39 protein-coding genes, 5 tRNA genes and 2 pseudogenes are annotated in these 45,843 nt (G+C 67.5%); 29 read left to right on the top strand and 17 right to left on the bottom strand.

From position 1 onward, the window contains the following. The coding region (locus PKD89_RS15435) for a hypothetical protein (protein ID WP_324332523.1) at positions 1 to 1,071 on the bottom strand (1,071 nt) is incomplete at its 3' end. Positions 1,072 to 1,279: 208 nt separating this feature from the next. On the opposite strand from PKD89_RS15435, the gene PKD89_RS15430 reads away from it, so the two are divergent. Further along, positions 1,280 to 2,185: a glutaminyl-peptide cyclotransferase gene (locus PKD89_RS15430; RefSeq protein ID WP_289011154.1), complete on the top strand. Its 906-nt coding sequence runs from the start codon at positions 1,280 to 1,282 to the stop codon at positions 2,183 to 2,185. Further along, the gene (locus tag PKD89_RS15425; RefSeq protein WP_289011153.1) at positions 2,182 to 3,021 is read left to right on the top strand and encodes an oxygenase MpaB family protein; all 840 of its coding nucleotides are present in this window, start codon (positions 2,182 to 2,184) and stop codon (positions 3,019 to 3,021) included. The genes PKD89_RS15430 and PKD89_RS15425 overlap by 4 nt, the downstream gene beginning before the upstream one ends. Here PKD89_RS15425 and PKD89_RS15420 read toward each other — a convergent pair. The 4 genes from PKD89_RS15420 to PKD89_RS15405 form a co-directional block, all read right to left on the bottom strand. Next, on the bottom strand, positions 2,951 to 4,012 hold the full coding sequence (locus PKD89_RS15420; RefSeq protein WP_289011152.1) for a sucrase ferredoxin: 1,062 nt from the start codon (positions 4,010 to 4,012) through the stop codon (positions 2,951 to 2,953). The genes PKD89_RS15425 and PKD89_RS15420 overlap by 71 nt on opposite strands. Then, complete coding sequence (locus PKD89_RS15415; protein WP_289011151.1) at positions 3,999 to 5,099, bottom strand: JmjC domain-containing protein; 1,101 nt, start codon at positions 5,097 to 5,099, stop codon at positions 3,999 to 4,001. The genes PKD89_RS15420 and PKD89_RS15415 overlap by 14 nt, the downstream gene beginning before the upstream one ends. Before the next feature lie 233 nt (positions 5,100 to 5,332). After that, entirely contained in the window at positions 5,333 to 5,524 is a 192-nt protein-coding gene (locus PKD89_RS15410) for a hypothetical protein (protein ID WP_289011150.1), read from the bottom strand. Positions 5,525 to 5,613: 89 nt separating this feature from the next. Beyond that, positions 5,614 to 6,111, bottom strand: coding sequence for a cupin domain-containing protein (locus tag PKD89_RS15405; RefSeq protein WP_289011149.1), 498 nt, complete (start codon positions 6,109 to 6,111; stop codon positions 5,614 to 5,616). A gap of 170 nt (positions 6,112 to 6,281) precedes the next feature. Between PKD89_RS15405 and PKD89_RS15400 the strand changes: the two genes are divergently transcribed. Together PKD89_RS15400 and PKD89_RS19975 are read left to right on the top strand one after the other, a co-directional pair. Next, positions 6,282 to 7,307, top strand: a complete 1,026-nt coding sequence (locus tag PKD89_RS15400) for an MOSC domain-containing protein (RefSeq protein WP_289011148.1) — start codon at positions 6,282 to 6,284, stop codon at positions 7,305 to 7,307. Between the two features lie 378 nt (positions 7,308 to 7,685). Next, entirely contained in the window at positions 7,686 to 8,375 is a 690-nt protein-coding gene (locus PKD89_RS19975; RefSeq protein WP_425591255.1) for a cytochrome P450, read from the top strand. A 218-nt stretch (positions 8,376 to 8,593) separates the two neighbouring features. Here the strand turns inward: PKD89_RS19975 and PKD89_RS15395 are convergent. Both PKD89_RS15395 and PKD89_RS15390 read right to left on the bottom strand, forming a co-directional pair. Then, positions 8,594 to 9,382: pseudogene (locus PKD89_RS15395) on the bottom strand (RNA polymerase sigma factor); the annotation flags it as partial. 163 nt (positions 9,383 to 9,545) lie between these two features. Next, entirely contained in the window at positions 9,546 to 9,893 is a 348-nt protein-coding gene (locus tag PKD89_RS15390) for a YciI family protein (protein WP_289011146.1), read from the bottom strand. Positions 9,894 to 10,044: 151 nt separating this feature from the next. On the opposite strand from PKD89_RS15390, the gene PKD89_RS15385 reads away from it, so the two are divergent. Next, positions 10,045 to 11,346 (top strand): HNH endonuclease signature motif containing protein, encoded by a 1,302-nt coding sequence (locus PKD89_RS15385; RefSeq protein ID WP_324332522.1) that lies wholly within the window; start codon positions 10,045 to 10,047, stop codon positions 11,344 to 11,346. 25 nt (positions 11,347 to 11,371) lie between these two features. Here the strand turns inward: PKD89_RS15385 and PKD89_RS15380 are convergent, their stop codons facing one another. The 4 genes from PKD89_RS15380 to PKD89_RS15365 form a co-directional block, all read right to left on the bottom strand. Next, the gene (locus tag PKD89_RS15380) at positions 11,372 to 11,845 is read right to left on the bottom strand and encodes a hypothetical protein (RefSeq protein ID WP_289011142.1); all 474 of its coding nucleotides are present in this window, start codon (positions 11,843 to 11,845) and stop codon (positions 11,372 to 11,374) included. Between the two features lie 135 nt (positions 11,846 to 11,980). Then, positions 11,981 to 12,054, bottom strand: a tRNA-Lys gene (locus PKD89_RS15375). Positions 12,055 to 12,182: 128 nt separating this feature from the next. Further along, positions 12,183 to 12,259: transfer RNA gene (locus PKD89_RS15370), tRNA-His, on the bottom strand. Between the two features lie 63 nt (positions 12,260 to 12,322). Next, positions 12,323 to 13,873 carry a cellulase family glycosylhydrolase gene (locus tag PKD89_RS15365; protein WP_289011141.1) on the bottom strand — a complete coding sequence of 517 codons (1,551 nt, stop codon included), beginning with the start codon at positions 13,871 to 13,873 and terminating at the stop codon, positions 12,323 to 12,325. Between the two features lie 335 nt (positions 13,874 to 14,208). On the opposite strand from PKD89_RS15365, the gene PKD89_RS15360 reads away from it, so the two are divergent. After that, a tRNA-Arg gene (locus PKD89_RS15360) sits at positions 14,209 to 14,282 on the top strand. Between the two features lie 70 nt (positions 14,283 to 14,352). Here the strand turns inward: PKD89_RS15360 and PKD89_RS15355 are convergent. The 4 genes and pseudogenes from PKD89_RS15355 to PKD89_RS15335 form a co-directional block, all read right to left on the bottom strand. Further along, positions 14,353 to 14,898, bottom strand: a complete 546-nt coding sequence (locus PKD89_RS15355; protein WP_287374376.1) for a flavodoxin domain-containing protein — start codon at positions 14,896 to 14,898, stop codon at positions 14,353 to 14,355. A gap of 208 nt (positions 14,899 to 15,106) precedes the next feature. Continuing rightward, positions 15,107 to 16,228, bottom strand: a complete 1,122-nt coding sequence (locus PKD89_RS15350) for an HTTM domain-containing protein (RefSeq protein ID WP_289011139.1) — start codon at positions 16,226 to 16,228, stop codon at positions 15,107 to 15,109. Next, complete coding sequence (locus PKD89_RS15345; protein WP_287374374.1) at positions 16,225 to 16,905, bottom strand: hypothetical protein; 681 nt, start codon at positions 16,903 to 16,905, stop codon at positions 16,225 to 16,227. Before PKD89_RS15345 ends, PKD89_RS15350 begins: the two co-directional genes overlap by 4 nt. A 59-nt stretch (positions 16,906 to 16,964) precedes the next feature. After that, positions 16,965 to 18,150 (bottom strand): annotated as a pseudogene (locus PKD89_RS15335) (acyl-CoA dehydrogenase family protein). An 82-nt stretch (positions 18,151 to 18,232) separates the two neighbouring features. Between PKD89_RS15335 and argJ the strand changes: the two are divergent. After that, entirely contained in the window at positions 18,233 to 19,399 is a 1,167-nt protein-coding gene (gene argJ, locus PKD89_RS15330; RefSeq protein WP_287374372.1) for a bifunctional glutamate N-acetyltransferase/amino-acid acetyltransferase ArgJ, read from the top strand. Between the two features lie 24 nt (positions 19,400 to 19,423). Here the strand turns inward: argJ and PKD89_RS15325 are convergent. Beyond that, positions 19,424 to 19,495, bottom strand: a tRNA-Gly gene (locus tag PKD89_RS15325). Positions 19,496 to 19,605: 110 nt separating this feature from the next. Then, positions 19,606 to 19,682, bottom strand: a tRNA-Pro gene (locus PKD89_RS15320). A gap of 83 nt (positions 19,683 to 19,765) precedes the next feature. Here PKD89_RS15320 and PKD89_RS15315 point away from each other — a divergent pair. The 22 genes from PKD89_RS15315 to PKD89_RS15210 form a co-directional block, all read left to right on the top strand. Next, entirely contained in the window at positions 19,766 to 20,053 is a 288-nt protein-coding gene (locus PKD89_RS15315; RefSeq protein WP_287392813.1) for a hypothetical protein, read from the top strand. Positions 20,054 to 20,065: 12 nt separating this feature from the next. Then, a complete protein-coding gene (tig, locus tag PKD89_RS15310; protein ID WP_289011137.1) occupies positions 20,066 to 21,565 on the top strand; it encodes a trigger factor in 1,500 nt (499 codons plus the stop codon). Between the two features lie 78 nt (positions 21,566 to 21,643). Beyond that, positions 21,644 to 22,261, top strand: coding sequence for an ATP-dependent Clp protease proteolytic subunit (locus PKD89_RS15305; protein WP_320412764.1), 618 nt, complete (start codon positions 21,644 to 21,646; stop codon positions 22,259 to 22,261). A 261-nt stretch (positions 22,262 to 22,522) separates the two neighbouring features. Beyond that, positions 22,523 to 23,800, top strand: a complete 1,278-nt coding sequence (gene clpX, locus PKD89_RS15300; protein WP_287374368.1) for an ATP-dependent Clp protease ATP-binding subunit ClpX — start codon at positions 22,523 to 22,525, stop codon at positions 23,798 to 23,800. 17 nt (positions 23,801 to 23,817) lie between these two features. Continuing rightward, positions 23,818 to 25,230, top strand: coding sequence for a bifunctional folylpolyglutamate synthase/dihydrofolate synthase (locus tag PKD89_RS15295; protein ID WP_287392809.1), 1,413 nt, complete (start codon positions 23,818 to 23,820; stop codon positions 25,228 to 25,230). 49 nt (positions 25,231 to 25,279) lie between these two features. Further along, the gene (ndk, locus tag PKD89_RS15290) at positions 25,280 to 25,687 is read left to right on the top strand and encodes a nucleoside-diphosphate kinase (RefSeq protein ID WP_287392807.1); all 408 of its coding nucleotides are present in this window, start codon (positions 25,280 to 25,282) and stop codon (positions 25,685 to 25,687) included. A gap of 261 nt (positions 25,688 to 25,948) precedes the next feature. Further along, on the top strand, positions 25,949 to 26,974 hold the full coding sequence (locus PKD89_RS15285) for a rod shape-determining protein (RefSeq protein ID WP_349257362.1): 1,026 nt from the start codon (positions 25,949 to 25,951) through the stop codon (positions 26,972 to 26,974). 13 nt (positions 26,975 to 26,987) lie between these two features. Further along, a complete protein-coding gene (gene mreC / locus PKD89_RS15280) occupies positions 26,988 to 28,067 on the top strand; it encodes a rod shape-determining protein MreC (protein ID WP_289011136.1) in 1,080 nt (359 codons plus the stop codon). Positions 28,068 to 28,094: 27 nt separating this feature from the next. Next, the gene (gene mreD, locus PKD89_RS15275) at positions 28,095 to 28,589 is read left to right on the top strand and encodes a rod shape-determining protein MreD (protein ID WP_287374363.1); all 495 of its coding nucleotides are present in this window, start codon (positions 28,095 to 28,097) and stop codon (positions 28,587 to 28,589) included. Positions 28,590 to 28,768: 179 nt separating this feature from the next. Further along, positions 28,769 to 30,814 carry a penicillin-binding transpeptidase domain-containing protein gene (locus tag PKD89_RS15270; protein WP_289011135.1) on the top strand — a complete coding sequence of 682 codons (2,046 nt, stop codon included), beginning with the start codon at positions 28,769 to 28,771 and terminating at the stop codon, positions 30,812 to 30,814. 58 nt (positions 30,815 to 30,872) lie between these two features. Further along, positions 30,873 to 32,033, top strand: a complete 1,161-nt coding sequence (rodA, locus tag PKD89_RS15265) for a rod shape-determining protein RodA (RefSeq protein ID WP_287374361.1) — start codon at positions 30,873 to 30,875, stop codon at positions 32,031 to 32,033. Positions 32,034 to 32,101: 68 nt separating this feature from the next. Beyond that, positions 32,102 to 34,078, top strand: coding sequence for a TIGR03960 family B12-binding radical SAM protein (locus PKD89_RS15260; protein WP_289011134.1), 1,977 nt, complete (start codon positions 32,102 to 32,104; stop codon positions 34,076 to 34,078). Beyond that, the gene (locus PKD89_RS15255; protein WP_287374359.1) at positions 34,075 to 34,773 is read left to right on the top strand and encodes a TIGR03936 family radical SAM-associated protein; all 699 of its coding nucleotides are present in this window, start codon (positions 34,075 to 34,077) and stop codon (positions 34,771 to 34,773) included. The genes PKD89_RS15260 and PKD89_RS15255 overlap by 4 nt, the downstream gene beginning before the upstream one ends. A 12-nt stretch (positions 34,774 to 34,785) precedes the next feature. After that, entirely contained in the window at positions 34,786 to 36,507 is a 1,722-nt protein-coding gene (locus PKD89_RS15250) for an Rne/Rng family ribonuclease (RefSeq protein WP_287374358.1), read from the top strand. Between the two features lie 154 nt (positions 36,508 to 36,661). Continuing rightward, entirely contained in the window at positions 36,662 to 36,967 is a 306-nt protein-coding gene (rplU, locus tag PKD89_RS15245; RefSeq protein WP_287374357.1) for a 50S ribosomal protein L21, read from the top strand. Between the two features lie 16 nt (positions 36,968 to 36,983). Beyond that, positions 36,984 to 37,238: a 50S ribosomal protein L27 gene (rpmA, locus tag PKD89_RS15240; protein WP_287374356.1), complete on the top strand. Its 255-nt coding sequence runs from the start codon at positions 36,984 to 36,986 to the stop codon at positions 37,236 to 37,238. 87 nt (positions 37,239 to 37,325) lie between these two features. Next, on the top strand, positions 37,326 to 37,946 hold the full coding sequence (locus PKD89_RS15235; RefSeq protein ID WP_289011133.1) for a ComF family protein: 621 nt from the start codon (positions 37,326 to 37,328) through the stop codon (positions 37,944 to 37,946). Positions 37,947 to 37,959: 13 nt separating this feature from the next. After that, positions 37,960 to 40,698: a preprotein translocase subunit SecA gene (secA, locus tag PKD89_RS15230; RefSeq protein ID WP_287374354.1), complete on the top strand. Its 2,739-nt coding sequence runs from the start codon at positions 37,960 to 37,962 to the stop codon at positions 40,696 to 40,698. 44 nt (positions 40,699 to 40,742) lie between these two features. Continuing rightward, positions 40,743 to 41,864 carry a peptide chain release factor 2 gene (gene prfB, locus PKD89_RS15225; RefSeq protein ID WP_289011132.1) on the top strand — a complete coding sequence of 374 codons (1,122 nt, stop codon included), beginning with the start codon at positions 40,743 to 40,745 and terminating at the stop codon, positions 41,862 to 41,864. 226 nt (positions 41,865 to 42,090) lie between these two features. Then, positions 42,091 to 42,768, top strand: coding sequence for a cell division ATP-binding protein FtsE (ftsE, locus tag PKD89_RS15220; RefSeq protein WP_287374352.1), 678 nt, complete (start codon positions 42,091 to 42,093; stop codon positions 42,766 to 42,768). 50 nt (positions 42,769 to 42,818) lie between these two features. After that, complete coding sequence (locus PKD89_RS15215; RefSeq protein WP_287374351.1) at positions 42,819 to 43,715, top strand: cell division protein FtsX; 897 nt, start codon at positions 42,819 to 42,821, stop codon at positions 43,713 to 43,715. Between the two features lie 22 nt (positions 43,716 to 43,737). Further along, the coding region (locus PKD89_RS15210) for a DUF2207 domain-containing protein (protein WP_324332521.1) at positions 43,738 to 45,843 on the top strand (2,106 nt) is incomplete at its 3' end.

Here is a 45,843-nt window from a genome sequence, read left to right as displayed (position 1 = left end):
CCCGCATTCGTGCCGTTGATCCAGCCGAGTTCGCCTCCGGACGAGGGTTGATCCGTTGGTGCTGATCGACATGACGCCCATGTAGCTGGAGGCGTGCAGCTTCCAGCCGGCCACGATCGCTCCGGTCCTCGTGTTGGCGGCCACCATCTTCACTTTGCTGTCACCTTTGAACCCCTCGTGGAAACCGAAGTACACGTTGTCTCCGTCGACCGCCACCGCTTGGACGTCGCCGTCCGCGTACTGGTGCCACGGTCGCGCTCCGGTGAGAGGGTTGAGCGCGGCCACCTGGTTGCCGTATCCGGCTACCGCAGCGAACAGCAGGCCGGTCTGGGGGTCGTAGGCCATCTGAAGGACCGCGTATTTCACCACCGACCCGTAGCTGGGGCCGGTGGACGCGCCGTTGGGCGTCACAGCGGCGATGTAACGCCGACCCGCCCCGGCGATCGAAGTGAACTCCCCTGCGACGAACACCTGGGAGCCGTCGGGAGTGGTTTCCAGCCCGTGGACCGTGCCGTTGGGTTGTGGAGCGAAGGAGGTGATTGCTGCGCCGTTCGCCAGGCTGACCGCGCCAACTCGGCTGATGCTGCGTCCGGCGAGCGTCGAGAAGGTTCCGCCGACGTAGAGTCGGCTGCCCGACACCTTCAACGCATTGACGTAGCCGTTGGCGTTGGCGGTGAACCCACCGTTGACGGCACCGCTGGTGGGGTTGAGCGAAGCGACGCGTTGCCTGGTGACCCCGGCGATCGAGCTGAAGCTCCCCCCAACGAACAGGCTGGTTCCGTTGGTGTCGAGCGCTCGAACCGCTTGGTTGGCGTTGGCCACAAACCCGGTGCGGAGGGCACCGGTGCGGGAGTCGAATGCGGCCAGGTTCTGACGGGCGACGGAGCCACCGGGCCCGCTGACCGACGTGAAGGTGCCGCCGACGTAGACGGTGTTGCCGATGATCTCTGTGGCCATCACCCTGCCATTGACCGCCCAACCGCCGACGGGAGTGTCGGCATAGGGCACCGGCTGGGCACCTACCTCAACGATCCCGGCCAAGCCGACCACCATCGTTGCAACGACGAGCACCGTCGACAGCCTTCGCGTTCTCGACCCATGTCCCATGTGCGCCTCCGCCAGCATTGTGGGTGGGCGACCCGCCAATCGCCCACCGCCGATCAAGTTACTCCTGAGCTGAGACAATGTCACTGGGCGTTGAAAGGCGATCGGTGTGGGGGTTGTCACCTCTCGCGAGACCGGGGTTGAGGGCAGGCCGCCGGCCGTTATCGTCGCGGGCGTGGATCATCTCCCCCCGGGCGCCGACCGGGTGCACCAGACCGAGGACGGCGCGTCCGCTCGGGTCGTCGGGGGGTCGACGGACCGTCGCGCACGTCGGGCGCTCGTGCTGGTGGCCATCGGCGTGGTGCTCGTCGGGCTGTTGGCGGCGGCCGTGTGGGTGCGGGCCGGTCGGGAGACCGGACCGGCCGCTCAGGGAGGGCTTCGGCCGGTCGTCGAGCGGCGCCTGCCCCACGATCCGGAGGCGTTCACCCAGGGTCTCGAGGTGGTCGATGGCGAAGTCATCGAGTCCACCGGGCTCTACGGTGAGTCGAGCGTGCGCCGCTGGGACCTCGACACCGGGCGAACGGTCGACCAGGTCGATGTCCCGCAGGAGTTCTTCGCCGAAGGGGTGACCGCGCTGCCCGACGGCCGCCTGGTGCAGCTCACCTGGAAGGAAGGTACGGCGTTCGTGCGTAACCCAGACACGTTGGCCGAGGTCGGCCGTTTCGACTACGAGGGGGAGGGGTGGGGGATCTGCATGGACGAACCAAACGACCGCCTGGTGATGAGCGATGGCTCGGCCACGCTGACCTTCCGAGACACGGACACCTTCGCTGTGGAGGGTTCGGTCGACGTGATCGATGACGGGGGGGCGCCGGTCAGCGAGCTGAACGAGCTGGAGTGCGTCGACGGCAGGGTGTGGGCCAACGTCTGGCAGACCGACACGATCGTGGTGATCGACCCGGTTGACGGCTCGCTCGATGCCACCGTCGATGCGTCGGGTCTACTCACCGAGGACGAGCGAGCCGAGGCGGATGTGCTCAACGGCATCGCAGCGCTGCCCGACGGGTCATTCCTCCTCACCGGTAAGCTGTGGCCGGCGGCGTTCGTCGTCAACTTCGAGCCTATCGAGGGGGACCGGTGAGCCCGATCGCCGCGCCGGCGCCGGGAGCGCTGCTCGACGACACCTCGGTGGCCTGGGCGACCGCAGCCCGATGGTGGGCGGTGTTCGGCGGTCAGCGGGCCCTGCTGTTGCAGGTGGCCCACCCCGAGGTGGCCGCAGCGGTCGCCGAGCACTCGGATTGGGAGGCGCGCAGCCTGCACCGTTTGGTGTCGACGCTGACCGCCATGCTCAGGCTGTCCTTCGGCTCGGCGTCAGCGGCGCATGCCCAATCGGAGGCGCTCGGCCGGGTGCATGGGTCGATCGTGGGGCGGACCGCCGACGATGTGGCCTACGACGCCACCGATCCCGACGCCCAGGCCTGGGTGTTGGCCACCCTGATCGACAGCCTGTGGGAGGTCGAGCGCCGCTTCGTCGGCCGGCTCACCGAAACCGATCGCGACCGCTCGGTCGTCGAAACCCGGCTGCTGGCGCGGTCATTCAACGTCGATCTCGACGAGTTCCCCATCGACGCCGCCGGGTTCCGTCAATGGTTTGGCGAGCGGGCGGAGTCGCTGGAGCCCGACGATCGATCCCGCAGCTCGGCGCGATCGATCCTCGACCCGCCCGTGCGTTGGGTGCCCGGGTCGGCGAAGCGCTTCGGTGCGGTGCTGGCGTGCGACCTGTTGCCGCCCGTCGTGCGGGAGCGGCTGGAGCTGCCGGCGGCCCGGCCCCACGAGGTGGCCAGGATTCTGGCTTGGCAGCGTCGCGGCCGGTGGACCATTCCTCGGCTGCCCGGCACGCTGACCCTCAACCCGTTGGTGCCGTGGAGCCTTCGCCGGCCGGCCGGTCAGCCGCATCGTTCTCGCTCGACTCGGTGAGGTCGACCAGCCGGTAGACGGGGTAGGACACGCCATCGTTTCCCTTGCAGGTGAGGGGCGTCGGGCTTGGCTGCGTCGTCCGCTCGAGCGTGACGTCATAGCCGACCACATCGTCGATCGAGCGGGGGTGACCGTCAGCGGTGCCCCGCCCGGTTGCGACCCGGAACCTCAGCGTGCTCGCCCCGTCGCCTCGCTTGGGTTGCTCCAACCGGTGAACGCCGCCGACGGCGTCGAGTCGGTCCAGCCCCACCTCGGTGCGGACGAAGTACTCGGCCGCCTGCTGGGTGAAGCCCAGCGTGGACCGACCCCGGTAGTTGGAGAGGTGGATACGACCGTCTTCGTAGGCCTCGAGTACGGCCTCGGCCGACTCGGGGTCGCAGCGGCCGAAGTACAGGCTGTCGGGCAGCAGCACGAGGTTTGCGGCAAACCGGTCACCGCCGACGTGTGAGGTCTCCCAGGCACTGTCGGCCCAGCGGCTCTCGCGCAGGTGACGGATCGTGGGCCGCCCAAAGGTGGCACAGCAGCTGTCGTGGCGGCCGTGGGTGCACACCAGCGTCAGCGGACGGTCCCACGACGTCCAGCCCTCCGGCTCGCCACTGCGGGCGACCCCGGGCAGATCGGCGGTGGCGGCTGCCACATCGGGAAGGCCGTCGACCACCCGATGCCAGGTTCGTCCCGCCCGGCCTCCGGGAACCGCCGGGTCGATATAGATCAGCTCGACGCCGCCGTCGCCGGCCCGGCCATTGGTGGAGCTGTCGCCGGCCGAGGCCCGGCGCAGGTTGCGGCGCACGTTCAGCGTCCGTATGCCGCGCTCCTTGTTTGTCGCCAGCCATGCCTTGTCGACGAAGTCGCCCAGGTCGGAGTCGAGCGCAGCGTTGTGTCCCCACGGGCCGCGCACCTCGACGAGTAGCCAGCGCCGAACGCCCGATGCGGTGGCGAAGATCGCCTCGGAACGTTCCATCGCCGCACGGGCGCAGCTAAAGGGGGCCATGTGCCACCACTCCTTCCCGGTACAGGGCGGTCAGTATCGCCCGCACCGACTCGGCATCCAGGCCATGGTCCGGCTCGGCGGTGAGCGACTCGGCGGTGAACTCCCCCTCGCGCCGCAGCACCCAGGCCAGCAGCGGCCCGGCCGCAGCGGGCAGGGTCATCGCCCGGTCCCCGAGCTGCAGCGCCACCGTCGACTCGGTGGGGGAGCGTTCCTCGTCCAACCACAACAGCGGTCCGGGGGTGACGTGCAGCGGTCGTTCCAGATCCCACGCGGTTCTTCGGGGTCGCAGACGGGTGCGCGGTTGGCGCCGCCACACTTCGAGCCGGTGGGCGCGCAGCAGGGAGCGCTCGTCGAGGTTCTCGGCCAGGGCGGCCATCGCCGCAGCCCAACCCCCTTCGTGCCCAGGATGAGTGGGCGCTGCGGTGGCGGACAGTGAGGAACCCCCGACGGTGTCCCTCAGCCTGTTGCCGATCAGCGCCTGCCAGGTGAGCGACATGATCCCGATCGTCAGGTGGGCGGATTCATCGTCGATCGTCGACGCAGCGTGTGGGTGGCCACGCGGGATCACCAACGCATCGCCGGGTTGCACCACCACGTCGATCACGGGCTCGCCCACCTCGTCCCAGCCAGGTTTGGCGATGCCCGGCCCACGCTTTTGGGGCAACAGCGACCGCACGAGTGGCGCCCAGATGCGCCATGCCTTGGTTCCGCTGAGCTGCACGACGATCACGTCGTGGTAGTCGAAGTGCAGGTCCAGGCCGCGGGCTGCTGCGGGGCTGAGGTAGGCGTTGAGCTGGACGGGCTGGTCGAGTTCGAGGGCCAGGTTGGTCGACAGGCGTGCCATCGCCGGGTCGCTGTGTTGCAGGCCCTGGAGCACCAGCGACGCCCCCTCGTCGTAGGCCTCGAGTACCCGGTTGGGTTCGATCAGATCGTCAAGGCGCTGATGGCCGACGCCGGCACTGCGGCACAGCTGGGTGCGGGGCAGGGTGGCGCCGTCGCGGACCATGCGAAACGCCGGTGCCCTGGCAGAGCGGGTCAACAGATCGTCCCACCAGCGCTCGGGGTCGGCGAGGTGCGCTTGGGCCACGCGGCCCGCGAGGTATCGAGGGATCGTGCCCAGCGGCTCGCCGGCGGCGACCCCTTGCTGATCGCTCAGGTCGGATAGGCGGGCCGCGTCGGGGTGAAACTCGCGCCGGCTGATCGGATAAGCGCCGGAACGTGCGGCGTCGACCGATGCGTTCCCGGTGGCGCCGACGGCCGCCGGGGCGGTGTCGACCCTGTTCTGGTCGCCGCTGGGAGCGGCGCGTTCGGTGGGCAGGCTCAGGCGTCCCCGCCGTCGGTGTCACCACCGTCGGTGTCGCCCGCACCGGCGTCGCCGTCCCCATCGCCATCGTCGCCGGCGTCCCCGTCGCCGTCACCGGGGTCGGTCCCGTCGCCGTCACCATCGGTGGAGGCAACGATCGTGTCGTCTTCGGGCCAGTCGGTACGGATCTCGTCAAAGGTGATGCTCATGGTTGGGACCATACCCCAGCGCGGCTCGCCGCAAGCGACAAATCTGACGCCTCCGAAACGCCGAAGCTGCGGGTTTCCTGAGGCCGGTGTCAGCTCCCAGGTGCCAGGAACCCGTCGCGGTCGCGGAGGTTGACCTGGTCGTGGCGGGCGGCGACCGCGTCGATCTGCTCCGGGGTCGGATCGGGATCGTTCACGTGCAGCTCGATCAGTTCCCGGAAGTACTCCTCCCGGGCCACCCCGGGAGTGAACAGGATCAGCATGCGAGCCGGTTCGTCCTCGCTGGCGTTGGCGAACCCGTGAACGCCGTGGCGCGGCACGAAGGCGAAGTCCCCCGACCCAGCGATGACCACCTCGTCACCCAGCGTCAGCGCCACCGATCCCTCAAGGACGTAGAAAGATTCGGTGAAACCGGTGTGGTAGTGCGCCCCAGCCCTGCCGCCGGGGGTGATGTCCACCTCGAACAACCCGAACTCGCCGCCGGTGACGTCCCCGGTCGCCACCAACAGTGGCCCCAGACCGTCCGATGTCGCACGAGGCTGCTCGGTCCTGCTGCGGAAGCTCAGCGATGGATCGGTAGGTGCGGTCACGTGCTTTCCTTTGGCGTTGCTGTCGTGATGGACGTCCCTTTCGGGAGTCCCAGCGCCGTGCGTCACGCTACGCCGGTCACACATCCAAGGGGGAAGCACTTCCTCGGTCACCGGCGGGTTTGGCGCTCGGCCCGGCCCGTTCTGGCATGGACGCGGGATACCCTCGCACCATGGCACCATCGGTCAGCGCCGCCGAGACCAGCGCAGGGCTGGTCACCCCCCGGGAAACGTGTGACGACTGTGGGTTCGACTCGATGCGTTGGTCTCGCCAGGATGCCATCCGCACCGTCGAAAAGGCCGAGTGGCTGACGGCCTTGGCCGTGGAGCGGTTGCCGGATGGTGTCTGGCTCACCCGGCCCGATCGGTCGATGCCGGCGATCGGCGAACACGTGGACCATCTGGCCTCGGTGATGGCGACCTGGTTGATGCGTGCCGAGCTCTTGGTCGATGCGCCCGGAATCGATGTCGCCGAGTCTCCCGAGCAGCCGATCATCGGCGATGGTGCCAACCTCGATCGTGCGAACTCGCTGGAGGCGTTGCGGGTCATGGCCAGCCGTCACGGTGCGTACCTGCGGTCGGTCGATGAAGCGACCTGGGCCAACGCGATCACCGTCGGTGGCGAGTCGTTCTCGCTGGACTGGGGCGTGCGCCACAGCGCTCACGAGGTGATGCACCACCTGTGGGCCATCGCTGGTGTGCGCCAGCGGCTGGGCGACGTGTTGACGCTTGGGGGAGGCACGGTGGCATCGCTGCATGCAAGCGGTGGTGGTGTGCCCAAACCTGAGATTCCGTCGGCCGAGATCGATGTCGGCGGGGTTGTCGGCGATGCCCAGGCGGCCCGCCAGTATCACGGGCGGCCGTGGCAGGCGTTGTGTCTGTGGTCCACCGAAGTGGTCGAGGCGTGGGCCGCGGAGGGGCATCCGATCTTCCCCGGTGCCGCTGGGGAAAACCTCAGCCTGAGCGGTCTCGACTGGTCACAGATTCGGGCCGGTCTCATCGTGCAGGTTGGCGACGTGACCGCGCGCATCTCGGCACCGGCGGTTCCGTGCACCAAGAACAGCCGCTGGTTTTCCGATCGGGATCACCGACGCCTGGGCCACGACGTCAGCCCGGGTCGCGCTCGCTGGTACGCCAGCGTCCTCACCCCCGGGCGGGTGGAGCCGGGCGATCCGGTGAGCGTCCATTCCGGCGGCTGACTCGCCCGTCGATGGTGGGCAAAGTGAATGCTGTCTCGACGCCACGTTCAGGCCGCCGTGGAAGCAGCGCATAAAGGCGGTTTGCTCCCAGGTCGTCTCCGCCAAGGGAAGCGCGCCATCCTCATCACCGTCAGCCCACAGGCACTGGACCTGAGCATCGAGAAGCCAGTCGGTTCCGAACAGCGTGCTGCCGGACGCCAGGATCGCCCTTCCGTGTTCCACCTCGGACCGGGCACCCTCGAGGCCGCCTCGTCGCAGCGCCAGCCGTGAGCGCAGCGCCAGCCGTGAGCGCAGCGCCAGGAAGTAAGGCCTGAAGTTCATGCTGTCGGCGTCGTCGATGTCGGCCAGGCCGGCCTCGATGTCGGCGTCCGCCTCGTCGTGGGCACCGCGGTAGACGTGCAGCGACGCTGGGATCGCCAGGCCCAGCCTGCTGATGTGGTCGCCTATCTCGCTGGGCGCGACGAACGCTCGTGGCCCGATGCTGAGCGGTTCGATCCGGACCGGTTCGAGGGCCCGACCGATCACCAGCGCGGGCTCGCCCGCCAGGCGTGGGTTCCCTTCGGCCGGGGACCGCACATGTGGTTCGGCTTTGCGTTGGCTCAGATGGAGCTGTCTATCGTGCTGTCGCGGCTGGTTCAGGCGCTGGACATCACGATCGTCGCTCGGACCATGCCCCGACCGGTCGGCACCTGGTCAATCGCCCGTCCGGCGGCGTCGTCGTGCGGGGACGATGTCAGATTTGGCGCCGTCGACGGTCGATCCAACCGATGGCTCAACCGCTGCGGCACTGGTCGTCAGCCGGCGGAACCGAGGGTCGCTGGTGGCGTTTCAGGTGCGGGGTATCGACCGAGCGGTCGCGGGGACGAGGTACCGGCGCGCACGTCCATGCCGGACCTTGTGTCGCCGGCGACGGAGCGGCCGCAGGACCGCACTACAACTCCACGGGTGGTGCGGTCGTTGGACCGTCCACTGAGGTCTGGCTGGACTTCACAGTCCGGCCCGACGGGACCGCGTTGGCAGTCGCGCTGGTTCCCTTCGTCGTCCCGCCCGGTGCGCGCTCGATCGTGATCCATGCGATGGCGAGGATGCCAAACGGGATGGCCGGGGCTCGCCTGGCCTGTCTGCCGCTCCAGCTCTGAACATTGCGTCGGATGCGCGCCGAGGTGGGCGGCGTGCGGGCTTCAGATGCGAGAGAGGGCAGCACTGGGTCGATGAGAGTGGTCAGGCGCTGATCCAGGGTCCGCCGCCGCCGAGCCGGTCGATCTCGACACGCACGATCACCGAGGTACCAGGCGGTGGCCCTCGTCGATCATCCCACGATCCCAGCGGTCGCGGTCCTGGTCGCCCAGACGGACCGGCAATCCGTCGACGTCGGTGCGGGCAGGCCGACGTGACTCGGTGAGCAGGAGGAATGCCAGCAGGCCGACGACCTCAGGTTCGTCCGGCATCAGCTCGGTGAGCAGCCGGGCCAGCCGGATCGCTTCGGCGGCCAGCTCGGTTCGGACCAAACTGGGGCCGGAGGTGGCGGTGTGCCCTTCGTTGTAGATGAGGTAGATCGTGGCCATCACGGCGCCGAGGCGGTCGGGGAGTTCGTGGTCGGCCGGTATCCGGTAGGCGATGTGGTTGTGGCGGATCTTGCGCTTGGCCCGCACCAGGCGCTGGGCCATGGTGGCCGCGGGCACCAGAAAGGCCCGGGCGATCTCGTCGGTCTGCAACCCCCCGAGCAACCGCAGGGTGAGCGCTACTTGCGTGTCGGGCGCCAGGGCCGGGTGACAGCACAGGAAGATCAGCCGCAACTGATCGTCCGCGACCACGTCGGTGTCGCCCAGCTCGTCGATCACCGGTGGATCCGGCTGGTCGGTCGCGATCGTCGCCAGGTGGTGGGCGGCCCGGTGGTGCTGAGGTCGCTTGGCCTCGCGACGGACGTGGTCGATGCCCCGGTTGCGCGCCGTCGTGGTGATCCATGCGCCCGGGTTGGGCGGGATGCCGCTGTCCGGCCAGCGCTGCGCAGCGATGGCGAAAGCCTCGCCCACGGCGTCCTCGGCGAGGTCGATGTCGCCGAGCACCCGCACCATCGTGGCCGTGCACCGGCCCACCTCCGCCCGGTAGATCGCGTCGAACGCGCCGCTGTCGAACGGCTTCGAACCCAACGGCCGAGTATCGCGGGGTCGACCGTTGGGCGGTTGGGCATCGGACGGGCGGAGGTGGGTCACGACTGGAGCGGTGGGCGCTGTCGGTCTATTCGCCCTGCAGCGGGCGAACCTCGACGGGGTTCATGCACGCCTCGGAGCCCTTGCGTGCCCACTCGAGGGCGGCGTCCAGGTCGGCGACATCGATGATCCAGAATCCACCGATCTGCTCCTTGGCCTCGGCGAGGGGACCATCGGTGACCGACATGCCCGCCTCGGTCGCCCTCACCACGCTGGCGGACGAGGCCGGCTGCAGCCCGCCGGCGAACACCCACGATCCGCTGGCCTGCAGCGACTCGTTGAACCGGTCGACCTGGGCGAAGGCCCTCTGCATCGTCTCGTCGTCCGGGTAGACCTCGTCCTCAGCGTGCCACACCGAAAGCAGGTACTGCGCCATGTTGTCGTCTCCATCGTTTTGGTGTCCGGCACTCTGCCAGACACCAGTACAACGAACGAACCGGCAGCGATCGACAGGATCGACGAGATTTCTTTGAGGAGCAGGTGGATTCGAGGGTTGGTTGTCCCTGTGTCGCCTCATACTGGGGTACATGGGTTCGATGGTGTTGGCACACGATGCGGTTGCTGCGATCGACGGGATCAATGTCGGTCTCGATCGGTTGTTTGCGGCCGGGGTGGTGCCGATCGACGGCAAGGACGCCATCGTGTGGTTGCGTGAGCTCGAGGTGTTGCGCCGTCGGGTCGACGCTGCGGCCACCGGCCTGGTGGGTGCGATCGACCGTGACGGCCTGTACGTCGACGATGGGCACGCCTCGGCCACGGTGATGGCCAAACACCACGCCAAGCTGTCCGGTGGCGAGGCGGCAGCCCGTGAGAAGACTGCGCGGGCATGTCGTGACCTGCCGAAGTTGGCCGATGCTTGGGCCCATGGTGAGATCGGCACCGACCAGATGCACCTGCTGGGGCGGGTCCACGCCAACGAGCGTGTTGCGCCGGCCATGGAGGCCCGCCAGGATGAGTTCCTGGCTGACGCCGAAACGATGTCGGCGAAGCAGTTCGAGTCGAAAACCCGCCAGTGGGAGCGGTTGATCGACGAGGACGGCCCCGAACCGGCCAACGAACGCAACCACACAAACCGTGACGCCAAACTGGTCCCCAACCCGTGGGACGGCTCGTGGGACCTCACCGGGTTTTACGCGTCGCTGCAGGGCGCCGAGATGCGCGAGATCCTCGACCACTACGTCGATGCCGAGTTTCAAACCGACTGGAACCAGGCCAAGGCCATTCTCGGCGACGCCGTCACCAACGCCGACCTGGAGCGGACCGCACCCCAACGGCGCGCCGACGCGCTCCACCGGCTGTTCCAAGACGCAGCCGGCTCACCGGCCGGGGCCGTCCCTCCGGGGTTCGTCCACAACATTCACTGGTCGGCCGCGGCCTATCAAGAGATGCTCAGGGCGCTCGACGCCGACCGGGCCCCGAGGTTCGATCCGGACACGTTCATGTGTCGCACCGGTGACGGTCACGGCGTTGACCCGACCGAAGCGGCCACCAACAGCCTCGACGGTCTCGCCGCCCAGATCCGCCGCATGATCGTCGATGCCGCCGGTGTGGTCATCGACCTCGGCCGGGCCCGACGGTTCACCGGTTCGGCCCGCACAGCCGCCACCGCCGGGCACACCTGTTGTGTGTGGCCGGGCTGCACCGTCCCGGCCAGCGCCTGTGAGGTCGACCACCTCACCGAATACGGCCGTGGTGGCCCGACCAGTCCTTCCAACGCAGCCCCGCTGTGCGGCAAACACAACCGCTGGAAACAGAAGGGCTTCCAAATCCACCGAGACCCCACCGGCAACTGGCACACGATCCGGCCCGACGGATCACAGCTGGAATGACCGGGCTTCTCGGCGGCGCTGGCGACTAGATCGTGTCGTTGTACAGAGGCGGGCCGCCACCGTTGAGGTCGATGACCTTCAGACGATTGTTGCGCTTGACGTAGATCGACTTGTACACCTTCCGCCCGTCGGCGTCGGCGTACAGGATCACCCGCGTGTTCGGGTTATCGGTCTCGATCTCCGGGGTCAGGGAGTCGAGGTTGCCGATCGTGCTTTGGAGCACGGCGTACTCCTCGAAGCCGGCCAGTTCCGAGGCGGCGGGGGCGTCGGTCGGCGGGCTGGGGGTGGCCGTGGTCGGGCTGCTGGGCACGGTGGTGCTCGGCTCGCTCGTCTCGGGTGGCTCCGAAGTCGGGGCTGCGACGGTGGTCGTCGTGGCCTCGGCGGTCGTCGCGCTCACGGAGTCGCCCGTGCTGTCGGCCTCGTCGGAGCCGCCGCACGCGGCCAATCCGATCGACGCAACCAACGTGATCGAGAGTAAGTAGGGACGCAGTGGCTTCACGGATGGCTCCTCAGGGGAAAGGTGTGGGGAGGGCCGAAAGAGCCAGAGGGTCGAGGAGCGGTACCCACGCCTCGCCGGGACAAACGAAACCCCAGGTCTCCCGGAAGTCCGGTGTGACCTGGGGTCTCGGTTTTGTACGCCCCCCGGGACTCGAACCCGGAACCTACGGATTAAGAGTCCGACGCTCTAACCAATTGAGCTAGAGGCGCAAGACCGACCACTGTACAGCCCGAGCGCCACGCGCCACCAACGAAACTGTCGTGGCGAATGGCTCGTCGTCCACCGGCAGGCCGGGCGCGAAACGACCGCCCGACCCACAGGGCCGGGCGGTCGTCGGTGGGGTGAGCGAGGGGACTCGAACCCCCGGCCTCCAGGATCACAACCTGGCGCTCTAACCAGCTGAGCTACGCCCACCAAGTGGACCCAATGCTAGGCCCTGGGCCCGTCGGTGTGGAAGTTGGTTGCGCCAGTAGCGGGTCAGCCGGTGAACCTGGCGGCCAACGGGTCGGCCACATTGGCCGTCGACGGTCGACCGTTGTCTGGGGCTGGGTCGCTGTCTGTGGACGGGGCTGGCTCGATCTCCGGCGCTGGCGGTGCGCACGATTGCGGGACCTCCTCGGGCGTGAGGCACAGGGTGTGAGTCGAGCCGTCCTTGGGGACATCGACCGAGATGAGGTCCAGTCCGGGCGCCAGCCGCTCGACGGCGGGCTCCACCGTCGTCTCGTCGACATCCAGACGCCAGCCGTCGGGGTAGCGCTTGGCCGCCGGCACAACGATCTCGGTGGGGCCCGTCGCATCGTTGTCGGCGAAGGTGACCCGAAGGGTGCGCGTCGCCGGGTCGAAGTGGTGATCGTCGGGTGCGCCGGCGATCGCCCGGGCAAAGGGCTGGACGATCTGGTCGATCTGCTCGCGATCCTCACCCTCGGGCCCGAAGGTGCAGTATCCTTCACCGAAACAGCCGTTGAACTGGGCCCACCCGGAAGTGGTCGCCTCCATCGTCTCGAGCACCTCGGCGATGTAGCGGTCGATGCCGGGGTAGGGGGTGGGGACACCCCACTCACCCACCATCATCGGCACCGGATACGTGTCCGTATAGGTGGCGATTGCCGTCGCCCAACCTTCGAAGAAGTCTGGGTTGAAGCCGCTGGGGTCGCCGGAACCGTTGTAGATCTCGAACTCGATGTCGGTGTTGTACAAGTGAGGGAAAAACACCACCCGCTCGTCGTCGACCCGACCGAGCGACGTGGAGATGCCGAGTGAGGCCAGATTGGGGGCCTCGATGAACATCCAAGACCGAGCATCGACCGTGCGGATCGCGTCGGTGAGGCGTTGGTACATGGCGGTCAGTTGCACCGACTCGACCCGCTTGGCGGCCGTGAGCAGGTCCTCGCCTTCACGGATCTTCCCGAACGGTTCGTTCAGTAGGTCGTAACCGATCACGTTGGGGTGATCCGCGTACTCGGCGGCGACATGGGTCCATGCGTTGGCCTGGGCGGCACGGATTTCGGGATCCTCGTACAGGTTCTCCCAGGCCGCCTGCACGCCCGGCTGGAGGTAGTCGGTGAGGAAGCTGCCCGTGGGCTCGAAGGGCAGGCCGTCATCCTTGGTGGCCCACGGTGGGATGCCATGGCCGCCGAAGGCCGACCCGAATGTGTCCTGGTGGAAGCTGACGACCACCCAGATGCCGCGCTGCTCGGCCGCAGTGATCACGGCGTCGATGTCGTCGAGGTAGGCCTGATCGAAGTCGCCTTGCTGCGGCTCCAACTGTTCCCAGAAGAGCGACAGCCGCAGCAGGTTGAAGCCGCGAGCTGCGATGGCGTCCAGCACCTCATCGCGAGCGCCGTCTGCGGGATTGCCCGTCTTGATGTTGACACCCCGCAACTGCAGCGCCCGACCCTGGCTGTCGGCGATGTACTCGGATCCGTTGTTGCCGGTCACCTGGTCCCACGCATCCCAGGCGGGTTCGTCCTGGGCGCCGGCGGTGCCGATCGGGGCCAGCGCAAGCAGCGCAGCACACACTGTCGCCATCAGGCTCAGCCTGAGGTAGCGCTTCGTCGCGATCGTCGTCGACAGGGGCCCGCTCGCTTGAGACATGGTCGTGAGTTGCGCTTTCGCTCCGGAGTTCTCGCCGCCATCGGTGGCGACTTGAACGCTTTCTGTGTACGAATCGGCGCTGAGCATACTGGACTCGGCGCAAACGCCCACTGGGCGACGGACGCACCACCAGCGACGCAACGTTGCCGGATCGCCGATGGTCCGACGGGACCGGCATCGTGCCCACGTGGGGCTCGACCTCGGGTCAGCCCATAAAGTGCGTGGGTACCGGCGGCGCTGGGCCTATGCCCGTCGCCGATCCCGTGCTGGCCCCTGTAGCTCAATTGGATAGAGCATCGGACTTCTAATCCGACGGTTGCAGGTTCGAGTCCTGCCGGGGGCACTTCCAGAACCCGTGTGGGCAAAGGGATCTTGACGCACAAGGGGACTGGACCCACCAGGCCGTCGGAGTGTCAGCCCTGATTGGCCGGAGTTCCTCGCGCTCCCAGGGCCGTCGCAATTCCCGCGGTCCACCGTTCGATGTCCATCCAATCGCGGTGATCGCCATACGTCCCGCCACAGAGCCGAAGAAAGAGGTTGCCTGCCGCCGACCAGTGCGTCCGTTCAATCGCTCCGGCGAAGTATCGATGGTCACGGAGATCGATTGGGCGTTGGACCTCGGAGACGGTCGGTGGGACTTTCCGGCGTCGTCGCGCTATCCGGGCCAACCGTTCGCTGAGGAAGCTGGTCGTCTCCCCGATGGAACAAACGCTGAAGAGCCAGACAGGGCTCGCTAAGGCCTCAGCGTGCGCCCGCATGAATTCATCGCCGCTCGGAAGCCACTTCTGGTTGTGGATCGCGCTGCCGATGATCACCGCCTCGTAGGCGTTCACAGAATCGATCTCGTCCACTGGGTGCACGTCGACCTCGAAGCCCGCTGCTCTGAGGTGCTCACCCACCCTCGATGCAATGCCCTTCGTCGATCCGTAGGCGCTGGCGTAACCAACGAGCACCGTCATCATCAACCCCCGGACGAGTCAGACTCTTGCCAGTCTAGGCTGGAACCTGCCGCCGGGCAGGGCCGAGGGTCGCCGGGATTGAAGGCGCTCCTGCGAGGATCAGTGCGCTTTCCATCGGCCTTATCCGCTTCAAAGACCGGCCAGTTGCGACCCCGACCGTTGGTTGCACGGTGACCCGAAGGTGGCGAAGCGGGACACGTGGACCGTTCTACGGGTCATCCGCCTGATCCGTGCCGGGGGAGGGGACCTTGGCCCTCAGCCCGACGATCCGGTCGGCCCCACGCCGTACCCAGCCGACGATGGCCGAGGCCTCCGCCGGCGTGAGAAAGGCCAGATACGCAATGGTGACCGTGGCGGGAAACAGGCCGAGCCGCAACACGTAGCCCAGCGCCGCATGGAACCCCACGCCGAGCACGATGCCCCAGCGGCGGGTTCGTCGGTTGATCAACAGGATCGGGATGGCCACCTCGGTGGCGAGGGTGCCCCAGGTCATCAGGTTGTGGGCCGCCGACGAGGTCAGCATGAACTCTGGCACCCAGAAACGCCGCATCGACTGCAGGTTGAGCGCACGGACGGTCGCCGTTCCGCCGAGCCAGGTGCTGCCCTCCATCTTGTCCATGACGGTGACGATGTACATGGCGATGATCTGGATGCGGATGACCACGAGGCCCCATGGGGGGCCCGTCGGCGGCTCGCTCAGCCCGAGTCGACCCACCGCCGTGTTGAGCCCATCGGCAGGGGCGATCACGGCGTACAGGGCGATGAACAACAACAACAGGCGGAGGACGTCGTCGCCGCCGTTGAGCATCAGCGGCGCCGAGGCCATCAGGCTGGTCACCGCCACAAAAGCCACCGGTGCCGCCAGCCTGACAGCCACCCCGAGCGCCAACGCCAGGCCTCCGAGCACGGCCAGGCCCAGCACCACACCCACCGCTATGTCCCCGGTCCACCATCTGAAGACCGAGAACTGGCCGGCGCGGGGTCCCTGGGACGGCACGATCGAGGACGAGCCGTACAGGTCGGCGAGGTCGGGCAGCAACGTCAGCCCCCAGAACATGACCAAGGCGCCGACGCCGCTGCGCAGCAGCACCCAGTTGTCGAGCCGTTGGGTGCGAAGGAGCGGGTCGGTGACCGTACGGGCCAACCGCCGAGCGGGGTTGACGCGCCGGGCCTTCTGGGCCGTTCCGCCATCTCCCGGAGGATCGGTTGCCGCTGGCTCGATCGTCGGCGGGTCGGTTGTCGCCGGGTTGGTTGATGCCGGGTCGGTTGCTCGGGGCTCGGGCGGACTGGGCGTTGGATCGGTTTGCGGTGACCCGATGATCTCGGTCATTGGTCGGTCTTCTCGACCCGCCCGTCGGGGGAGGCGTCGGCGGGCTTTTCCTTGACCGCACCGGGAGCCTCCGGGTCGAGCACGACGTACTCGTTGGTCGGGATGTCCAAGCGGGCGAACGTAAATGCTCGTTCGGTGCCGGCGTCGTCCGGGTTGTCGGCCTCCCGGTCGATCCAGCGGCGGCGGAGCTCGATCTTCTGAGGATCGCGCCCCGATGCTTTCAACTGCGCCAGCGACCACTGGAGCACCTCCGGCCACCGTGTGGCCGCCGACGTTGGGGTCACCCGCTCCCGGACCTTGCGCCAGCGCTCCGACCGGGCGGTCGGCAGCCAGGCGGGCCCGCTCGGCAACGATTCGACGGTGACCTTCCCGTCGGCATCGGTGATGACGAAGTCGAGCTGCACATCGGTGGTTGGCGGGTCGGGCGCAAACAAGGCCCAGTTTTGGTTGAGGCTGACGGCGTCACCGGTGCTGTACACCCACTTCGGAATGTGCCGGGTGATCGGTGCGTCCGGCAAGGCGTAGATGACGATGAAAACGCCGGTGACGGCCACGACGGCAACGCCGAGCACCGACCGGAAGGCGTGCGCTGCCTTCCTGGCTCCTCTTCCCGCCTCGGGAGACGCCTCGCCCTCGGTGTCGGCGGTGCTGGCATCGCTGCAAACCGAGTCGGGCATCGCGCCACGCTACCGATTCCGCCGGGTTGGCGTGCCGAGGACCGGACGGGTCCGAGCGGTTACAGCCCGAGCGAACGCCCGATGATCTCCTTCATGATCTCGGTGGTACCGCCATAGATCGTGGTGACGCGGGCATCGGCGTAGGCCCGACCGATCGGGTACTCGGTCATGTAGCCGTACCCACCGTGGATTTGAATGGCATCGTAACAAACCCGCTCCGCCATGGAGCTGAACGCCTCGATCGACCACCCTGCCCTGCAACTCGGTACACCACCACTTGGCCATCGCGGCCTCTTCGACGGTCAGGCTGCCGGCGTTGAGTGCGACGATCGCCCGGTCGATGAACGCCTGGGCGACCTCAACCTCGGTGTGGCACTCGGCCAGCGTAAATCGGCTGTTCTGAAACGAGCCGATGTTCTGACCGAAGGCCTGACGTTCGCGGACGTAGTCGAGCGTCCAGCCGAGCGCTGCGCGAGCGGTTGCCACCCCGGTGACGGCGATGCTGAGGCGTTCCTGGGCCAGGTTGGACACCAGGTAGCTGAAGCCGGCCCCCTCCTCGCCCAGCAGGTTGTCGACCGGCACGGCGACGTCGTTGAAGAACAGCTCGGCGGTGTCCTGGCTGTGCATCCCGACCTTGTCCAGGTTGCGGCCGCGTTCGAAGCCCTCCATCCCCGCCTCGACCACCATGAGCGAGATCCCCCGGTGGCGCTGGGTCGGGTCGGTCTTGGCGGCGACGATCACCAGGTCGGCGTTGATGCCGTTGGTGATGAAGGTCTTGGAGCCGGAGAGCCGGTAATGGTCGCCGTCCCGGATGGCGGTGGTCGACATCGATGCCAGGTCGGAGCCGATGCCCGGCTCGGTCATCGCCACCGCTGTGATCAGCTCGCCCGAGGCGATCCCGGGCAGCCAACGCCGTCGTTGGGCCTCGCCGCAGTACGCAAGGAAATACGGCGTCGTGATGTCGTTGTGCAGGGTGAGGCCCAGGCCGGCCCCACCGATGCCCGCCGCCGCCAACTCCTCGGCGAGCACCACGTTGAAGCGGAAGTCGTCGCTGCCACCACCGCCGTACTCCTCGGGTACGGCCATGCCGACGAAACCGTGGGATCCGGCGTCGCTGAAGAGGCTGCGGGGCGCCAGGCCGTCCCGCTCCCAGTTGAGGTAGTGCGGGGTGACCTCGGCCGAGATCCAGTCGGCCACGCTGGCCCGAAACAGTTCGTGCTCGTCATCGAACAGGTCGCGATCCATGGCGCTCCTCGGGGGTCGGTACCGGCGGTGAGCGATTGCTCATCGGGGGTGGAACCGGTGGTGCGGAATCTAATGTGTCGTCATGGAACTGCCCCCCGGCTTCACCGCCCACGTCGGAAACATCGGTATTCGCGACGACACCACCGACTTTGCGGTGATTGCCTGCTCGGGGGTTGCCACCGCTGCGGCGCGTTTCACCCGCAGCCGCTTCGCCGGGCCGTCGGTGGAGGTCTCTCGTCGGGCGCTGGCCGATGAGCGGCTGCGGGCGGTGGTCGTCGTGTCGAAGAACGCCAACGTGGCCACCGGCGCTGCGGGTTTGGCCGATGCCGAGGAACTCGCGCAGCGGGTCGGGGACCTGGTCGAGGGGGAGCCCACCGACGTGCTGGTCACGTCGACCGGGGTGATCGGGCGGCCCTATCCCATGGACCGGGTGCGCCGTTACCTCGACGACCTCACCAGCCACGCCGGTCGGGCCGAGCGCTTTCCGGTCACCGACGCCGGCGCCGTCGCCGAGGCGATGATGACGACCGACACCGTTCCCAAGATGGCCGAGGCGCAGGTGGGCGACTGCCGGATCGTGGGCGTGGCCAAGGGTGTCGGCATGATCGAGCCGGACATGGCGACGATGTTGGCCTTCGTGTTCACCGACGCCGAGCTGCCCGCCGCCGAACTGGACCGCATGTTCGGCCGGGTGGTCGACCGCACGTTCAACTCGCTCTCGGTCGATACCGACACCTCGACATCCGACACGGCGGCGGTGCTCGCCTCCGGGCTTGGTGGCCCGGTCAATCCGGCGTCGTTCGAGGTCGGCCTGGAAGCGGTCTGTCTGGACCTGACCCGTCAGCTGGCCAGCGACGGGGAAGGGGCGCAAACGCTGATCGTCGTGCGGGTCGAGGGCGCCCGCGACGACGATCAGGCCCGGCGGGCGGCCAAGGCGGTGGTCAACTCGCCGTTGGTGAAGACCGCCGTGCACGGCGCCGACCCCAACTGGGGCCGGGTCGTGATGGCGATCGGCAAGCTGTCCGACGACAACGACATCGACCAGCGTGCGGTGTCGGTGCGCTTCGGCGAGGCCGAGGTGTACCCGAAGCCCCCGGACGACGTGGACCTGACCGCGCTGTCTGACTACATGGCCGGCGACGAGGTGCTGATCACCGTCGACCTGGCCATCGCCGACGGCGCCTGGGTGGTCTACGGCTGCGACCTGACCGACGGCTATGTCCGCATCAACGCCGACTACACGACTTGAGGGTCGTGCCGTCGACGCGGAGAGAGCGGGTGACGAGAATCGAACTCGCATAACCAGTTTGGAAGACTGGGACTCTAGCCATTGAGCTACACCCGCAAGGCCCACGATCCTAGCCCAGCTGGCGGACGCCCAGGTAAGCGTGGGAGACGCGTCGACGGCCCTTCCCCCCACCTCTGGGGGACCAAACATCGCACGCTCACATGTGTTGGTCGGGACGGGGAGATTTGAACTCCCGACCCCCTGCTCCCAAAGCAGGTGCGCTACCAGGCTGCGCCACGTCCCGTCGACAGGGCCGACCTTGGACACACTATCGGAGCGGCCCGAGGCGCCCCGGCAGCGGATCGCCCGGTCGGGCAGACTGGAATCGTGAGTGACTTCCTGGCCATGTTTGGCGTGCTGCTCGTAGCGGCCGCCCCGCTGGCGCTGTCGGTGTTCGCCCTCTTGGACGCGGCTCGACGACCGGCGTGGGCCTGGTCGCTGGCCGAACGCCCACAGGCGATGTGGATGGCGATGATCCTCCTCGGGACCTTCCTGTCGGTGCTCGGGGTCGGGCTCTCGCTGTGGTACCTGCTGAAGGTTCGGCCGGTGATCTCGGCGGTGGAGAATGGCGTGATCCCGCCGTCCCGTTCGGAGTCCCGGCCAATTGACCCCTAGGATGCCCGACCAATGAAGTCTGTCGTAGAGCCTCTCGAAGGCAACAAGGTCAAGGTCCGCATCGAACTCGAGGACGCGGAGTTCGATTCCGCACTCGATGAAGCCTGGGTAAAGATCGCCAAAGAGGCGCGCTTGCCCGGCTTCCGTCAAGGCAAGGTGCCCAAACAGGTGGTGAAGAGCCGCGTCGACGCCGGCTATGCCCGGGGCGAAGCGATCCAGGTGGCCGTTCCGCGCGCCTATGACGAGGCGATCCGCGAGCTCGAGGTCGATGCGATCGATCAGCCCGACATCGAGCTGGACGAGGGCGCCGAAGAGGGTCCTGTCGTCTTCACCGCCATCGTCGAGGTTCGGCCCGAACTCACCATCGAGGGCTATGGAAGCCTCGAGGTGAGCATCGTCAACCCGCATGCGGGTGACGATGAGGTCGCGGACCAGATCGACAAGCTCCGCACCCAGTTCGGCGAGCTGGTCGATGCTGAGCGTCCGGTGGAGGACGACGACTACGTCACCCTCAACCTGGTGGGTAGTCGGGACGGCGAGGAAATCGCCGGCATGACCGCCGAGAACTACCTGTACCAGGTGGGTTCGGGCGGTGTGGTCCCCGAGCTGGACACCAACCTCATCGGGTTGGAGAACGGCGAGACGACCACGTTCGAGGCGGCTGATCCGGCCGCACCGGTCGAGTCTGACGACGACGCCGATTCGGACGAGCCGGATGCAGCCGAGCCGCCGACGATCACCTTCGAGGTGGAGGTGCTCGGCGTCCAGGAGCGTCAGTTGCCCGATCTGACCGATGAGTGGGTGGCCGATGCCACCGAGTTCGAGACCGTGGCCGAGCTGCGCGACGACTTTGTCGAGAAGTTGAGCGCTCAGCAGCGGGAGCGGGCCCAGAACGAGGTCCGCAACGAGCTGGCGACCGCACTGGTCGACCTGGTGACCGAGGACGTCCCCGAGGCGTTGGTCCAGTCCGGTGCTCAGGAGCAGCTGGAATCGATGGCCCGCACCTTGTCCCAGTCGGGCATCGAGCTCGGCCAGTACCTGCAGATGACCGGGCAGGAGCCCGATGCCTTCCGCGCTCAGCTCACCCAGGAGGGCGAGCGACAGGCGAAGGTCGATCTTGCTTTGCGTGCGGTCGCAGCCGATCAGGGCCTGAAGCCGACCGATGACGAGCTCGACGAGGAGCTGGCCCACTTGGCCTTCCACGCCGAGGTGGACATCGAGGTCGCCCGCACCAACCTGGCCTCCAACGGCCAGATGCCGGCGCTCCGTGCGGACCTGGCCAAGCGCAAGGCGATGGACTGGTTGATCGACACCGCCACGATCACCGATCCATCCGGCGCGCCGGTCGATCCGGAACTGCTCAAGCTGGATCCCCACGATCACGGTGACGACCACGGCGATCACGCGGGTGACGAGGCAGCGACGGGGGACGCGCCCGACACTGGTCAGCCGGTCGACGCCGACAGCGCCGACGGCGACACCGATTCGAGCGACCCCGAAGCTGAGGCCTAGATGACCCTGCACCTGCCCCCGACCGCCAGCGTGAACCAGCCCGCCGACGGCCTGGCCTCGCTGAGCGCCACCAACTACATGGTGCCCAACGTGATCGAGCAGACCTCGCGGGGGGAGCGCTACAGCGACCTGTACTCGCGGCTGCTGCGGGAGAACATCATCTTCCTGTCGACACCGATCGACGACACGGTCGCCAACCTGGTGTGCGCCCAGCTGTTGTTCCTCGAGGGTGAAGATCCCGATAAGGACATCAACCTGTACATCAACTCGCCGGGCGGCGACATCAATGCCCTGTTCGCGATCTACGACACGATGCAGTACATCCGGCCGGAGATCAACACGATCTGCCTCGGTCAGGCGGCCTCGGCGGCCGCCGTGCTGCTGGCGGCCGGCACCAAGGGCAAGCGCCTGGCGTTGCCCCACGCCCGGGTGCTGATCCACCAGCCCCACGGGCAGTCGGGTTATGCCCAGGCCTCCGACATCGAGATTGCCGCCAGGGAGATCATGCGCCTGAAGCAGGCGCTCGAGGAGGTGCTGGCCGAGCACACCGGCCAGGACCTGGCCAGGATCGCCGCCGATACCGAGCGCGACTTCATCATGACCGCCCAGGAAGCGAAGGACTACGGCGTGATCGACGAGGTCATCGACATCCGCAGCGGCGAGCGCACCGACGGGCCGATCGCCCCACCGAAGTAGTCGGCCGGACGACCGCGGCGGTGGCGGCGCGCATTCCGTTCGGCCGCCGTCGGCCATCCGGGACTCCGTGGCCGGGGCGGTGCCCTAGGATGTTGACCAGAAGAGCGGGGGACCCGCTGGTCGGGCCGCTATGCGACGCGTCGCGGCACCAGGTCGTGGCCGAAGTGGGCGGCGAGTGTCACCGGCAACGGTCCCCGAAGCACGATGGCCGGCCGCCTACGCTGGCCAGCCCAGCCGACCGATCAGGGAGAGGCCAGCAACGTGGCTAAGTTCGACGGAGGAAGCGAACTCCTCAAGTGCTCATTCTGCGGCAAGTCCCAGAAGCAGGTGAAAAAGTTGATCGCCGGGCCCGGCGTCTACATCTGTGACGAGTGCATCGAGCTGTGCAACGAGATCATCGAGGAGGAACTGGCCGAGGGTTCCGAGTTCACGCTGGAGCACCTGCCCAAGCCCAAGGAGATCTCGGCGTTCCTCGACGAGTACATCATCGGTCAGGAGCAGGCCAAGAAGGTCTTCAGCGTCGCGGTCTACAACCATTACAAGCGGGTGAAGCACGCCCAGAAGACCGGACGCGACGACGTCGAGCTGTCGAAGAGCAACCTGTTGCTGCTCGGCCCGACCGGCTGCGGCAAGACGCTGATGGCCCAGACGTTGGCCCGCATGCTGAACGTGCCGTTCGCCGTCGCCGACGCCACCAGCCTGACCGAGGCCGGCTACGTGGGCGAGGATGTTGAAAACATCCTGTTGAAGCTGTTGCAGGCCGCCGACTTCGACGTGAAGAAGGCCGAGACCGGCATCATCTACATCGACGAGATCGACAAGGTGGCCCGCAAGGCCGAGAACCCGTCGATCACGCGCGACGTGTCCGGCGAAGGCGTCCAGCAGGCGTTGCTGAAGATCATCGAGGGCACGGTGGCCTCGGTGCCGCCCCAGGGCGGTCGCAAGCACCCCCACCAGGAGTTCATCCAGATCGACACGTCCAACGTGTTGTTCGTGTGCGCCGGAGCGTTCGCCGGCCTCGAGGGAATCATCGAAAACCGGGTGGGCAAGAAGTCGATGGGCTTCGGCGCCGAGGTGCGCACGCTGCACGAGCGCGATGAGGGTGCGTTGTTCCGCAACGTGATGCCCGAGGACCTGCTGAAGTTCGGGCTGATCCCCGAGTTCGTTGGCCGTCTGCCGGTGATCGGCGTGGTCGACGGCTTGGACCGTGAGGCCCTGACCTCGATCCTTACCGAGCCCAAGAACGCCCTGGTCGCCCAGTTTCAGCGCATGTTCGAGCTCGACGACGTCGAGCTGGAGTTCAGCCCCGAGGCCCTCGACGCGATTGCGGATCTGGCCCTGGCTCGCGGCACCGGTGCCCGCGGCCTGCGGGCGCTGATGGAGGAAGTGCTCCTCGGCGTGATGTACGACCTGCCCGGTCGCAGCGACGTCGGCAAGGTCGTGATCGACGATGCGGTCGTGCTCGACAAGGTGAACCCGACGCTCGTGTTGCGCAAGGAGATGGCGCGCACCACCCGACCCCGTCGGGCCGCCTCCTGAGCCGCTCGGGCCGACGCGTGCCCAAGGGCGGGCCGGCCGGCGTCGGCCTGGGCGACCCGTACCGTTGGCTCGACGGCCTGGTCGATCACGAGACCTCCTCGCCGGGCATCGCCGAGGGCAGGCTTCGACCCGGGGGGCCTCCGGTCGCAGGATCGGGCGGCGCCGACGACGCGCTCGATCCGATGCGTCGCCTGTGCGCGCTGCTCGGGGATCCCCAACGTGCGGCACCGGTGATCATGATCACCGGCACCAACGGCAAGGGCACGGTCGCCACGCTGCTGACCCGACTGTTGATGGCCTCGGGGCTGACCGTGGGCACGACCACCTCGCCGGACCTGGGCTCGGTGCTCGAGCGGGTGGCGATCGATGACGAGCCGGTCGAGGTCGAGACGCTTGGCGAGGCGCTGGCGGCCGTCTCCTTGGCCGCCCGCTCGATGGACGCGCCGCCCACCCGGTTCGAGGCGCTGATCGCTGCGGCCTATCGAACCTTCGCCGACGCGGCCGTCGAGGCCGTCGTTGTCGAAGTGGGCATGTTGGGTCGCGACGACGCCACCAACGTGGCCGACGCCGTCGTGGCGGTCGTGACCAACATCGGACGGGATCATCACCCCGGCGGTGCGGGCTGGGAGCAGGCGGTGGCCACCGCCAAGGCGGGCATCGTCCGCCCCGACGCCACCCTGGTGCTCGGGCCGATGAGCGACGACTTGGCTGCGGTGATCGAGGCCGAGGGTCCGGCGCGAACCGTCCGGGTGGGCGACGGCCTGAGCGTCGACAGCGACCTGGTGGCCATCGGAGGGCACCAGACGGAGTTGCGCACCGAGTGGGGAATCCACCCGGAGGTGTTCGTACCGGCCTTCGGGTCGTGGGTGGCCGGTGCAGCGTTGCTCGCCGTCGCCGCAGCCGAGGCCTTCTTCGACCGGGCGGTGGCCGACGAGGTGATCGACGAGGCGTTCGCCGGCGTCAAACTTCGGGGTCGGGCCGAGGTGATCTCCCATCAACCCCTCGTGATCCTCGACGCGGCCCACAACCCGGACGCAGCGCAGGCCCTCGGCGAAACGCTGAGCGATGAGTTTGACGTCATCGGGGCGAGGCTGGCCGTCGTGGGTTTGCTCGCCGGCCGGGATCCCCTCGCCTACGCCCAGGCCCTGCTCGGGGCCCGTCTCGACTCGGTGATCATCACGCAACCGCCCTCGCCGAGGGCGGCCGAACTTGCCCCGGTGGTCGAGGCGTTCACTTCGGCCGGCCTCTCGGTCGAGTCGGTGGCCGACCCGGAGACGGCGCTGGCCAGGGCGATGCGCCACACCGATGAGGAGGACCTGCTGGTCGTCGCCGGTTCGATGACGCTGTTGCCCCTGGCGCGCGACGTGATCGAGGCGATCCTCGAGGTGGCCGCCGACGCCGTCGAGCCTGAGTTCCACGAGCCGGACTGACGTCCTCGGTTGGGGACCGACCTCATCGGGTCAACTATCGTCGGGCGCCGTGAACCGCACCCTGATCATCTGTAAGCCCGATGCCGTCGAACGCAATCTCGTGGGGGAGATACTGCGTCGATTCGAAGCGAAGGGCCTGAGCCTCGTGGCCGCCGAGCTGCGCACCGTCGACGTCGCCACCTCGCGGCAGCACTACGCCGAGCACGTCGACAAGCCCTTCTACGGCGAGCTGGAGGAGTTCATCACGCGGGGGCCGAGCCTGCTCGGCGTGCTCGAGGGCACCGATGACACGTGGTCGATGGTTCGCTCGATGATGGGGGCCACCAACCCGGCTGAGGCTGCGCCCGGCACGATCCGCGGCGACCTGGCGACGTTGTTCACCGAGAACCTGATCCACGGTTCGGACTCGGCCGAGTCGGCCGAGCGGGAGATCGGGATCTTCTTTCCCGACCTGTAGCCAGGACCAGCGGGCGGGTCGGCGCTGACTGGCCGTCGGCAGGGATTCCTCGAAAAGACCTGCCCCCGCCCTAGACCTGCGGAACGTCAGGCCGTAACATTGAGTTTTGGTTACGAGATGTCGCTTGTGTCGTAACAAAAGCCATCAAAACACCCCGAAAAAAATGCACCCGCCGATCGTTCGCTGTCGTCGGTCTGGTCTAGTGTTGGTCCGTTGACCGGCTCTGACCGGCGCCGGCGAGGCAGAGGTATTCCCATGTCCATGCGCAACACCTTCTCGATGGGCCGAGATCTCGCGATCGACCTCGGCACGGCCAACACGTTGGTGTATGTCCGGGGTGAAGGCATCGTCCTGTCCGAACCCTCCGTGGTGGCGGTCAACACCATCGATGGTTCGCCGCTGGCGGTCGGCCACGAGGCCAAGAAGATGATCGGCCGCACCCCGAGCCACATCCAGGCAATCCGTCCGCTGAAGGACGGCGTGATCTCCGACTTCGAGATCTGCGAAAAGATGCTGCGCTACTTCATCCAGAAGGTGCATAAAGGTCGCTTCGCCAAGCCCCGCATGGTGATCTGCGTTCCCGGCGGGGTCACCGGGGTGGAGCAGCGGGCGGTCAAGGAGGCCGCCGAGCGCGCCGGGGCCCGCAAGCCGGTGTACATCATCGAGGAACCGGTCGCCGCCGCCATCGGTGCCGGCCTGCCCATTCACGAGCCCCGCGGCAACATGATCGTCGACATCGGCGGTGGCACCACCGAAGTGGCGGTCATCTCGTTGGGCGGCGTTGTCGCCAGCCAGTCGGTCCGCGTCGGGGGCGACGAACTCGACGATGCCATCATCCAGTACGTCAAGAAGGAATACAGCCTGGCCCTGGGCGAGCGTTCGGCCGAGGAGATCAAGATCAAGCTGGGCTCCGCCAACGCGATGGAAGAAGAGATCTACGCCGAGATTCGCGGCCGGGATCTGGTGTCCGGGCTGCCCAAGACCGTCGTCACCTCGACCAAGGAGGTGCGCGAAGCGATCGCCGAGCAGGTGTCGGCCATCGTCGACGCGGTGAAGGTCACATTGGACAAGACGCCGCCCGAGCTCTCCGCCGACATCATGGATCAAGGGATCGTGCTGTCCGGCGGTGGCGCCTACCTGCGCGGGCTCGATGTGAGGCTGGCCAACGAAACCGGCATGCCGGTCAACCTGGCGGCCTACCCGCTGGACGCGGTGGCCTTGGGATCGGGCCAGTCGCTGGAGGCGTTCGACGCCTACGGCACGGTCCTGATGACCGACCCCGAGTAGTACGGGAGTCGCCGTGGGATCCTTCGATCGTCGAACGCGCCTGCGCCTCACCATCTCGGTGGTCGTGCTGGCCTCGATCACGCTGATCACCCTCGACGGGCGCGATGTCGGGGTGATCGAGACGACCAAGTCGGCGATGGGCGATGGGCTCACCGGCGGCGACGGCGCGCTCGGCTCGCTGACCCGTCCCTTCCGCAACATGTGGCACGGGATCTCGGAGTACGACGAGCTCAAGGAGGAGAACGGCAGGCTGCGCGAGGAACTGGCCGCTCAGAAGAACCAGGGCCGGGACGAGGCGCTGGCGTCGCGCAAGCTGACCGAGCTGGCCGACCTGGTCGGGGTCACGTTCACCGCCGACTACGACACCGTCGTGGCCCGCCGGACGTCCGGGCCGAACAGCAACTGGGATTCCAACACCGCGTACCTCGACGTCGGCCGAGCGGACGGGGTGACCGAGGGCATGCCCGTCGTCAACGCCGACGGTCTGCTCGGCCAAGTGGAGAAGGCCTACGAGACCCGCTCACAGATCCGCCTGATCACCGAGGTGGACCTGCGCTTCAGCGTCCGCATCGGCGATCAAGGCCTGCCCGGCGTGGGCCACGGCGTTGGCACCTTTGACCGGCCGTGGGTGATCGACTCGGCGGTCGACCTCGGAGCGGACGTGTCGCTGGGCCAGCAGGTCGTCACCTCCGGTGTGGCCGACAGCCGCTTTCCCGCCGATCTGCCGGTGGGTACGGTCGGTCGAATCCAGGCCGACGACGCCCGCAAGCTGACCCGGCTGGACGTGAACCTGGCGGCGGACTTTGCCACCTTCGACTTCGTCCAGGTGATCAAGTGGACCCCGGACGGTCCTCGGCCCGACACCACGCCCGAGGCGGACAAGTCGGACGCAGGCGGCACCGGCGATGGAACCACCGGCGATGGAGAGTCGTCGACCCCGACCACCGAGGCCGGGCGTCCCAGCGCCGACCCCTTCGACCCGGGCGATAGCGACGTGGGGATCAACCCGGGGTCCTCGACGACCACGGCCGATCCGACCAAATCGGGTGCGAACTCGACGACCGGTGCCGGTGGGAACCCCGTTGGCCCCTAGCAACCGCTGCGGTCATCGATGAGCTGGATGGCGCGGGGGCGGTACGCCCTGGTGCTGGCGAGCGTGATCATCCTCCAGCTGGGGGTGTTTTCCGACCTGCGCCTGGGCGGCGTCCACCCTGACGTCACCCTGTTGATCGCCGTCGTGGCGGGCCTGGTCGCCGGCCCCCGGCGTGGCGTGGTCATCGGGTTCTGGGCTGGGCTGCTGATCGACCCGGTGCTGCCAACCCCGCTCGGCATGACCGCCCTGGTGTGGGCCATGGTCGGCTTCATGGCGGGGATGGCCGAGGAGATGATCAACAGCCACACCCCGCTGGGATTGTCCCTGTTCGTCCTCGGAGGTTCGGCCGGAGGCTCGCTGCTCTACGCGGTGGTCGGACAGCTCTTCGGCGCAGAGACGCTCTCCGGTTCCGACGTCGGGCGCATCGTCGGCCTGATCTCGGCGACCAACGCGTTGCTGGCATTGCCGACGATCGCCGTCATCGAGTGGGCCGAGGACGGCCGCTCGAACATCGCCCGTTAGCGCTGGCGCCCCAACCCCCACGATCGACGGGGGCGACCGACGATGACGAGGTGACGAACGCGACATGTTGAGATCCACAGTTTTGCACCGGGCGCGGTCCGCTCCGACACCGGGGCCTGGCAAACTGGTCGATCGCCATGGATGACACCCCGCGCCTGCGGCTTTCGATTGTGGGAATCGTGTGTATTTCCCTCTTCGCGTCGCTGACGGCGCGCCTCTGGTACCTCCAGGTGCTCAACCGCGAGGAGTTCGCCACCACCGGCGAGGTCAGCCGCCTGCGGACGGTGAAGCAGCAGGGGCCCCGGGGACGCATTCTCGACCGCAACGGCAAGATCCTGGTCGACAACCGGCTGTCGGTCGTTGTCGGCATGGTGCGCGACGATGTCAACTCCCTGAGCGAATTGGAGCGCAACGACCTGTACGGCGCGCTGGCCGACAAGTTCAACCGCTACGACCTCGAGGCGCTGAAGCGTTCCGACATCGCCGACCGGGTGAACGATCAACGGTATGCGCCCCTGGATTTCATCCCGCTGTACCAGGACGCACCCCCGGAGATGGAGCTGTTCTTCGCCGAACACCGCGAGGAGTACCCCGGTGTGCGCGTGCGACGCGAGACGGTGCGCACCTACCCGTACGGCCACGTCGCGTCGAACATCCTCGGCTACATCGGTCAGGTCGACGAGGCGGAACTCGACAACGAGGCGCTCGTCGGCGCGGCAGCCAAGGTGGGCAAGCCTTACGAACCGGGCGACGAGGTTGGCAAGGGCGGGGTTGAGCAGTCGATGGAGGCCGAGCTGCGCGGCACGCCCGGCAGCACGACGGTGGAGGTGTCGCGCACCGGCGAGGTGGTGCAGGTGCGCGACGAGACGCCTCCCGAGGTGGGGTCGGACATCTGGCTCAACATCGATGTCGATGCCCAGGCGTGGGCCGAGCACGTGTTGAAGCAGCACATGTCGGACGTGCGGGGCAAGCGCGACAAGGACGGCCGGATGTACCGCGCCCCCGAGGGAGCGGCGTCGATCATTTCCCCCCACGACGGCTCGATCTTGGCGTTGGCCTCGGTACCCACCTACGACCCCAGCGCGCTGGTGGGCGGCATCTCCACCGATGTGTGGGAGGAGCTGAACGATCCCCAGAACGGCTATCCGCTCAACAACTGGGCGGTCAGCGGGCAGTTTCCCCCGGGGTCGACCTTCAAGTTGGTCACGCTGTACGCAGCGCTGGAGAACGGTCTGTTCGGGCCGGGTAACCCGACCGGCTTCGAGGACAGTACCGGCAGGTACACGATCGCCGACTGCAACGGTCCGGGCTGCACCCGGCAGAACGCGGGTGGAACGGCACTGGGCTTCGCCGACCCCCAGACGTCGCTGACGATCAGCTCCGACGTCTTTTACTACTGGCTGGCCGACCGCATGTGGCAGGGCCGGGGCCTGCTGGGCGAGACCCCGATCCAGGACGCCGGCACCAAGTTCGGCCTGGGGGACACGACCGGCATTGCGCTGGCGGGTGAGCAGACCGGCCGGCTGCCGACGCCCGAGCTGTTCCGCGAGCGCTACGACGCCGCCGAGAAGGACCTGGGGCCCGACGAGGAGAATCCCTGGGGACGGCGCAACTGGACCGCCGGTGACAACGTCAACATGTCGATCGGCCAGGGCGAGGTGCTGGTCACCCCGCTCCAGCTGTCCAACGCCTATGCCACCATCGCCAACGGCGGCCGGCACTACAAGCCGTTGCTCGTGCAGAAGGTGACCATCCCAACCGACGCCAACACCGCCCCCAAGCCGGACAGCCCGGTGAAAGCCCAGGAGGTGTTCAACCCGGTGCTGAAGGACCTGGTGCCCTTCAGCGAGGATCACCTGCAGACGATGCAGGCCGGCTTCGAAGGCGTGATCAACAACGGTCGCGGCACGGCCAACAAGATGTGGGAGCAGTACGGCGGGCTGCCCGGCCGTTGGTCGGCCAAGACCGGTACGTCCGAGGCGGGCACCAAGTCCAATCCGAAGGCCGACGGATCGGTCTTCGCCATGTACGGGCCGATCGACGCTCCGTTCGGGCCCAACTACTCGATCTCGGTGATCATCCCCGAGTCGGGCTTCGGCGGCGACACCGCCGGCCCCACCGCAGTGCGGATCATGCGGCCAATCGTCGACGGCAACCTCCCACCGGCGCCGCTGGTCGGCGAGGATCGCACGTTGCCGGACGTTCCCCCGTTGGACGTCAAGTGATGAGGTGCACAGTGTTGGAACGTCCGGTGGTCAGGTGTTCACGGATCGGGAACGTGGGATGAGCCTGCAGTCGGACTATCGCCGCCCGGCGCTGCAACCGTTGTCGGTTCGCACCCGCGACATGACCGCTGCGTGGCGCCACGTCGACTGGGTGATCGTGGCGGTCGTCAGCGCGCTGACCCTGATCGGTTTCGCGCTGGTCCACTCGGCCAGCCGCCAGTTCGAGACCGGATCGATGCTGCCCCGTCAGCTGGTGTTCGCCCTGATGTCGGTCGGCGTCATGGCAGCGGTCGCCGCCATCGACTACCGCCGGATCATCGCCAAGGCTCAGTGGGTGTACCTGGGTTCACTGCTCCTGTTGGTTGCGGTGCTGGTGCCGGGCGTGTCCAAAACGGTCAACGGCACCCAGGGCTGGTTCGACCTGGGCGTGTTCTCCTTCCAGCCGGCCGAGACCGCCAAGCTGGCCACGATCGTGATGCTGGCCGCCTTGTTGGGCGGGGACCGCATTGCCAGCCGGCCTCTCCGGCTGGTCGCCTCGCTGGCCCTGGTCGGCCTTCCGGTGGGGATGGTGATGGTGCAGCCCGACCTGGGGTCCGCACTGGTCTTCGTCTTCATCGGGGCCGGCGTGATGTTCGTCGGTGGCATTCGCGGGCGGTACCTGGTGGCGCTCGCCGCCATCGCCGTGCTCGGTGTCGTCGGCATCCTCAACTCGGGTGCGCTCGACGACTACCAGCAGGACCGCCTCACCACGTTCGTACAGGAGCGCTGCCCGGGCAACGAGGACGCCTGTTACAACGTTCGTCAAGCGGAGATCGCCGTGTCGTCGGGTGGCCTCACCGGCTACGGGTACGGCCGGGGCCCGCAGACCACCGGGCGCTTCGTTCCCGAACAGCAGACCGACTTCATCTTCACCGTCGCCGGCGAAGAGTTCGGCTTCGCCGGTTCGGCCCTGATCATCGGTCTGTTCGCCGTGCTGATCTGGCGGATGTGGTACGCCGCCATGGTGGCGCCCGACCCTCAAGGACGCCTGATCTGCGTGGGGGTGATGGTGATGTGCATGTTCCACCTGTTCGAGAACATCGGCATGTCGATCGGCATGATGCCGGTCACCGGCATTCCGCTGCCGTTCATCAGCTACGGCGGTTCGTCGTTGATCACGATGTTCGCCGCCGTCGGTCTGGTGCTCAACGTGCAGATGCGCCAGTGGGACGTCGCGTAGCCGGGCCAGCGTGCCCGTCCCCGGTCCGGGCCCACCACCCGGCCCGGCTCCGGTAGATTGACTGGATCATGTCGTCGATCTGGAGTTCCCTCGAACCCCTGCTAGAGCGGGTGCAGCGCCCGGCTCGCTATATCGGCATGGAGGACGGGGCGATCGTTCCCGACCCCGAGGCGGGACGCGACGACGACACGGTCGCCTGGCTGCTCGTCTACCCGGACAGCTACGAGATCGGGCTGCCCAACCAGGGCCTGCAAATCCTGTGCGAGATCCTCAACGAACGCGACGATGCCGTCGCCGAACGCGCCTATGCGCCCTGGGTCGACCTCGAGGCCGAGCTGCGCGCCGCCGGGCTGCCGCTGTTTTCGGTCGGCAACCATCGGCCGGCCGTCGAGTTCGACGTCGTGGCCTTCAACCTGTCGGCCGAGCTCACCTTTACCAACGTGTTGAACTGCATCGACCTGGCCGGCGTGCCGCTTCGCTCGGCGGACCGCACCGGCGATCACCCGCTCGTCGGCGCCGGGGGCCACTGCACGACCAACCCCGAGCCGCTGGCCGACTTCCTCGACTTTGTCGTGCTCGGCGACGGCGAGGAGGCGGTGGGGGAGCTCACCGAGGTGATCGCGTGCTCGAAGCGGGCCGGCGTCGCCGACCGCCAGGAGCTGCTCGAAGCGCTGGCCGAGGTCGAGGGCGTGTACGTGCCGTCGCTGTACGAGCCGGTGTACTCGGGTAGCGGCGATCTGATCGAGACGGTGGCCATCGCCGCCTCGGCGCCCGACGTCGTCGAGAAACGCACGGTGGCCGACCTGGCCGAGTGGCCCTACCCGCGCAACCAGCTCGTGCCGCTGACCGAGGTGGTCCACGATCGCCTCAACGTCGAGGTGTTCCGCGGCTGCACCAGGGGTTGCCGGTTCTGTCAGGCGGGGATGATCACCCGTCCGGTGCGCGAGCGGCCCGCCGAGCAGGTCGCCTCGATGATCTCGAACGGGCTGGCCCGCACCGGCTACGACGAGGTGGCGTTGACGTCGCTGTCAACCGCCGATTTCTCGGGTATCGAGCCGGTGGTTCAGGCCATCGTGTCCGACCCGATCTCGGCGGGACAGGTGTCGGTGTCGCTCCCCAGCCTCCGGGTGGACGCCTTCACCGTCGGTCTGGCCACCTCGATCCGCCAGGGCCGCCGCACCGGGCTGACCTTCGCCCCCGAGGCCGGCACGTGGCGGATGCGCCAGATCATCAACAAACTCATCCGGGAAGAGGACCTCTACGACGCGGTCGAAGCGGCCTACTCGGAGGGCTGGCGGCGCATGAAGCTGTACTTCCTCACCGGGCTGCCGTCGGAGACCGACGAGGACACGCTGGGCATCGCCAAACTGGCCCGGCGCTGCGTCGAGATCGGAAAGAAGTATCACAAGTTCCCGTCGGTGACCGTGTCGGTGGGTGGGTTCGTGCCCAAGGCCAACACCCCGTTCCAGTGGTTCGGACAGAACACGGTCACCGAGCTCCAGCGCAAGATCTACCTGCTGCGCGACGAGCTACGTCGCGATCACGGGGTGCAGCTGAAGTGGCACGACCCCAAGACCACGTTGATCGAGGGCGTGCTCAGCCGCGGCGACCGCCGCCTCGGAGCGGTGCTCGAGTCGGTGTGGCGCGACGGAGGCACGTTCCAGGAGTGGAGCGAGTACTTCGAGCTCGACCGCTGGGAACGCGCCCTGGCCGAGGCCGAGCTCAGCCCCGAGTACTACGCCAACCGCCACCGCGACACCGACGAAACGCTGCCGTGGGATCACCTGTCGGCCGGCCTCCACAAGGACTTCCTGGCCCAGGACTGGGCCGATGCGCTGGCCGAAGTGGGCCTTCCCGACTGTCGCTGGACGCCGTGTTACGACTGCGGCGCGTGCACCGGGTACGGCGTCGAGCACGTGGTGGCCTCGGCGGTTCCGCCGGCCGGCGGCAGCCAGGGCACCGGCCAGAACGTCACCTCGGACCTGGGTGCCGTGCCCGTGCGCCTGGGCACGCCGGTCCGGGCGGGCGTCGGGGTCAGCTCATGAGGGTGCGGATCCGCTATACGGTCACCGGCAAGATCCGGTTCCTGGGCCACCGAGATGTGGCGCGGGCCTGGGAGCGGGCCCTGCGCCGTGCCGGTCAGCCGGTGGCCTACTCGGAAGGTTTCTCGCCCCGGCCCAAGCTGCACTTCGGGTTGGCGCTGTCGGTGGGGCACGAATCGCTCGCCGAGTACGTCGACGTCGACTTCTCCGGGCCGGTCGACACCGCCAAGCTGCCGCCCGAACTGTCGAACCACCTCCCCGAGGGGATCGACGCCGTCGCCGCCGTGGCGGTGCAGCGCTCCGACGGCTCATTGCAGGCGATCGTCGACGCCTGCACCTGGCACCTGCGCAGCATCGACGTCGACACCCAGGCCGCGGCTGACCGTGCGGCCGAACTGTTGGCTGCGCCGGCGTTGCCGGCGACGGTCAGCCGCAAGGGCAAGGACGTCGATTGGGATCTTCGCCCGATCATCCGCAGCATCGACGTCACCCCCGACAACGGCGCAACCCTGCTCGTTATCGAGCTGGCCACCGCGCCCCGCGGCATCCGGATTCCCGAACTGTTGGCGGCCTTCAAGCCGCTGACGTTCTCGGCCCGGGTGACGCGTATCAACCAATGGACGACCACCGAGGGGAGCCGCACCGAACCGGTGCCGATGCCCCCTCGAGTGAGCCACGCCTTGAGGCGTGCGTCATGAGAGGACTCCACCATGGCCGAAGAAGGCCCCACGACATCACCCGCCCCCCGCCGCAAGCCACAGATCGGGGACTCGATCCCGGCCAAGGTGGTCGCTGAACGAAGCCCCGGCGGTGCCGAGCCGCCCTCCGAGGGAGGATCGGGTGAGGCCAACAAGTCGCCGAACCGGCGACGGCGCCCACGCAACTCGGGCACGGGTGGCGCTCACAACCAGCCCTCGGACGCGCCGGCTGCTGAGTCCGGTGGCCAGGATTCCGCATCCCAGGTGTCCGATGACGGCGCGTCAGGGTCGGGCTCCGGCAGCTCGGGTGCTCCCAAGCGTCGGCGCCGCCGTCGGGGCGGTAAGGGCAAGGGCGGCGGCGGAGGCCCCAGCGCCACGCCGATCGAGGCGGTGCTCACCGACGACGGCGATCCGATCGAGCTCGACGAGGCGACGCTGGCCAGCCGCCGGGGTCGCCACCGCAACGGACAGGCCGTCGGCCGGTTCCAAATGAACATCCACGTCACGGCCGAGGCCACCCACGTCGCCGTGATGGAGGGTCGTCAGCTGATCGAGCATTACGTCTCCCGCAAGGCCGACGACGCCTCCCAGATCCACGGCAACATCTACATGGGCCGCGTCGAGAACGTGTTGCCCGGCATGGAGGCGGCGTTTGTCGACATCTCCACGCCCAAGAACGCCGTGGTCTATCGCAGCGACGTCATCGTGCCCGAGGGCCAGAACAAGCGCTCGGCACGCATCGAAGAGGTGCTCAAGGCCCGGCAGCTCATCCTGTGCCAGGTGACGAAGAACCCGATCGCCCACAAGGGTGCCCGCCTCACACAGGAGGTCTCGCTGCCCGGCCGATTCGTCGTGCTCGTGCCGAACTCGACCACCTATGGCATTTCGAAGCGCCTGCCCGACGATGAGCGCAAACGCCTGCGCAAGATCCTCGACAAGGCGAAGCCCAAGCAACACGGCGTGATCGTGCGCACCGCCGCTCAGAACATCACCGCCGAGGAGATTCAGCGCGACGTGGCTCGGCTGTTGCGGCAGTGGGACCAGATCGAAGCGCTGGCCAAGTCCCAGACCAAGCCCGGGCTGCTCTACCGCGAGCCCGACGTTGCCACCCGGATCGTGCGGGAGGAGTTCAACGCCGATCACCGTTCCGTGGTCGTCGACGATCGCAAGCTCTTCGAAGAGCTCTCCGAGTACGTCACCTCGGTGTCGCCGGCGCTCGCCGACCGCATCGAGCACTATGACCCGGCTGCGGAGGGGCTGTCGCTCTTCGAGCGCCATCACGTGTACGAGCAACTCCACAAGGCACTCGACCGCAAGGTGTGGCTGCCGTCCGGCGGGTCGCTGATCATCGAGGGCACCGAGGCACTCACGGTCATCGACGTCAACACCGGCCGCAACGTCGGCAAGTCCTCGCTCGAGGAGACCGTCTTTCGCAACAACCTGGAGGCCGCCGAGGAGGTGGCCCGCCAGCTGCGCCTGCGCGACATCGGCGGCATCATCGTCATCGACTTCGTCGACATGGACGTCAAGAAGCACCGCGACGAGGTGCTGAAGATCTTTAAGGCCGCCCTGGCCCGGGACAAGACCCGAACGCACGTGGCGCCCATCTCCGATCTGGGTCTGGTCGAGATGACCAGGAAGCGGATCGGGGAGGGGTTGTTGGAGAGCTTCGCCGACCGCTGTGCCTCCTGTGAAGGACGGGGCATGACGTTGCCCGAGGAGTTGCTGGGCTGAGGCCCGTATCGACGGCGGGTCTCGGGCTGAAGGGGGCCACCCGTCAGGCTGTACCATGACGCCTCGCACGTCCGGGGCGGCTTCGGCCCTCCTGCAACGAGCATTCGACCCCGACGTGACGGTTTGGGTGAGGGAACGCTACGATCGGCAAACTATGTATGCAGTCATCAAGACCGGCGGTAAGCAGTACCGCGTTGAAGAGGGCCAACGGCTCAACGTCGAGCGTCTCAACGACGACTCCGAGGACCTGTCCCTGACCCCGGTCATGGTGGTCGACGGCGACACCGTGCTGGCAACGCCGGAGCAACTCGGTGGCGCCAGCGTGTCGGCCCGGGTGGTCGGCGAGGGTCGCGGCAAAAAGATCGACGGCTTCACGTACAAGAACAAGAGCAACAACCGGCGTCGCTATGGGCACCGGCAGAGCTTCTCGACCATCGAAATCGTCGGCATCAGCCGCTGAAGCACGGAGGGCATAGATGTCAAAGACCAAGGGCGGCGGTTCTACTCGGAACGGTCGTGATTCAAACAGTCAGCGCCTCGGCATCAAGGTGTATGCCGGCACAGAGGTGACCGCAGGATCAATCATCGTGCGTCAGCGCGGTACCCGTATTCACGCCGGTAACAACGTCGGTCGCGGCAAGGACGACACGTTGTTCGCCCTCGCCGACGGCATGGTGAGCTTCGACCAGCGGCGCAACCGCAAAATGGTCGACATCGTCGCTCCCGAGTAGCGGACAACACAACGGGTCGCACGGCCCGGTGACAACCGAACACGACCACAGCCACACTTACGGGTGTGGCTGTGGTCGTCGTGCGTCGTGTGTCATCGAAGTGGCCCCAGCCCGTGTGCGGCGTGCGTCGATGCGCTGCGGCCGCTGGCGGCGGGCGAACTGTGCCCTCCGCCCGATGGGCTCGACGGCGCCGCCGCGCTGTGCCGCTACGAGGGGGTAGCCACCACCCTGATCACGTCGCTGAAGTACGGCCGCCATCGCGATGCGGTGCGGTCCTTGGGGGCGGCCCTGGCGGTGATGGGCGGCACGTGGCTGGACGGAGCCACGGTGTGCTGGGTGCCCGCAGCCCCGGCGAACCGTGCCGAGCGCGGCTTCGATCAGGCCGAGCTGCTGGCACAGGCGGCGACCGCGGCGGCGCGACGGATGGCGATCCCGTCAGCCGGCACGGCCCGACTGCTGCGCCGTGACCCGGCCCCGGTGAGCGGCGGCCCCCACGGGCAGACCGGACGCTCGCGAGCGCAGCGCCTGACGGGCCCCGTGCTGCGCCCCACCGGCCCGTCGCCCGTCCGGGTGGTCGTCATCGACGACGTCACGACGACCGGTTCGAGCCTGTCCCGGGCTGCGATGGCGCTTCGTGGCGCCGGGGCCCGGTCGGTGCACGCCCTCTGCGTCGCAGCGACCCCCTACCACCCACCACCGCATCGGTAGACTCGTCCACGTTATGGGCTTCCTAGACAAAATTCTTCGGGCCGGTGAGGGACGCAAAGTCCGCGCCCTCTCCGACCTCGTCCCAGAAATCGGCGCGCTCGAGCCGGAGATGGAAACGCTCTCCGATGGCGACCTGAGCGGCCGCACCACCGATTTCCGCAACCGTCTCGACAACGGGGAGGAGCTGGACACGTTGGTGATCGAGGCTTTCGCCGTCGTTCGTGAAACCGCCAAGCGGGTGATCGGTCAACGGCACTACGACGTGCAGCTGATGGGCGGCGCAGCGCTTCACTTCGGCTGGATCGCCGAGATGAAGACCGGTGAGGGAAAAACCCTGGTCTCGACGCTGCCGGTGTATCTCAACGGGCTGACCGGCAAGGGCGTTCACGTCGTCACGGTCAACGAGTACCTGGCCAAGCGCGACGCGGAGTGGATGGGCCAGGTCCACGGCTTTCTCGGCCTGGACATCGGCATGGTGCTACCCAACCAGAACGACCCGGTGTTCAAGCGCTCCCAGTACGCGTGTGACATCACCTACGGCACCAACAACGAGTTCGGCTTCGACTACCTGCGCGACAACATGTCGCTGTCCCGTGGCGAACAGGTGCAGCGGGGCTTCAACTACTGCATCGTCGACGAGGTCGACTCGATCCTGATCGACGAGGCGCGTACGCCGCTGATCATCTCGGGCCAGGTCACCGATGCGGCCAAGCTGTACTACCGCTTTGCTGCGGTGGTCCGGGCGCTGAAGCGCGACGTCGACTACGAGGTCGACGAGGAGAAGCGTCAGGTGGCGCCCCTCGAGCCGGGCATCGAGAAGGTGGAGAAGGCGCTCGGCGTCGAGAACCTCTACGACGACCCGACCGCCAACTTCGTGCATCAGCTCACCGTGGCCCTCAAGGCCAAGGAGCTGTACCAGCGCGACAAGGACTACCTGGTCGGCCAGGGTCAGGTGAAGATCGTTGACGAGTTCACCGGCCGCGTGCTTGAAGGCCGCCGCTGGTCGGAGGGCCTGCACCAGGCGGTCGAGGCCAAGGAGGGGGTGCGGATCAAGGAAGAGAACCAGACCCTGGCCACCGTCACGCTGCAGAACTACTTCCGCATGTACGAGAAGTTGGCCGGCATGACCGGCACGGCGGTGACCGAGGCCGCCGAGTTCATGAGCACCTACGGCATGCAGGTGGTCCCGATCCCCACCAACAAGCCGCTGGCCCGCAAGGACGAGGGCGATCTGATCTTCCGCGGGGAGATGGGCAAGTTCTCGGCGGTTGCCGACGACATCGAAGAGCGCATCGCCACCGGGCAGCCGGTGCTGGTGGGCACGGTCTCGGTCGAGAAGTCCGAGGTGCTGTCGCGCGAGCTTCAGAAGCGCGGGATCGCCCACGAGGTGCTCAACGCCAAGCAGCACACCCGTGAGGCCGAAGTGGTGGCCCAGGCCGGTCGCATCGGCGGGGTCACCGTCGCCACCAACATGGCCGGTCGAGGAGTGGACATCATCCTGGGCGGCAACCCGGAAGGCTTGGCCGAGCGTGACCTTGCCGGCGAGGACATCGATCCCGAGAGCGAGGAGGGACTGGCCTTCCTCGATGAACGACGGGCCCATTGGGCCGCCGAGGTCAAGGCCGAAGGCGACAAGGTGCGCGAGCTCGGCGGCCTGTACGTGCTGGGTACCGAACGCCACGAGAGCCGTCGGATCGATAACCAGCTGCGGGGCCGGGCCGGTCGCCAGGGTGACCCGGGTGAAAGCCGCTTCTATCTGTCCCTCGAGGACGAGCTGATGCGGATCTTCGCCACCGGGGCCATCCAGTTCGTGATGGGCAAGGACTGGCCCGAGGACGTGCCGATCGAGGCCAAGATGGTCACCAAGGCGATCGAGCGGGCACAGAACACCGTCGAGACGCGCAACGGTGAGATCCGCAAGAACGTGCTGAAGTACGACGAGGTGATGAACGAGCAGCGGAAGGTGATCTACCGTCGCCGGGACGAGGTGCTCGACGGTCTCGACCTGCGTGAAGAGGCCCTCGAGGCGTTGGCCGTCGCGCTCGACTCCACCATCCGCACCTACTGCGTGTCGGAGTTCTCCGAGGAATGGGACCTCAAGGGCCTGTTGTCAGAGATCGGCACCTTCTGGCCGACCGAGCTGACCGAGGCGACCCTCGACGAGGCGGTGTCGACCGACGAGCTGTACGACCTGCTGATGGGCGAGGCCAACGCCCAGTACCTGGCGCGGGAGGAAACCCTGGGCGAGGAGACGATGCGCGACATCGAGCGCCAGGTGATGCTGCGGATCATCGACGGGCGCTGGCGCGACCATCTTCGCGAGATGGACTACCTCGAGGACGGCATCGGCCTGCGGGCGATGGGCCAGCGCGACCCACTCACCGAGTGGCAGCGCGAGGGCTACGGCATGTTCGAGCAGTTGATCCATACGATCGCCCAGGAGTTCGTCAAGTACCTGATGCACGTCAACGTGGTGCGCGACGAGGTGCCGGAGGCTCAAGTGGGCAACATCGTCACCCAGGGCCCGACCGACCCCAGCGATGACTCGGGGACGCCGGCGATGGCGCTCATGGGGGGCGGCCAGGAGGAGGCGGACTCCGGCGACGGCGCCCAGGCCGCACCTGCGGAGCCGGAGGCTGCGCAGCCGGTGGTGAAGAGCGACTGGGACAAGACCCCGCGCAACGCGCCGTGCCCCTGCGGCAGCGGGAAGAAGTTTAAGAAGTGTCACGGCGCCCCCGCTGGAGCCCAGTGATCGGCGACCCAGCGGGCGGCGCGGCGAGTTCGGGAGCGGTGTAGATGCAGGATTTCACCGATGCACTGCGGCGCCTCGCCGGAGAGCGCGACGAGGCGGCCGAGTACCTGCGGGTCGAGCAGCTTCGTCGACGCCTACCCCAGCTGGAGGTGGAGTTGGCCCGTCCCGACCTGTGGGACAACGCCGAGGAGGCCCAGGCGATCCAGCGGGAGTTCGCCGGGGCGAGCGATGACGTCCAGCTCTTCGAACGTCTCGACGCTGCGCTCGAGGACCTGATCACCCTGCACGAGCTGGCGCGCGAGGAGGACGACGAGTCGCTGGAACCCGAGATCTCGGCCGGCGTCGAGTCGCTGACCGAGGAGTTCGATCGGCTCGAGCTGCGGGCGCTCTTCACGGGTGACTACGACGAGGGCGATGCCATCGTGGAGCTCAACTCGGGTGCCGGCGGGGTGGATGCCCAGGACTGGACCGAGATGCTGCTGCGCATGTATCAGCGCTGGGTCGAACGCCACGATTTCACGCTGGAACTCCAGGAGGTCTCGGAGGGCACGGAGGCGGGGCTGTCGTCGGCCACCTTCCTGCTGAAGGGTCGCAACGCCTACGGCTGGTTCCACTCCGAGCATGGCGTGCACCGTCTGGTGCGCATCTCACCCTTCGACAACAATGCCCGGCGCCAGACCAGCTTTGCGTCGGTGCGGGTGACCCCGTTCCTCGAGGACGTCGACAAGGAAATGAACATCGACGACAAGGATCTGCGCATCGACGTCTACCGGTCGTCGGGCGCAGGTGGCCAGCACGTCAACACGACCGACTCGGCCGTGCGGATCACCCACCTGCCGACCGGCACGGTGGTGGCGGTGCAGAACGAACGATCGCAGTTCCAGAACAAGGACAAGGCGATGGCGCTGCTGAAGTCGAAGCTGTTGGAGCTCGAACGCCGCAAGCGCCTCGATGCGATCGACGCCCTCTCCGGCGATGGGGCGGCGGTCGACTTCGGCAGCCAGGACCGCAACTACGTCCTCCAGCCCTATCAGCAGGTCAAGGATCTTCGTTCCGGCATGGAGTCCTCCAACCCAGAGGCGGTGCTCGACGGTGACCTGGACGCCTTCATGGAGGCCTGGTTGCGCTGGAACCGCACAGCCAACGCCGGCGCAACAGCATCCTGAGCTCGCCGGCCTGCCGTCAGCACACCGTGGTCCGCCCCGGGTTTCCCGCGATGTCGGGCGATTTCGGACGGGGTGTCACCCGCATGGTGTTGCGGCTTTGTAACATCTTTCAGTCGGCTGGTCACAGAGTGCCTGGTCTGGCGACACATTCCGGCACTGTGGCCCCCGACCATCGCCGATACCCGGTTGTCACAGCCCGGAACCACCTGCCCGAGAGGTTGACTACGTGATCAAGTTTGAAAGCGTCACCAAGGCCTACCGGTCCGACTCGGTGGCGCTGCGCGACGCCAACGTCGACATCAACAAGGGTGAGTTCGTGTTTCTCGTCGGCCCGTCCGGGTCGGGCAAGTCGACGTTTATGCGCCTGGTCAACAAGTCGGAGCGGCCCGAGGAAGGCCGCATCTTCGTGGCGGGCAAGGACATCGGGGAACTGCCCGGGTACAAGGTGCCGTACCTGCGCCGCAACATCGGAGCGGTCTTTCAGGACTTCAAGTTGTTGCCCAACAAAACGGTGTCCGAGAACGTTGCGTTTGCGCTGGAGGCGATCGGCCGGCCGCGCCACGTCGTGCGCACCCAGGTGCCGGCGATCCTGGACCTGGTCGGGTTATCAAAGAAGTCGGAGAACTTCCCTCACGAGTTGTCCGGCGGCGAGCAGCAGCGGGTGTCGATCGCACGGGCGTTCGTCAACCGGCCGCTGATCCTCTTGGCCGACGAGCCGACCGGCAACCTGGACCCGGCGACGTCGGTGGGCATCATGAAGTTGCTCGACCGAATCAACCGCACCGGAACCACGGTGGTGATGGCCACCCACGACCGGGGCATCGTCGACACGATGCGCCGCCGGGTGATCGAGCTCGACCGGGGCCGCATCGTGCGCGACCAGGCCCGCGGCGTGTACGAATGATGCTCACCCCCTCCCACCTGCTCAACCGCGAACCTCAGCGAGGCTGAACCATGGCGATGCGACTCGACTACGTCGTACGCGAGACGACCAACAACCTGCTGCGCAACCTGTTGTTGACGGTTGCCAGCATCATCACGTTCGGGGTGTCGCTGGGCATCCTCGGCGGGGCTCTGCTGTTCGTGGCCGGTGTGGACCACGCTTTCGAGCGTTGGAAGGACGGCGTCGAGTTCATCGTCTACATGCAACCCGGCGCCGACCAGGAGAAGATCGATCAGGTCGAGGGCAAGCTTGCGGCCTCGCCGCAGGTGTCCGACATCACCTTTGTCGACACCGAGAAGACCTTCAAGGAGTTCCAGCAGCTGTTCCGCGACGATCCCGACATCGTCGCGTCGGTCGAGCCGCAGGACCTTCCGCAGTCGTTCCGGGTGACCCCGACCAACCCGCAGTCCAACGTGGTGTCCGAGCTGGGGCAGAGCTTTCAGAACGAGCCCGGCGTGTACAAGGTGGAGTTCGCGCTCGACGCGGTGAAGCAGATGGAAAGCTTCCTGTCGAACCTGTCGACGTTCTTCATCGTGTTGGCGGTCGTGTTGTTGGTCGCCACCGCGCTGTTGATCGTGTTCATGATCCAGACGGCGGTGTTTGCGCGCCGAAGAGAGATAGAAGTGCAACGCCTGGTGGGGGCAACCAACTGGTTCATCAGGATTCCCTTCATCCTCGAGGGGGTGGTGCACGCCCTCATCGGGTGGGCGGCTGCCACCGCCGGCCTGTGGGGGCTCACCTGGGTGTGGCGCACCAGCTTCGTCAACAAGGACGTGCAGTCGTTCTTCGGGGCGATCTGGTGGACCGACGGCAACGTCGCCTGGGTGATGCTGCTTCTGATCGGCGTGGCGTTGGTCGTCGGTGCGATCGGCTCGACGCTGTCGGTCTCCTGGTATCTGAAGACCTAGTTCGCCCCGGTATGGTGGCCCGATGATCGATCGGTACCAGTCGGGTTGGCTTGGACGCTCGCGACGAGCGGTGGTCCTCGGGCTGCTCAGCGTCGTCTTCGGCCTGGTGGCCGTCGGTGGCGGGGCCGCGCCGGCGGGGGCCTCGGGCCACCTGGACGGCCGGGGTTGGTCCTCTGTTCAGTCGGGCGGAGCGCTGCGAGCTCAATTCGGCGAGCGCATCACCGACTACAACTTCGAGGCCGAGCTCACCAAGGACGGCACCGCCAAGGTCACCGAGACGATCGACTACGACTTCGGGACAGCGTCGCGTCACGGCCTGGAACGCTTCATCCAGGTTCGAACCTCACTCAACGCCGATGACCCGATCCTGGATGGTCGGGACAGTTCCGGTCGGTGGGAGCGTGTCACTCCGTTGACCAACCTCTCGGCGAGCAGCCCTACCGGTGCGCCCAGCGACGTGGAAGTGATCCACGAGGACAGCATCGAGCGCATCCGGGTCGGCGACCCCGACAAAACGGTCTCCGGTCCCCAGACCTACGTGCTCCGATACGAGCTGAAGGGCGTGGTCAACGCGTTCGAGGGCTACGAAGAGGTGCCGCTCAACCTGGTGGGGGACCAGTGGCGGGTGCCGATCGACGCCGCCACCGCAACGGTGAAAATGCCGGGCACGATCGACGACATCAACTGCTTCTCCGGTCGGTACGGCGGCACCGAGGGTTGCGACCAGGCCACCTTCTCCGGCGATACGGCCAAGGTCAGCCAGTCCGGCCTGGGCAACGGCCAGGGCGCCACGCTCTACCTGAAGGTGCCCGAGGGGACCTTTTCCAACACCGAGCCCATCCTCGACGAGGTGTGGAGCTTGCAGCGGGCGTTCTCGCTGACCCCAGCCACCGTGGGCGTCGGCGCGCTGCTGAGCGCGCTGGTGGCGGCGGTGGTGGCGCTGTTGGGGTACCGGGTGGGACGCGACCGCACGTTCGTCGGATCGGCGGTCGACCAGAGCTTTGGCAGCGATACCGAGGACGAGCAACGCATGGGGCTTGCCCGTCACGACGGCGTCACGGTGGAGTTCGTTCCCCCCAACCAGATCCTGCCGGGAGCGGCCGGCACGATCATCGACGAGCGGGCCGACAACATCGATGTGTCCGCCACGCTGATCGACCTGGCCGTGCGGGGCTACCTGCGGGTCGAGGACCTGACCGATGGCGACTACCGGCTCGTGCAGCTCAACACCGACCACACCGGCCTGGTTCCCTACGAGACAACCCTGCTGACGTCGGTGTTCGCCTCCGGCAGCGAAACGACCCTGGCGGAACTGAAGTACTCGTTCAGCTCCCGGTTGAAGATCGTGCAGTCGCAGATGTACGACGAGATGGTGTCCCACGGTTGGTATCGCAAGCGCCCCGACCGCACCCGCGCCAGCTGGCTCGGCGTCGGCGTCATGGCGCTGCTGGCGGCGGGGGGCCTGTGGGTGCTGCTCATCGCCTTCACCCGCTGGGCGCTGGTCGGCCTGCCGTTGGTCCTCGGTGCCTTTGCGCTGATGGCGCTGTCGATCAACATGCCGGCCCGGACCGGCAAGGGAACCGCCATGTACCGGCGGGTGCTGGGCTTTCGCGAGATGTTCGCCGCCGGTGAGGGCGACCGTCAGAACTGGGCCGCCGAACAAAACCTCTTTAGCCGCTACCTGCCCTATGCGATGGTGTTCGGCATGACCGAACGGTGGGCCCAGACCTTCGCCCAGCTGAGCGCCGAGGGAGTGGTGCCGTCCGAGCAGATGGGGTGGTGGGTGTCACCGCGGCCCTTCGACTGGATCATCTTCTCCCACAGCCTCAACCACTTCGGTTCCTACGCCGCCGGCACGTTCTCGGCGGTGCAGCGCTCCAGCGCCGGGGGAGCGGGCGGCCTGTCCGGCTTCGGGGGGGGGGGGGTCTCCGGCGGAGGGTTCGGGGGCGGGGGGGGCGGCAGGGGGGTGGCCGGGTTCTACGTGGCGGCCGACGCCGTCGGCCGGTTCACCCCCGCCGGGGAGGGGCGGCTCTTCGACGGTCGCCCTCATGTGTTCCAGCCCGCCATCCGGGCCGATGTGAGCCTCGTCGGCGCATCGGTGGCGGACCGGTTCGGCAACCTGGCCTGG

Source organism: Candidatus Neomicrothrix sp. (assembly GCF_035329545.1).
GTDB classification, from domain to species: Bacteria; Actinomycetota; Acidimicrobiia; order Acidimicrobiales; family Microtrichaceae; genus Microthrix; species Microthrix subdominans.
Note: the sequence above shows the minus strand (reverse complement) of the source record. Positions and strands in the feature narration are given on the sequence as shown.

Coding starts and splice junctions, on each gene's coding strand:
- mreD (WP_287374363.1), top strand. CDS start 28,095: ATGGCGCGGGGGCGGTACGCCCTGGTGCTGGCGAGCGTGATCATCCTC.
- rodA (WP_287374361.1), top strand. CDS start 30,873: ATGAGCCTGCAGTCGGACTATCGCCGCCCGGCGCTGCAACCGTTGTCG.
- secA (WP_287374354.1), top strand. CDS start 37,960: ATGGGCTTCCTAGACAAAATTCTTCGGGCCGGTGAGGGACGCAAAGTC.
- PKD89_RS15255 (WP_287374359.1), top strand. CDS start 34,075: ATGAGGGTGCGGATCCGCTATACGGTCACCGGCAAGATCCGGTTCCTG.
- PKD89_RS15250 (WP_287374358.1), top strand. CDS start 34,786: ATGGCCGAAGAAGGCCCCACGACATCACCCGCCCCCCGCCGCAAGCCA.
- rpmA (WP_287374356.1), top strand. CDS start 36,984: ATGTCAAAGACCAAGGGCGGCGGTTCTACTCGGAACGGTCGTGATTCA.
- PKD89_RS15305 (WP_320412764.1), top strand. CDS start 21,644: ATGGTGCCCAACGTGATCGAGCAGACCTCGCGGGGGGAGCGCTACAGC.
- PKD89_RS15390 (WP_289011146.1), bottom strand. CDS start 9,893: ATGGCGCAGTACCTGCTTTCGGTGTGGCACGCTGAGGACGAGGTCTAC.
- PKD89_RS15350 (WP_289011139.1), bottom strand. CDS start 16,228: ATGACCGAGATCATCGGGTCACCGCAAACCGATCCAACGCCCAGTCCG.
- PKD89_RS15355 (WP_287374376.1), bottom strand. CDS start 14,898: ATGACGGTGCTCGTTGGTTACGCCAGCGCCTACGGATCGACGAAGGGC.
- rplU (WP_287374357.1), top strand. CDS start 36,662: ATGTATGCAGTCATCAAGACCGGCGGTAAGCAGTACCGCGTTGAAGAG.
- PKD89_RS15410 (WP_289011150.1), bottom strand. CDS start 5,524: ATGAGCATCACCTTTGACGAGATCCGTACCGACTGGCCCGAAGACGAC.
- PKD89_RS15400 (WP_289011148.1), top strand. CDS start 6,282: ATGGCACCATCGGTCAGCGCCGCCGAGACCAGCGCAGGGCTGGTCACC.
- prfB (WP_289011132.1), top strand. CDS start 40,743: ATGCAGGATTTCACCGATGCACTGCGGCGCCTCGCCGGAGAGCGCGAC.
- PKD89_RS15215 (WP_287374351.1), top strand. CDS start 42,819: ATGGCGATGCGACTCGACTACGTCGTACGCGAGACGACCAACAACCTG.
- PKD89_RS15260 (WP_289011134.1), top strand. CDS start 32,102: ATGTCGTCGATCTGGAGTTCCCTCGAACCCCTGCTAGAGCGGGTGCAG.
- PKD89_RS15285 (WP_349257362.1), top strand. CDS start 25,949: ATGCGCAACACCTTCTCGATGGGCCGAGATCTCGCGATCGACCTCGGC.
- tig (WP_289011137.1), top strand. CDS start 20,066: ATGAAGTCTGTCGTAGAGCCTCTCGAAGGCAACAAGGTCAAGGTCCGC.
- argJ (WP_287374372.1), top strand. CDS start 18,233: ATGGAACTGCCCCCCGGCTTCACCGCCCACGTCGGAAACATCGGTATT.
- PKD89_RS15420 (WP_289011152.1), bottom strand. CDS start 4,012: ATGGCCCCCTTTAGCTGCGCCCGTGCGGCGATGGAACGTTCCGAGGCG.
- PKD89_RS15365 (WP_289011141.1), bottom strand. CDS start 13,873: ATGGCGACAGTGTGTGCTGCGCTGCTTGCGCTGGCCCCGATCGGCACC.
- PKD89_RS15345 (WP_287374374.1), bottom strand. CDS start 16,905: ATGCCCGACTCGGTTTGCAGCGATGCCAGCACCGCCGACACCGAGGGC.
- PKD89_RS15385 (WP_324332522.1), top strand. CDS start 10,045: ATGGGTTCGATGGTGTTGGCACACGATGCGGTTGCTGCGATCGACGGG.